51 protein-coding genes are annotated in these 56,858 nt (G+C 64.0%); 33 read left to right on the top strand and 18 right to left on the bottom strand.

Annotated elements, in window-relative coordinates:
- Window positions 1–226: 226 nt before the first annotated feature.
- Window positions 227–553, bottom strand: a complete 327-nt coding sequence (locus AC5Y4T_RS23555; RefSeq protein ID WP_499955710.1) for a response regulator transcription factor — start codon at window positions 551–553, stop codon at window positions 227–229.
- A 387-nt stretch (window positions 554–940) separates the two neighbouring features.
- Between AC5Y4T_RS23555 and AC5Y4T_RS23550 the strand changes: the two genes are divergently transcribed.
- From AC5Y4T_RS23550 to AC5Y4T_RS23520, 7 genes are all read left to right on the top strand, one after another.
- Complete coding sequence (locus tag AC5Y4T_RS23550) at window positions 941–2,428, top strand: hypothetical protein (protein ID WP_499955709.1); 1,488 nt, start codon at window positions 941–943, stop codon at window positions 2,426–2,428.
- Window positions 2,425–3,357, top strand: a complete 933-nt coding sequence (locus tag AC5Y4T_RS23545; protein ID WP_499955708.1) for a hypothetical protein — start codon at window positions 2,425–2,427, stop codon at window positions 3,355–3,357. Before AC5Y4T_RS23550 ends, AC5Y4T_RS23545 begins: the two co-directional genes overlap by 4 nt.
- Window positions 3,330–4,265: an alpha/beta fold hydrolase gene (locus tag AC5Y4T_RS23540; protein ID WP_499955706.1), complete on the top strand. Its 936-nt coding sequence runs from the start codon at window positions 3,330–3,332 to the stop codon at window positions 4,263–4,265. The genes AC5Y4T_RS23545 and AC5Y4T_RS23540 overlap by 28 nt, the downstream gene beginning before the upstream one ends.
- 1,013 nt (window positions 4,266–5,278) lie before the next feature.
- Window positions 5,279–5,461, top strand: coding sequence for an antitoxin VbhA family protein (locus tag AC5Y4T_RS23535; protein WP_499955704.1), 183 nt, complete (start codon window positions 5,279–5,281; stop codon window positions 5,459–5,461).
- 12 nt (window positions 5,462–5,473) lie between these two features.
- Complete coding sequence (locus tag AC5Y4T_RS23530; protein ID WP_499955702.1) at window positions 5,474–6,112, top strand: Fic/DOC family protein; 639 nt, start codon at window positions 5,474–5,476, stop codon at window positions 6,110–6,112.
- A gap of 207 nt (window positions 6,113–6,319) precedes the next feature.
- Window positions 6,320–7,288, top strand: coding sequence for a maleylpyruvate isomerase N-terminal domain-containing protein (locus tag AC5Y4T_RS23525; RefSeq protein ID WP_499955700.1), 969 nt, complete (start codon window positions 6,320–6,322; stop codon window positions 7,286–7,288).
- Window positions 7,289–7,355: 67 nt separating this feature from the next.
- A complete protein-coding gene (locus AC5Y4T_RS23520) occupies window positions 7,356–8,117 on the top strand; it encodes an SDR family oxidoreductase (RefSeq protein ID WP_499955713.1) in 762 nt (253 codons plus the stop codon).
- A 184-nt stretch (window positions 8,118–8,301) separates the two neighbouring features.
- Here AC5Y4T_RS23520 and AC5Y4T_RS23515 read toward each other — a convergent pair whose 3' ends face one another.
- The 3 genes from AC5Y4T_RS23515 to AC5Y4T_RS23505 are packed head-to-tail and all read right to left on the bottom strand — an operon-like array spanning window position 8,302 to window position 17,281.
- Entirely contained in the window at window positions 8,302–11,301 is a 3,000-nt protein-coding gene (locus AC5Y4T_RS23515) for a DUF499 family protein (RefSeq protein WP_499955698.1), read from the bottom strand.
- Between the two features lie 41 nt (window positions 11,302–11,342).
- Complete coding sequence (locus AC5Y4T_RS23510; protein ID WP_499955696.1) at window positions 11,343–14,078, bottom strand: DUF1156 domain-containing protein; 2,736 nt, start codon at window positions 14,076–14,078, stop codon at window positions 11,343–11,345.
- On the bottom strand, window positions 14,075–17,281 hold the full coding sequence (locus AC5Y4T_RS23505) for a helicase-related protein (protein ID WP_499955694.1): 3,207 nt from the start codon (window positions 17,279–17,281) through the stop codon (window positions 14,075–14,077). Before AC5Y4T_RS23505 ends, AC5Y4T_RS23510 begins: the two co-directional genes overlap by 4 nt.
- Window positions 17,282–17,807: 526 nt before the next feature.
- On the opposite strand from AC5Y4T_RS23505, the gene AC5Y4T_RS23500 reads away from it, so the two are divergent.
- Both AC5Y4T_RS23500 and AC5Y4T_RS23495 read left to right on the top strand, forming a co-directional pair.
- Window positions 17,808–18,446, top strand: a complete 639-nt coding sequence (locus AC5Y4T_RS23500) for a DUF6308 family protein (protein WP_085292633.1) — start codon at window positions 17,808–17,810, stop codon at window positions 18,444–18,446.
- Window positions 18,447–18,548: 102 nt separating this feature from the next.
- Window positions 18,549–19,349 (top strand): hypothetical protein, encoded by an 801-nt coding sequence (locus tag AC5Y4T_RS23495; RefSeq protein WP_499955692.1) that lies wholly within the window; start codon window positions 18,549–18,551, stop codon window positions 19,347–19,349.
- A gap of 379 nt (window positions 19,350–19,728) precedes the next feature.
- Here AC5Y4T_RS23495 and AC5Y4T_RS23490 read toward each other — a convergent pair whose 3' ends face one another.
- Window positions 19,729–20,193, bottom strand: coding sequence for a DUF1877 family protein (locus AC5Y4T_RS23490; RefSeq protein WP_499955712.1), 465 nt, complete (start codon window positions 20,191–20,193; stop codon window positions 19,729–19,731).
- A gap of 231 nt (window positions 20,194–20,424) precedes the next feature.
- On the opposite strand from AC5Y4T_RS23490, the gene AC5Y4T_RS23485 reads away from it, so the two are divergent.
- The 3 genes from AC5Y4T_RS23485 (at window position 20,425) to AC5Y4T_RS23475 (ending at window position 23,366) form a co-directional block, all read left to right on the top strand.
- Window positions 20,425–21,933, top strand: coding sequence for an AlbA family DNA-binding domain-containing protein (locus AC5Y4T_RS23485; RefSeq protein ID WP_499955690.1), 1,509 nt, complete (start codon window positions 20,425–20,427; stop codon window positions 21,931–21,933).
- A gap of 187 nt (window positions 21,934–22,120) precedes the next feature.
- Window positions 22,121–22,360, top strand: a complete 240-nt coding sequence (locus AC5Y4T_RS23480) for a hypothetical protein (RefSeq protein WP_047323896.1) — start codon at window positions 22,121–22,123, stop codon at window positions 22,358–22,360.
- A gap of 226 nt (window positions 22,361–22,586) precedes the next feature.
- Window positions 22,587–23,366: an SseB family protein gene (locus AC5Y4T_RS23475; protein ID WP_047323895.1), complete on the top strand. Its 780-nt coding sequence runs from the start codon at window positions 22,587–22,589 to the stop codon at window positions 23,364–23,366.
- 197 nt (window positions 23,367–23,563) lie between these two features.
- Here AC5Y4T_RS23475 and AC5Y4T_RS23470 read toward each other — a convergent pair whose 3' ends face one another.
- Window positions 23,564–24,100, bottom strand: a complete 537-nt coding sequence (locus AC5Y4T_RS23470; protein WP_047323913.1) for a hypothetical protein — start codon at window positions 24,098–24,100, stop codon at window positions 23,564–23,566.
- A gap of 198 nt (window positions 24,101–24,298) precedes the next feature.
- On the opposite strand from AC5Y4T_RS23470, the gene AC5Y4T_RS23465 reads away from it, so the two are divergent.
- The 3 genes from AC5Y4T_RS23465 (at window position 24,299) to AC5Y4T_RS23455 (ending at window position 26,239) form a co-directional block, all read left to right on the top strand.
- A complete protein-coding gene (locus tag AC5Y4T_RS23465; protein WP_167380249.1) occupies window positions 24,299–24,436 on the top strand; it encodes a hypothetical protein in 138 nt (45 codons plus the stop codon).
- Window positions 24,437–24,606: 170 nt separating this feature from the next.
- Window positions 24,607–25,095: a hypothetical protein gene (locus AC5Y4T_RS23460; RefSeq protein WP_499955687.1), complete on the top strand. Its 489-nt coding sequence runs from the start codon at window positions 24,607–24,609 to the stop codon at window positions 25,093–25,095.
- Window positions 25,096–25,417: 322 nt separating this feature from the next.
- Window positions 25,418–26,239 (top strand): hypothetical protein, encoded by an 822-nt coding sequence (locus AC5Y4T_RS23455; RefSeq protein WP_499955685.1) that lies wholly within the window; start codon window positions 25,418–25,420, stop codon window positions 26,237–26,239.
- Window positions 26,240–26,294: 55 nt separating this feature from the next.
- Here AC5Y4T_RS23455 and AC5Y4T_RS23450 read toward each other — a convergent pair whose 3' ends face one another.
- Entirely contained in the window at window positions 26,295–26,816 is a 522-nt protein-coding gene (locus tag AC5Y4T_RS23450) for a uracil-DNA glycosylase family protein (protein WP_499955683.1), read from the bottom strand.
- A 231-nt stretch (window positions 26,817–27,047) separates the two neighbouring features.
- On the opposite strand from AC5Y4T_RS23450, the gene AC5Y4T_RS23445 reads away from it, so the two are divergent.
- Complete coding sequence (locus tag AC5Y4T_RS23445) at window positions 27,048–28,076, top strand: hypothetical protein (RefSeq protein ID WP_499955681.1); 1,029 nt, start codon at window positions 27,048–27,050, stop codon at window positions 28,074–28,076.
- Window positions 28,077–28,689: 613 nt separating this feature from the next.
- Here the strand turns inward: AC5Y4T_RS23445 and AC5Y4T_RS23440 are convergent.
- From AC5Y4T_RS23440 to AC5Y4T_RS23425, 4 genes are all read right to left on the bottom strand, one after another.
- The gene (locus AC5Y4T_RS23440; RefSeq protein ID WP_047323890.1) at window positions 28,690–29,028 is read right to left on the bottom strand and encodes a hypothetical protein; all 339 of its coding nucleotides are present in this window, start codon (window positions 29,026–29,028) and stop codon (window positions 28,690–28,692) included.
- A 13-nt stretch (window positions 29,029–29,041) separates the two neighbouring features.
- Window positions 29,042–29,704 carry a hypothetical protein gene (locus AC5Y4T_RS23435; RefSeq protein ID WP_499955679.1) on the bottom strand — a complete coding sequence of 221 codons (663 nt, stop codon included), beginning with the start codon at window positions 29,702–29,704 and terminating at the stop codon, window positions 29,042–29,044.
- A gap of 190 nt (window positions 29,705–29,894) precedes the next feature.
- Window positions 29,895–30,137 carry a hypothetical protein gene (locus AC5Y4T_RS23430; protein ID WP_052955347.1) on the bottom strand — a complete coding sequence of 81 codons (243 nt, stop codon included), beginning with the start codon at window positions 30,135–30,137 and terminating at the stop codon, window positions 29,895–29,897.
- Between the two features lie 467 nt (window positions 30,138–30,604).
- Window positions 30,605–32,215, bottom strand: a complete 1,611-nt coding sequence (locus tag AC5Y4T_RS23425; protein ID WP_145958897.1) for a transposase — start codon at window positions 32,213–32,215, stop codon at window positions 30,605–30,607.
- A 516-nt stretch (window positions 32,216–32,731) separates the two neighbouring features.
- Here AC5Y4T_RS23425 and AC5Y4T_RS23420 point away from each other — a divergent pair.
- A complete protein-coding gene (locus tag AC5Y4T_RS23420; RefSeq protein WP_192579515.1) occupies window positions 32,732–33,928 on the top strand; it encodes a hypothetical protein in 1,197 nt (398 codons plus the stop codon).
- 66 nt (window positions 33,929–33,994) lie between these two features.
- On the opposite strand, the gene AC5Y4T_RS23415 is transcribed toward AC5Y4T_RS23420, so the two are convergent.
- The gene (locus tag AC5Y4T_RS23415) at window positions 33,995–34,117 is read right to left on the bottom strand and encodes a hypothetical protein (RefSeq protein ID WP_257790680.1); all 123 of its coding nucleotides are present in this window, start codon (window positions 34,115–34,117) and stop codon (window positions 33,995–33,997) included.
- Window positions 34,118–34,437: 320 nt separating this feature from the next.
- Here AC5Y4T_RS23415 and AC5Y4T_RS23410 point away from each other — a divergent pair, with 320 nt between their 5' ends.
- From AC5Y4T_RS23410 to AC5Y4T_RS23400, 3 genes are all read left to right on the top strand, one after another.
- Window positions 34,438–35,028 carry a helix-turn-helix domain-containing protein gene (locus AC5Y4T_RS23410; protein ID WP_047323886.1) on the top strand — a complete coding sequence of 197 codons (591 nt, stop codon included), beginning with the start codon at window positions 34,438–34,440 and terminating at the stop codon, window positions 35,026–35,028.
- A 1,287-nt stretch (window positions 35,029–36,315) separates the two neighbouring features.
- Entirely contained in the window at window positions 36,316–37,284 is a 969-nt protein-coding gene (locus AC5Y4T_RS23405; RefSeq protein WP_047323885.1) for a ParA family protein, read from the top strand.
- Window positions 37,281–37,898 (top strand): hypothetical protein, encoded by a 618-nt coding sequence (locus tag AC5Y4T_RS23400; RefSeq protein WP_047323911.1) that lies wholly within the window; start codon window positions 37,281–37,283, stop codon window positions 37,896–37,898. The genes AC5Y4T_RS23405 and AC5Y4T_RS23400 overlap by 4 nt, the downstream gene beginning before the upstream one ends.
- A 7-nt stretch (window positions 37,899–37,905) precedes the next feature.
- Here AC5Y4T_RS23400 and AC5Y4T_RS23395 read toward each other — a convergent pair whose 3' ends face one another.
- Together AC5Y4T_RS23395 and AC5Y4T_RS23390 are read right to left on the bottom strand one after the other, a co-directional pair.
- Window positions 37,906–39,804 carry a hypothetical protein gene (locus tag AC5Y4T_RS23395; protein ID WP_047323884.1) on the bottom strand — a complete coding sequence of 633 codons (1,899 nt, stop codon included), beginning with the start codon at window positions 39,802–39,804 and terminating at the stop codon, window positions 37,906–37,908.
- A 4-nt stretch (window positions 39,805–39,808) separates the two neighbouring features.
- Window positions 39,809–40,522, bottom strand: coding sequence for a WhiB family transcriptional regulator (locus AC5Y4T_RS23390; RefSeq protein ID WP_499955674.1), 714 nt, complete (start codon window positions 40,520–40,522; stop codon window positions 39,809–39,811).
- 540 nt (window positions 40,523–41,062) lie between these two features.
- On the opposite strand from AC5Y4T_RS23390, the gene AC5Y4T_RS23385 reads away from it, so the two are divergent.
- The 6 genes from AC5Y4T_RS23385 to AC5Y4T_RS23360 all read left to right on the top strand — a co-directional run bounded on the left by AC5Y4T_RS23385 (window position 41,063) and on the right by AC5Y4T_RS23360 (window position 46,436).
- The gene (locus AC5Y4T_RS23385; RefSeq protein ID WP_052955346.1) at window positions 41,063–41,965 is read left to right on the top strand and encodes a DUF2637 domain-containing protein; all 903 of its coding nucleotides are present in this window, start codon (window positions 41,063–41,065) and stop codon (window positions 41,963–41,965) included.
- A gap of 136 nt (window positions 41,966–42,101) precedes the next feature.
- Window positions 42,102–43,664, top strand: coding sequence for a DUF4226 domain-containing protein (locus AC5Y4T_RS23380; RefSeq protein WP_499955672.1), 1,563 nt, complete (start codon window positions 42,102–42,104; stop codon window positions 43,662–43,664).
- A complete protein-coding gene (locus AC5Y4T_RS23375) occupies window positions 43,665–43,997 on the top strand; it encodes a hypothetical protein (RefSeq protein WP_499955670.1) in 333 nt (110 codons plus the stop codon). It abuts the gene before it with no gap.
- Window positions 43,998–44,070: 73 nt separating this feature from the next.
- The gene (locus tag AC5Y4T_RS23370; RefSeq protein ID WP_047323881.1) at window positions 44,071–44,376 is read left to right on the top strand and encodes a type VII secretion target; all 306 of its coding nucleotides are present in this window, start codon (window positions 44,071–44,073) and stop codon (window positions 44,374–44,376) included.
- Window positions 44,377–44,391: 15 nt separating this feature from the next.
- A complete protein-coding gene (locus AC5Y4T_RS23365) occupies window positions 44,392–46,098 on the top strand; it encodes a PE family protein (protein ID WP_047323880.1) in 1,707 nt (568 codons plus the stop codon).
- Window positions 46,095–46,436: a hypothetical protein gene (locus tag AC5Y4T_RS23360; protein WP_047323879.1), complete on the top strand. Its 342-nt coding sequence runs from the start codon at window positions 46,095–46,097 to the stop codon at window positions 46,434–46,436. The genes AC5Y4T_RS23365 and AC5Y4T_RS23360 overlap by 4 nt, the downstream gene beginning before the upstream one ends.
- A gap of 331 nt (window positions 46,437–46,767) precedes the next feature.
- Here AC5Y4T_RS23360 and AC5Y4T_RS23355 read toward each other — a convergent pair whose 3' ends face one another.
- Both AC5Y4T_RS23355 and AC5Y4T_RS23350 read right to left on the bottom strand, forming a co-directional pair.
- Window positions 46,768–47,052 (bottom strand): hypothetical protein, encoded by a 285-nt coding sequence (locus tag AC5Y4T_RS23355; RefSeq protein ID WP_085293082.1) that lies wholly within the window; start codon window positions 47,050–47,052, stop codon window positions 46,768–46,770.
- 10 nt (window positions 47,053–47,062) lie between these two features.
- Window positions 47,063–47,500, bottom strand: coding sequence for a WhiB family transcriptional regulator (locus tag AC5Y4T_RS23350; protein WP_052955344.1), 438 nt, complete (start codon window positions 47,498–47,500; stop codon window positions 47,063–47,065).
- Window positions 47,501–47,797: 297 nt separating this feature from the next.
- Between AC5Y4T_RS23350 and AC5Y4T_RS23345 the strand changes: the two genes are divergently transcribed.
- The 6 genes from AC5Y4T_RS23345 (at window position 47,798) to AC5Y4T_RS23320 (ending at window position 54,323) form a co-directional block, all read left to right on the top strand.
- Window positions 47,798–48,313 carry a helix-turn-helix domain-containing protein gene (locus AC5Y4T_RS23345; RefSeq protein ID WP_499955665.1) on the top strand — a complete coding sequence of 172 codons (516 nt, stop codon included), beginning with the start codon at window positions 47,798–47,800 and terminating at the stop codon, window positions 48,311–48,313.
- Between the two features lie 71 nt (window positions 48,314–48,384).
- Entirely contained in the window at window positions 48,385–49,371 is a 987-nt protein-coding gene (locus tag AC5Y4T_RS23340; RefSeq protein WP_499955663.1) for a hypothetical protein, read from the top strand.
- A gap of 39 nt (window positions 49,372–49,410) precedes the next feature.
- On the top strand, window positions 49,411–50,112 hold the full coding sequence (locus AC5Y4T_RS23335; protein ID WP_136246450.1) for a hypothetical protein: 702 nt from the start codon (window positions 49,411–49,413) through the stop codon (window positions 50,110–50,112).
- Between the two features lie 14 nt (window positions 50,113–50,126).
- Window positions 50,127–50,816 (top strand): DUF6338 family protein, encoded by a 690-nt coding sequence (locus AC5Y4T_RS23330; RefSeq protein ID WP_047324298.1) that lies wholly within the window; start codon window positions 50,127–50,129, stop codon window positions 50,814–50,816.
- Window positions 50,817–51,340: 524 nt separating this feature from the next.
- Window positions 51,341–51,985: an Rv2240c family protein gene (locus AC5Y4T_RS23325; RefSeq protein ID WP_495424834.1), complete on the top strand. Its 645-nt coding sequence runs from the start codon at window positions 51,341–51,343 to the stop codon at window positions 51,983–51,985.
- A gap of 7 nt (window positions 51,986–51,992) precedes the next feature.
- Window positions 51,993–54,323, top strand: a complete 2,331-nt coding sequence (locus AC5Y4T_RS23320) for a WXG100 family type VII secretion target (protein WP_139315450.1) — start codon at window positions 51,993–51,995, stop codon at window positions 54,321–54,323.
- Window positions 54,324–54,842: 519 nt separating this feature from the next.
- Here AC5Y4T_RS23320 and AC5Y4T_RS23315 read toward each other — a convergent pair.
- Window positions 54,843–55,259, bottom strand: a complete 417-nt coding sequence (locus AC5Y4T_RS23315) for a type II toxin-antitoxin system VapC family toxin (protein ID WP_499955711.1) — start codon at window positions 55,257–55,259, stop codon at window positions 54,843–54,845.
- 5 nt (window positions 55,260–55,264) lie between these two features.
- The gene (locus tag AC5Y4T_RS23310; RefSeq protein WP_047324157.1) at window positions 55,265–55,528 is read right to left on the bottom strand and encodes a type II toxin-antitoxin system VapB family antitoxin; all 264 of its coding nucleotides are present in this window, start codon (window positions 55,526–55,528) and stop codon (window positions 55,265–55,267) included.
- Window positions 55,529–55,631: 103 nt separating this feature from the next.
- Here AC5Y4T_RS23310 and AC5Y4T_RS23305 point away from each other — a divergent pair, with 103 nt between their 5' ends.
- Entirely contained in the window at window positions 55,632–56,609 is a 978-nt protein-coding gene (locus AC5Y4T_RS23305; protein WP_232512938.1) for a hypothetical protein, read from the top strand.
- The last annotated feature ends 249 nt before the right edge of the window (window positions 56,610–56,858 follow it).

The following is a 56,858-nucleotide window of genomic DNA, read 5'->3' as shown; positions in this document are numbered from 1 at the left end:
ACGCTGGAGGGTAACAACCCCATTAATGGAACGTTCGGCGCCACCGAGATCAACAACGAGACGTGGCCTGCAAACGTCTGGAGTCTCAACGCAGCACTCCGGCGAGCCGTCAGCAAAGTTGGCGGCAAAACGGGTAAGTGGCCAGGGCAGTTCTGAAACACTATCTAGACACGGCTTGCGCCATCTGGGCGTTGGCCGCTATTCATCTCAGCCGAACCTCAGGCTCCTACAACTCATCGATGCCGACAAGCCCATCCTGGATCGCCCTAACCACCAGGGCGGCTTTGGAGTTCGCTGGTCGCCCCACCGCGGCATACTTGGCGCGAATGCGATGCAGATGTGTCCCGACCGTCCCAGCCGAGATATAGAGGGCCCGGGCAACCTCACGCTTGCTGTCATTTCGCAGCCACTCGAGGAGTACTTCTATTTCCCTGGCCGTCATCGACGGCTGTTTTAGGCTGCGGCCATTGGCCTCGGTAAGTCGATCAAGACGACTGCCCTGGCAGCTCATGCCTTGATACTTCCGAACTGCGATGGTGCCGCGGTCAAACACTGCGGCGATACGGAGATGGTCATGAATTAACAGGTACGCGACCGCCGCGACCGCTCATTGCCGCGGCGCAATCACGGCCGGGGCAAAGATAGTCAGATCTCGTTACAGTCCATCAGCGGATTGTCGATAGACAACGACAGGGTCGTCATCTGTGAAATATTGCCCACATGACGCTACGTCGCGCTGCAGCTAGTCAACCGGGTCGACGCGGTGACGCCTGCACCACACGACGTCGCGTGCGGACGGTGGTGGGACGCCCGAGTGTTGTCAGCGCAACCCGTAGCCGAACTCTTATGCCTGGCGACGCCACGGCGGCTCACGGTTGTAGGGCGGCCAATTCTCCACGAGGCCATGCAGTCCTCGAACAACAGACGGGAAGGATAGCCGATGTTGCGACGCGTCCGTCGTTGGCTGCGCAGTCAATTCCTTGAGCCGCATGCCCGTCGCAACGAGGATCTCGAGTACTGGTGGCAGCTGCCCGACGATCCCACCCGCATCTCGTCACGATGGCTGCAACTCTTAATGGATTTGGTTGCCCCGGCGACGTTCAGCGAATGGCACGAAATGATCGCCGAACGTCGGGTGGAAGCTTACGATCGGTTGCGGCCGGTCGTGGTGCGCATGGCATCGCTAGGCGTGATCATGGCCGCGTTCACAGTCCTTCGCGCCGAAATGTGGACCTGGCTGGCTTTGTTGCCGTCGGCGATCCAGGTGCTGTTGGAGATTTATCTGCAGGGATATCACAGCAAGTCGGCAGGCGACCCACGGTGGCAGGTGGTGCGTGCGATGCGCGACTACGCGCGCAATCGCTTTCAGACGATGACGCTGAATGTCACCGGCATCATCGGCACCGTCGCCTGCCCGCTCAATGTCATCGCCGTCAGTTCGGCCCCCGCCGGCGGGGACGCCGGTTGGATCAAGATCGCCGCGCTTGCCGCTGCGGTCTTCTATCTGAACTCCGGGCTGGCCAGCGTTTTTCTCGACCCACCCAACTACACCGAAACCAGTGTGATGCCACCGTTCATGCACACACTGCGGCCCTACGCGCCGCTAATCTCCTATCTGATCAGCACCGCGATCATCGCCGTCAGCGTTGAGGGTCACCGATGGGAGCACGCTATGGTGCCGATCGCCTATCTGTGCACCGCATTGACCCTACTGCTGGGCGGCACACTTCGAAACCACGACCGGATGATCGCGGCCGCCGCCCACGTCGGCCGCAACGCCGTGGAAGCGGGACGCAAGGAATTGGGCGGCGTCGTCCACGATGACCTCGGTCCCGCCAAAGCCGCCGCTGAATCGGTCAGCCGGCTCGACGGGGTCGCCTACCGCGACGCTGTTGATCTGCAGGCGTTGTCGGCCTTTTTGACTCACTTCAGTACCCGAGTCGGAATCTTCGCCGCCCAGCGCATGGAACTGGGCTATCTGGCCAAAAAAATCCTTTCACCCTACGGCGTATCGGCACGCAATGTGGCCTGCGACATCCGCTGGAATGAGCAGACGCTTCGCAAAGAGGACCACCGGATCGCCGTGCGGATGACCACCGCCTTGATCCACAACGTCGGGCAGGCATTTCAGAAAGAGGAAAACCGTTACGCGCCAAAGAAAGTCGTCCTGGAAGGGCACACCAGCGGTTCAGGGCGCGATGTGCGCTACCACGTCGCGGTGCGTGACCCCCTGCGGCCGATTCCCCCAGCCGACTGGTGCCCAGACGGAAGCACGCTAGCGGCGCTGCGAGAGTGGCTGCGCGACACCTTCAACGGTGACTTGACCCAAGAGGTTTGCAGTGACGGCACCAAACGCATCGTCGCGTCCTGGGGGGATCGCCCCCCAAACACTTGGGCAGAGGCGACGAGCAGCGAGGAGACCCCATGAAGACATACATGATCGTCGAGGACGACCCTGGTAAAGCCAACGCCTACCGCAAATTCCACGACTACTACGCCGACCGCGGCGTGACCTTTCGCACGGTATCCTCCCCCAACGCCGCGATCACCGCATTGCGCAATGATGGTGTTCAGTCATCTGTCGCTGGCGTGATCGCCGACTTTGAGCTCGGCGGACGCCGACACGACAACCGCCACAAACGTATTCAGGTCCCGGGCCACAACGGCCAGCCCCGCACGATTTCTACCGGGCTGGGGGTACTGGACTGGGTGCACAGCGTGGATCCGGATCTGCCGTTGTGGGCGTTAACCAACGATGCGGCCACGCACGCGCCACTGTTCATGAGCGCGGCAAGTCTCTGGCTTGATGCCAAGCCGCTGCACGTCGACCGCTTTACCGAGGCCGGCACCGCCCGGTCCGACAGAATGCTCGAAGAACTGCTGGCGCCCGAGCGCTACGGCAGCCTGAACCCCCTGTGGGACCGAATCGATGACTCCCGCGTGGCATTCCACGAACTGTTGAACACGTCCTATAGCGGTGAGGAAGCCTTTGACTGGCTTAACGCACTAACCCATCTGCACGGCGCACCTGGTGGCTTCATTCCCACCCTTACCAATAAGATCCGTCAAATCACACTCAACCCAAAACTCAACGCCTACGCCCACACCCTTGCACCAGTGATGGCGAAATGGCAGCTGCGCCTTGAGGAGATCTACCGAGACTTCCCAGTCGACCGCGACGAAGATGACTGGCCGCAGCTCGACGAAGACCACCCCCCCACCGGCCTGAAGACCTGGGCCAAGTTCAATCCGATCACCGGTTTCCTCGGTGCCCACAACGAATGCCAGGAATTCTTCGAGGCCGACGACGTCCGGATGGCGCTAACCAAATGGCGCTCCCGAGGAGAACGACCATGACAACACCAGAAATATCAAGTGCGCATCCTGCGGATACCCCGACCGCGCACCGCTTTTCACACCGATCAGCCCTACAAAACGAGCTTGCCGTCGTCAACGGTCTGCGCACAGCGAGCCTCGGCCGGCCTGACTCAGCACGACAGGCGTTGGTATTCATGGGAATCATGGCCTGGGTGGAGCCGTTCGAGTTACGACGACTCGGTGTGCTCGCTGAGGTCTGGGACGCCCGCATCACCGTCGTCGACGCTCCCGGCTGCGGTTACGGCGGCGCCCGGCTTATGCCCTCACAGCGACGCGCGTTGCGTCGCGGCGAATTCCGACCAGTAGCACGACAAATCGTGCAGGCCGCGCAGGCGTGCAACCCGCAGCTGCGACGCGGGCCCGCCACAGTGGTCGGTTATTCCCTGGGCGCGAGCCTAGCCGCTGCTGCCGCCGCTGACCCCGGGCTGATGCGAATCACGAGCCTGCTCCTGGTCGAGCCGGTAGCGTTGCGGCGGCGCAGTATCTCGTCCCTGCTACGGGCCGTCCACTCGGAAGATCGCGCCGTCGACGACTACATCGACCTTAACAACGGCATTACCGGCCATATAGCGCCGCCACACCGGCGCAGCGATCCAATGCCGCCCTGGTCCCGTGTCGACATCGCCCACCTCGGCTACGCACTAAGCCGCGGGCGCCTCGCACGTGATTTACTGAACGCCCACTATATTCAGGGTTCCTCGGTGCAGATCGTGCACGGAATCGACAGTAGATTGTCACGGCCCGCCGACGTCCGCAGCTTGGTCAGGCAATGCCGGCGAGACGGGATGAAGGTGCACGACATGCCGGTGGCCGGACGACACGCATTGTGGCATTCGCTTAGCGAGGTCACCACATTCGCCGAGCGCGCTGGTCAGTTCCTGGACTGACGCTGTCAGACTCGACGATCCCTTAAGGTGCGCCAATCGATCCATTCGTGGACAAGCTGCGCTTTTCCGCCGATCAACGGCGGGAATCGCGCTCCTCGCCGAGGGCCTGTAGATGAGCTTCCGCCTCGCGCCTTGCCGCCGCTCGGGTGCGGACGTGGTTTGGGCACGCGCAGAGCTCGGGGTCGCGAAAATTGGGGAAGAACAACAGAATGGGCCAGACCAGCGAGATCGGTAGTACCGAACTGAAGATGACGTCCGCCCCCCCATTTATCACCTTCTTATGCAGGCCATGGCGTCGCTGCCAGTACCATTTTCCAACTGCCATCCCGACGAGCAGATAGACAAGCCAAAGGATAGCTAAAGTCCAAAACATACATTTCCCTCCGCTGAACAGTTACACGCCTTTCGGCACGATTCGGCGGTGGATTAGCACACGTCGAACCAATCGTGAACGTTGTAATTATGCGCGCGCAAGTGCCCGTGCAGCTTGCGCCTAGACGAAAAGGCAATCAGCGATGCCGTGCGCAGGGAGTGCCGCCTTGTCCGTGACATTTCGTGCAGTTACCAGACATACCCCAGACTTTGCCCTCGCCCTTGCACGTGGAACAGCGTCCGTATTGGCAGTCCTTACAGCGATTGTCGTAACCCACGACGTGGCTCTCCTTTCGATGTGCTGCCTATAAGGCTGCATTCTTATGTGCACGAAGTCTAAGACGGCCTCAAGGATCGCGTGGGCACGTTGCCAACAATTCATCCGTTCAACTGACAACCGGGGCTCACCAACAGCGCTCTGCGGGAAGCCAACGTGGCGAGACAATCCAGCCATCCGCGGACCACAGACACTCCCCTGCACCTTCCAGGCACTTGTTGCGCCTTGTTACGCAGCTCTCCGGCATCACAGCGTAGAGAGGAACACGGCGGAACGACGTGCCGGCGGGCCGCTTAGTCGCGGTCGCACGAATGTCACCTGCATCAACTATCCTGGAGGAACTTGATTGAAGGTGGTGTCCAAGGTGACCGAGTTGCAGAAGGCCAAGCGCCGGGTCAAGGCCATCCGCGCGATCCGCCGCAGCACCGAACTCGAAGGTTCTCGTAGCACCAACGCCACCCGCGCCGACCAGCTCGCCTACGCCCGCGGGTCCATCACCGCCGCCGAGCTGCGCGATCGCGTCCGACGCCGGTACAACGTGAAGTAACCGAGCCCGGGAGTGCCACACCCCTGGGACACCGGCGATCTGGAACGGAACTGGCAGGGTTACTTCATCCTTGGCACGAACATCCTGAGAAACCGGGTGGGCGCCCAAACACCTGAGGCGCTGCGCGACGCGGAGAACGATCTCGTCGAGGCACGTGTTATCGAACTCCGTGAGGCCCCGGATCTGCTGGGTGACCGCACCTACGACCTCGCGTACCTGCGAGCGATCCATCTTCAGCTGTTTCAGGACGTGTACGGCTGGGCTGGTGACGTGCGGACTGTTGGCATCGAGAAAGGCGGCGAGTCCTTCTGCCCGCCGGCCAGCATCAGTCAGCCGATGACTCACGTCGCGGTAGAAATTCAGCGGCTCAACCGGCTCAAGGATGTTCCCCGCCCCGAGCTCGCGGCCGCCGTTGCCTACCTGTATGACTACGCCAACTTCGCCCATCCCTTCCGCGAGGGCAATGGCCGCTCGACCCGCGAGTTCTTTGATCTCCTGCTTTCTGAACGCGGCGCTGGACTCGACTGGCAGAAGACTGATCTGACAGAGTTACACAGCGCATGCCACGCTGCGCGAGCCGAATCCGGCCTCGCGCGGCTGACTGCGATGTTCGCGAAGATCCTCGATGATGACCCCGCATACGACTTCTGATCCTGCCAGCCTTCCAGCCAGGCTACCCGCCTGTTTCGTAGGCAGGATACGGCCGGATCAAATAGGCAGAGTCACTAGTAAACGGCGACTGCACCTGTGTCTCAACTGCTTTCACCCGCCTGAGCAGCGGGCCGCGCTAACCGAGGTCACCGCTGCAGGCCAGACTGTCCTCGGTCTCTCCCGCAACGCTTTTGGCGGCGCCCAGCGATGCGCGGGACCGCTGCTAGCTCGCTAGGCCTGCTCGCCAGGACGGGGCTGGCAAATGTTGCTATGCAGCGCACGAATCCACTCCCCCGCCGGGGGCGTCAACCCCGAGCCAACTCGCCCTTATCGTTACCACATAGTTCTCTTATTTTTCTTAATATTGGTGTAGCGTCTTCCAGCAGTCCGAGTTCTGACGTTGGCGAGGAGAAGAACCTTTTGAGCGTGCCGTGCGGGCAACTGCCCGAACTAGTGCCGATCCGTGTCGCGGTGGCGGCATACCGTCTCATCTGCGAACGTGTTGATGCGCTGCTCCGCGGTCGTACTGGCATTGCAGAGCTGGCGGTCCCTGCGTGTCCCGGGTGGACCATCCGGCAGGTGGCTGCACACCTGACAGGGGTGGCCCAGGACATCATTTCGCTGAACTTGGAGAACAAGGGCACCGGGCCTTGGGCTGACGCGCAGGTCGCGCAACTGGACAGACACGGCATCGAGGACCTACTCGACCTGTGGGGCCAATCGCTCGACGCGGTGTCGGCGAACCTCGATCTGGCATCTGAGGCAGCGGTTTGCCAGCTCGTTTTCGACACTGTGACCCATGAGCACGATATCCGCGGTGCGTTAGGTGAACCGGGTTTCCGTACCGGTGACCCCGCGTTCAAGGCGGCCCTGAGCTTCGTGACAACGATGGGTGACCAGTTCATTCGACACGCTGAGCAGCCGGCGCTCCGGTTGTGCACTCCCACAATGGGATCCGTACAACTCGGCGATCCGGACGCGGCGCGCGGTGGCGTCGCTCTGAGCATCTCGGATTTCGAGGCACTGCGTGCCTTCGGCGGGCGGCGCAGCGTCGCGCAACTGCTTGCGCTCCCTTGGGACGGCAATCCGACACAGCTGATGCCCGCCTTCACAAACCTGCTTCCCGCCTTCACCCACGACGGCATACGTCCCCCCGCTGACGACCTGGTCGAATAACCGACCATCGCTGAGGTCCGGTCCCAGGCCGGACGCGAACCAGGTAGGAGTTACCCCGTTGACGTACATGCCGATTGTGTTGATCACTGGTGGATCGCGCGGTGTGGGTGCCGCGACGGCCCGCCACTTAGCCATGGCGAAAGCTCACGTGATCATCACCTACCGCGAAAAGAAGCGCCGTGCAACCAATCTCGTCCAAAGCATCACCGCGGCCGGAGGCTCTGCATCGTGTTTACGTCTAGATATCTGCGACGCGGACGCCTGCGCTGAGGTCATCCGGTGCGTGCGTGACGACTTCGGTCGCCTGAACACACTGATCCTGAACGCCTCGGGCGGGCTCGAGCGAGACGTCGACCCCGGTTATGCGATGCGCATCAATTGTCACGCCCCGGTGCATCTGCTCACCCGGGCCTTGCCGCTCATGCCCGCCGGCGGCCGCGTCGTCTTTGTCACCAGCCATCAAGCCCACTTCCGCGGCCTCAAACCGGTACCCGCCGAGTACATCCCGATCGCAGAAAGTAAGCGAGCCGGCGAGGACGCTCTTCGTGCCATGCGCCCAGACCTCGCACAGCGAGGGGTTTCGCTGAGTGTTGTCTCCGGCGACATGATCGAAGGAACGATCATCGTCCGACTGCTTGAACGGCGAGACCCCGATGCCGTCGAGGCGCGCCGCGCATTCGGCCCACTCCCTACCCTGGACGAATTCGCATCCGCGATCGCCACAGAGGCCCTCAGTACAGCACCCGCCCAAGACACGGTCTACGTCGGAGGAGCCGATTACCTTCAGCCACCGCTACCCACCCTGGTCGATGATCGAACCCGCAGATGAACCCACCGATTGGTCCTGGGGCTTAGGCCTGCTGCACGGGAGGAATACGCGCAGATCGAATACAGAGGGTTACCAGTAAACTACGCTATATTCGTTATCATCTCTGGGCCAATGCATTTCACTCGTGCACTCAAGTGGGCGTTCGCACAGCCGCGATAGTTGCGCCATACGCTTCGCGGACGACTCAGATCTCTTTGATGGCTGCCGTGATGCCCAGATCGTCAAGGAGCGGCTGAATTTGGTCGATGACAGAGGAGTCGGCGACGAGCTGCAGTGTGCCTTGTAGATAGCTGATCTGCCGCTCGTCGAGGGCCATGTAGAACGCCCGGAACACGGCGGCGAATCGGTCGGCAGTCTCCGCGCCTGCCAGCAGGTTGCTGGTGAAAGAGAACGCCACCTGCCGGTCAGCGGCGGCCGTGGGACTGGCCTGTCCACCGCTGCCGGCGGCGGCTGCACCGGATCCGGTACTAGTTGCTGTAGCCGTTGCCCCGCTGCTAGCCGTGCCGACCGCTGTTGTCGATCCCGAGTCGCCAGTGTGGGTTTCCCCTTGGCCGTCATGGGTAGGGGCGCCGCCTCCTTCGGAGGTGGGTGTGGGACTGGGCGCTGCGATTCTCAGTGCTGTGCTGGTCAGGTTGACCTGGCCGGGCGTGGTGACTTCGACGGCGGTGCTGGCGGCATCGATGATGCGCAACAGGCCTTGGCTCACTGCGTCGTAGATGGCCTGTTGGAGGTCGCGGTCGCTCTCGTAGAGCAGTGGCAGGCGTGGAGCGCTGTAGAACGCGGCGCGGATGTCGGAGAGGGTCTTTCCGTAATCCTGCTCGCGCAGGTTATGCAGCAGCGCGTGGGCGCCGAATTGGCCGGCGTCGAAGACCTTGTCTCGATCAGCGAGGCCCTTCCACACGATGGTGCCGTTGAGTGCGGTGAGGGTGTCGTCATCGAAGGTGAGTTGGTCGAGATAGCGTTCGCCGTCGGGGTCGGGCTGAGCGACGTACGCCACGTGTTGATAGGCCCGCTTCAACGCTTTCTCGAGTTGCTCCTTCGCCGCCGTAAGTTCCTTGGTGCCGGTGGCTTTCAATTCGTCGTCGGCCTGTACCTCGGGGGCGGCCAGCGCCTTGCTTCGAGCCAAGTACTCGGCGGCCACGCTGCGCGCGAGGCTGCGTCGCTGCGTGTTCACCACGGCGAACACCGCGCTGCTGGCCCACTGCACGGGCAATTGCTCTGGCCCCTGCGCCAACCCCGTGGCCGCGTGCAACGCTTCTAGTGTGGCGGCCTCGGCGCCGTTGCGAAGACTGAACTGGGCGGGATCTAGCACGACCAGACGGGTGGTAAATGCGGTATCCAGGCCAGCAGTGGACAGCACCTCTGCTGGGGTGCGTGTGGCGTCGGCGGCTACGAACCTGAGTTCACGGAAAGGGCCGGTGCTGGCGAGTTTTTGCGCGAACTCGACGAGTACGGCGTCACGCTCGGACTCGGTGATGGTTCGGCGAATGTTGTTGACCAGCATCCGGTGCGTGAGCCGTGTCGAGAGAAAATAGCGCGCTGGCTTGTTGTTCCCCTGGCCTGGGATGATGTCGAGCGCACTGAGTCCGCGGTCGACGTCAACGAGTTCTGCGACCACCGCGTCGGCGTCGGTGATCGTGTAGGCGACATTCGGAATGCTGCTGGCCGCTTTGACTTCTGGTGCGCTGGCGCCGCGGCCGCGGCCTGGACGAAGAGTTCCGACAATGCTGGCCATGAAGATGAAGGTGGCGGCCCGCTCGGCGGCCCGCGGGTTTGCTTCACTCCACAACAGCGCTTCCCGGTTCAGGTCTTGGCGGCGGGCGGTGCCGCTGTTGCCTGCGTGGTTGACGACCTCGATTTCGGCGAGGCTGCGATAGTTGGCGATCGTGCGTTCGTCCTCGACGAGCCCGCTACCCAGAATCGCCTCGCGCACTGCGGAATCCGACAGCGGGAAATCGCCAGGGCCGATGAGGGTGGGCACCCATTCTCCTGCCTTGCCGCGCTCCTGCTGCGCGTAGACCGTTGCGGCGAAGATCCGGATCGTCGATCGCACTCGCTGGAAGCCGGTGACTTTGCTCCACTCGTCTTTGGCCAACGCCATCAGCATCGGATGAAACGGGTAGCAGGCGACGACTTCTTCGGTCCAGCGGTCGCGCCAGGTGGCTCCGATGGTGTCCCAAACGTTCTTGGTCCACCCCCTGTCTGTGAACACGGCCTCGTACTGGGCTGCGGTGGCCGCCACCACCTCGGCGGCTGGCTCGGAGTCGAACAGACGCCGCCGCAGGATGTCGGCGAAGTCGCCTACCTCGGTAACCACGGCAGGGAAGCCGTTGCGTTCGAGCAGGCGGTTGAGGTCGTCGCGACGTTCCTGTGCGGCTTTCGACAGGGCGGTCTGGTCGGCGTCGGAAGCGATCATCACCATGAGCATTGCCACGTTGGGGACGTCGTTGACGACATCGAGCAGCGCCCGCAGAAATGCCATGTCCTGCGCAGCGAGGTCGGGCTTGTTCGCGCCGTCCAACCCGTTGCCGATGTAGTCGAGCACCTCGTCGACAATGATCAGTACCGGGCGGTTCACCGCCCGGATCGCCTCTGCGATCTTGTGCTTGTCACTCCAAAATGGTTGGTATCGCTCGAAAAGCGAGTAATCCTTTGAAAACAGCCGCCATAGGAACCGCTCGTAGAGATTGACCGCCGGCCCGTCGTATTCCTGAACCGAGGCCCCCGGAGTCATGTTGTCGCACGGCAGAACCACGACGTGCGGACCGCGCAGATCTTGAGCCAGTGGCTGAGCGATCTTGGCCTTCGCGCGGGCAGCCACCTGCTTGCCCAATTCCGTGCCTAGCAGCGCCTCCGGATGCGCGGCCAGATGGAACGCTCCGATGCAGGCGTGCGACTTGCCGCCACCCATTCCTTGATCGAGACGCGTGACGGCGCGGGCCTTCAGGTAATCGTCGCCCCCTCCGATGCGGATGGCGATCTCGGTGAGCAAGTCCACCAAACGCTCAGTGGGGTGCGTGATGTCTCCGTAGTAGCCAGCATCGGCGTAGGGCGGCCGAGTAGCGCCCGCACCGTGGACCGCGGCGAACAACGACATCTGGACGTCGTCGATCTGTCCGGATGTCGACAGGATCTCCTGGCGGATCTTGAGCGCCTTCCACCACGGCGTCACGGGGGTCGTCATGGTGATCCTCCTGGTTGCACTGTCACGAAGGGGTCCGGTCCTCACATGAGCTTGAGCTGGTCGTCGGCATCCTGCCGTCGCAGTGCCGCGGCGGTTCCGGTGGCGGTTGCGGTGCCGGCCGCTGCGCCGATAGCCGTCCGGGTGCGCAGCATTCGGGTCAGGGCCACGGCATCGGGATCGTTGTCGGGCAGTCGGTCGGCCAAGAACTGGGTCGCTGCCCACAGATGTACGTCGTCGGCGTCGCGGCCGGCGTCTGCCAACACCTGACCCATCGCGTCGAGTCCGTCCTCTGACACCCGCGCTAGTGCCAGCGCCACGTCGATGGCCGCCGAGTCGGCGTCGATCTTGGTGGAAAAACGGGCGGCGTCGACGAACTGGACACCGTTACCCGAATCGCGGATCAGATCACGGATTTGCGTGATCTCCAGCGCGGATGCCAAGGTCTGCCAACGTAACTCGGACTTGGCTTGCACCTGGCGTCCGTAGAGACGAACCCACCACAGCGCGAACCGAGTTCGGGCGTCGAAGCTGTCCAGCGGCTGATGGTTGATTTCGACGGCCATGGCTTCCTGCACTGCAGCGCGCGCCAGCGGTAAGAACGTGTAGATGTCGACCGGGTTGCCGCGTGCGTCGAGGACCTCGCTGTAGCGGCCGACGACTTCCATTGCAGGACCGGCGGCGGCCATCAACATGTCCGCCGGCGCCAGGCCCCACCGTTCCCACTCCGGGTACCGGCGGCGGATCTCGGCCTTGAGTTCGGCCTCGACGGCACCCTTTCGTCCCGAGGAGCGTCCTGCGGGTGCGGGTCGGCACGTCATCGTCAAGGTGGTGACGATGTTGGTGAAGCCCACCTTTCCGCCGGGTTCGGTCTTAGCCGGCCAGGCGCCGGTCAACACCAAACCAGCATCGCCGATGGCGGTCAGCAGCCGCTGCCATACTTCGGGCTCGCCGTGGCCGAACACGATCGTCACGATGCCGTCCTCGGCGACCACCCGCTGAGCCTCGGCGAACGCCTTGGTGATCAACGTGTCGTAGTGCTCGCGGTTTCGATGATCGTTGTTGCTGGTGCCGCCCTTCTTGACGATGATCTCTTCTTGCTTCTCCTGCACGCCCAGTTCGTGCGCGGTGAAACCAATCTCGGGCCACGAGGCAGCCAGCGCCCGTTTGATCCACACGTAGAACAAGTCGCTGGCGTCGCTGTAGTCGATCATCGCGTCATAGGGCGGGTCGGTGACGACAGCGGAAATGCTGCGGTCGCGGAACGGCAGACTGACCGCCGACCCTCTGCGCACGTCACACGGGCGTCCGGTGGACGGCGGCATCGTCGCCTCCAGTGCGCTCAACGTGCCACCGGCCACGGAGTCCCAGCTGCCGGGTCCGTCGGCCAAGCCGACCTCGAAGTAGTCGAAAGAGAAGTTCAGGCTCGATTCGGTCGCGAACACGTCGTTGACCTTGTTCAGCTTCGGATCCAACGTGCAGCCGCGAGTGGCGCGGCGAATCTTGCGCGCCATCGCGGCAGCGCAGTAACCCGTCAGTGCACGCACGTAGTCGTCGCTGTTGCCATTGCCGGCCAGCTCGCGTCCGATGTCGCCGATCACGCGCGCCAGCGTCACGAACGACAACGTTTGGCGGGCATTCATCATCTGGCCGTAGGTGCGCGTTCCGTACACCGTTGCCTGTACGGTCCAGGTATTGCCGGCTGGGATCTGCTCGTCAGGCACCGCGGCCAGGAAGGGCCCGAACCGCGGCTGGTCACCGACCGCAGCGCCAGCCGCGGCGATCGCGTCCAACTCGACCGGATCTAAAGCACGATAGGACTTGCCGACGTCGGCATCGAGATCGGCTGCCAGCAGCGGCGCGTCGTCACCGTGACCTTCGGCCAGGATGCGCATCTGCAGGTGGCGGTCGTGCGCGTGACCGCAGAAGGGGCAGACCGCCAGCCGGCCGTTGCTGTCGTACTTGCTGCGACCAGGGGGCACCTGGCGCGTTGGTGCACGCTGCGGCTCACCGTCGTGCACCACGACCGACCAGGTGCCAGAAGCGTTGTCGGTCTCGATGTAGTAAGCCTGTCCGGGATCCTCGAACGTCGTCTTGGTCTTACGGTTTCGCCGAGTGCTGGGCTGGCGCAAATTAAGTCGGCCAATCAGTGGGAATGGCCGCGAGCATTCCTGGCACGGCATGGTGACCGCCCACAGATAGCCCCAGGCTTGGCGGCCGCCTACTTCGGGGTAGAACTGCGCGAGCGCCTCCTGGTGCCGAGCGGAGACCTCGCGGAACACCGCATCGACGTCACCAACGAGCCGCGCCCGCGTTCCCAACAGCGTCTGGTCGAACGGAAGTGCCGGCTCGTCCTCCCAGTTGCGAAACGGGAAATCGGTGAGCAGCCGCGATGCCAGCACCGCCACCGGGCTGTAGTCAATCGCATAGGCAGAAAGACCCAGCCGAGCCGTCTCCAGCGGGATCATGCCGCGGCCGCTGAACGGATCCAGCGTCGAGACCGGCGAGGCGTGGCTTGCAGTAATTTTCTTGTTCACTGCGTCGACTGCGGCGAAGCGGCCCTCCATCGCGTCGCGGACCAGCTGCTGCAAGTCATGCTGTTCGGCGGGGTCATCCGGCCACGGCAGCAGTGAGCATATCGTGGCCGCCTTGGCCTGCGCGGTGGGCCGTTTGGCGAACCAGGTCATGATGCCGACCTCGGAATTGCCACTGCCCCAACCGGACTGACTGTACGCGCTGACCTCCGCGCACGGGAACCACCGTTCGATCATCCAGGTCATAGGTTGCTTCCCGGTGCATTCTTCAGACTGCTGCCCGGAACACGGAAGATAGCGTCACCGGTCATGTCGGTGGAGAACAACGTGGCGGGGTCCTCGTAGGCGCCGAAGAACCGACCGACCCCATCTGCGCACTGGTCGACGACGTACAGCCAATAGTTGCGGCGGTGCTGGGTGGCGATGAGCACTTCGTTACCCGTCATCCGAATCCCGTTGCTGGCGGCGCTATCCAGCACTCCCTTGACCTCGACGTGACGGATTTGGTTGTTACGGCGAGCTTCCAGGTCGTAGCCGCGACCCTCCGTGTGCACGTCTTCGACGACCCAGCCGTCGTCGACCAACAGCTGGTGGACGTGACTCATCGACACCATTTCGGCGTCGATCTCGGCCTGCGTGCTGGCGTCGGCGGCTGCCACCACCCGGATCCGACCCACCAATTTCGGGTCGGTCAGCTGCACGTCGGTGAGACGTTCCAACTCCGCGATCCGCGCCGACGTCTGGACCTGGAACTGCTTGCGAAGGGCCACTCGAGTGTCACGGTCCTCTATGCCTTCGGTCAGATTCAACGGGAGGTTGTTCAGATCCCGCCGCGCCTGCCCAAACCAGTCGGTCCGCACCTTCCGGTGCTCTGTCACCGTGGTGTCGGCGACCGCCCGCGCCGCCTCGTGGGCGCGTCCCTCGCGGGCGGGATGTGCTGCTGTGCCGGAGATTTCGGTTGGCACCAGGTTGGCCAACGTCTCCCACCGCACCGCACGGGCGTTGCCGCTGTCATCGACTTTCACCAGCGTCGCCCACACACTTGCTCGTTTGCCGTCGCTCTCGGTCATGGTCGCTTCGTAGGCGTACAGGTCATACGGCGTCAGGCTGCTGGGATCAGCGGCCGCGCCCGATTGGTAGAGGTCCTCGGCCAGTGCGCGGTCGGCCAGGGCGATTAGATCGGTGAACGCCGGCTCTCCCGGTCCCAAAGTGACGGTGTCACCTACGTCGATGCTCTCTTCAGCGGCGCGTATTGCCTCCCCGCTGGTGGCGATGTGCGCATCGGTGCCACCTCCTAGCGATGGCGGCAGGGTCTGTCCGACCAATGACAGTCGGCGAAACCCTGGCCCCGCCGCGGTGGGCGCGGCCAGCAGCACTCCGGCAGTTGAGAGCCGATCGAGGTACGCCTCCACAATCGCGGGATTAATGCGCGCGAACAGGTCTCGTTGCAGCAGTGTCAGCGCTGCAACGGCATCGACCTGGCTGGCCAGCCGACGCTCGTTGTCGCGAACTTGGCGGGCGACGCGGGTCAGCTCCTGGGCTTGCACCGCCCGAGCGGCGTCGATCGCGGTCTGCTTCTTGGCCTCGTCGTTGCCGTACAGGTCAGTCAACCAACGGTCGTAATCCACGCCGGTGATCTCGGCGACCGCCGAGAGGCTGTCGAACATCTGCCCGTGCAACTCATTGGCCGCGGTGACGAAATTGTCGAGCAGACGCAGCAGTGTCTCCCCTTCACGGGTGTCGGTGGCCACCAAGTTGTACAGATAGACCTCCCGGAGCTGTCCCACCCGGTGGATGCGGCCCATACGTTGCTCTAGCCGCACCAGCGACCACGGGATGTCGTAGTTCACCAGGACGTGCGCCGCCTGCAGGTCGATACCCTCGTTGCCCGCGTCGGTGGTGACGATCACTTGAAAGTCGCCGCGCATGAACGCTTTTCGGACCTCATCGCGATCCGGCTTGCTCTGCCGGCCCGAGTACATCTTCGCTGTGTAGCCCTCGGCGCTGAGCCGCTCGGAGATCCACTGCGCCGAATCGGCGTACTCGGTGAACACCACGGCCTGTTCGCCGTTGCCCGGAAGGATCGCGTGCTTGGAAAGGCAGTCTTCAGTCAGGCGCCGCCACTTCGAGGGCAGCCACGCGGGATCGGAGAGGGTGGCGTCGATGCGGTCGGCCAGGGCCTTGATCGCCGTGCGCTCGGCGCGCGTGGACGTTGATCCGGTGTGGATCACCTTCGCCTCGTCGACTTCGCTCTCATCGCCGTCGCCGCTACTCTCGGCGATGAGAGCGGCCTCGGCCTCACTCATCTCTCCCATGTGGGTGGAGCGTCGCCGCAACGTTTCGGCCAACGCATACAGGCTTGACGCGGCCCGCTTGCCGTACACCATCCTGGCCAAGGGTTGCGCCGACTGGGGGAAGAACTGCTCCACCATGTCCAGCGCGGCCTGGTAGTAGGCGTACTCGACTTGTGAGAGGGCGACGCTGTGGTTGTGGGCGGAGCGGCCCTTGAACAGCCGCGTCTTGCCGTCGTAGTCGACCAGATCCTCTTTCATTCTGCGAAGGAAGTGGATAGGGCCTGGCCGAAGTGCCGACAGCGCGACATTCGGATCGATGCCAGGATCGGGATAGATGGCAGGGTCGACCAAGTGCAGCAGGTGCCGGAACAGCCATTCCTTGCCGCGGTGCGGGGTGGCGGTCATCAACAGCGCTCGCGGGGTGTTCTTGGCCAGCAGGCGACCCACCTGGTGGAACCCAGCCGCGGTCGGAGTCAACCGGTGCGCCTCGTCGAACACCACCAAGTCCCACCCAGCCTTGTCGGGTCGCAGCGCGTCCTGAACGGCCGGATTGACCGCAGCCAACTCGAGCGAGACCACCCACAAGTCGTTGGAGTTCAACGCATCTTCACGCACCGTCGCCGAGGTGATCTGCCGCAGACCACCACCGAGTAGGCGTGAGAAGTCGTCGACCCACTTCGAGGCCAAGTTGGCGGGGCAAACGATCAACGCGCGCCTCACCAAGCCGAGCCGCTGCATCTCACGTAGATACAGGCCAGCCATGATGGTCTTGCCCGTGCCGGGTTCGTCGGCGAGCAAGAATCGCAGCTGAGGTTGCGGCAGCATCGCTCCATACACCGCGGTGGTCTGATGGGCATACGGCTTGAGCGGCATCGACGCCATCGCGCTGGACTCGGCGTTAGTTGCCGCAGCATCCATCCACTGCGTCCACATCGCTGCCAGCACCCGAGCCGAATCTCCGTGCCCATCGCTGACAAGCTTGCGCACGGTCGCGGTGTCGCCGGCGGCGAGGTTGATCTCGTGTCGGCGGTCATCGTCGTCCACGAGGATCAAGTCCCAGGAACCGTCGGAATCACCGGGAATGGCGTAGCGGATTGTCGCGAACTCTGGCATGCCAGCGGCCTGAACTCGCACCCGTTGACCGCGGTCAAACATCACGACCAACCTCCCCTGGGGTGCCGCCTCCCTCGCTGGAGGACTCCCATGCACGATAGTTGCTGCGCTCATCACGCACGGGTGCACGCGCCGTCTTCGTCGACCCTCTGCACGCTCCACTCTGTCACCCGACCCAGACGAGCCTGCGGAGCCGCAGGGAGCGGCACAGACGCGTGTCCATCCATCGACCTAGCATCCCCGGTACCGCAACACGATGGGCCGCATGACCAGGAGGTCTACTCGACTCCGAACGTCGGCGCGCCGGCGCCGCTGACAGGATGAACCGATGACGATTCCCGCGGTGAAGCTCGGCATCCAGTCGGTCGGTGCAGCGGTGAGCTCCTGGTGCAGTACCAGCTGCTCAAGCTGGGCATCGGCAGCGCCGCCTCACTGGTGAGCACACCCACGCATGTAGGGCGGATCGACACGACTGCAACTGCTCGCCGGTGCACGCGCCGCCGACGACGTAAGCGCTTGAGCACCGCTATGTGCGATGTCCAAGGGGTGCAGCGGTTATCGTCAGCGCATGTCGACATCGGCCGCAATCGTTATCGCTGGACAGGAGCGTTCCATTGGGAAATGCGTCGACGAGCTGCGGCACTATCCAGGCCGGACGATCACCCGCTATGACCTGCCGGGCCCCGGCGACCCCACGACCCTTACCCGTGACGAAGTGGCCCGCACCCATGCTGTGTATTCACGGGTATCAGAAAAGGAACTCGTTTGGTTTGTCGAACGCGCGACGAGCGCACCGTGGCCGCCAGTCGACGCCGATCTCCGACGCGCGGAACCGAACATCCGAAACGGCCTCTACGACCAGCTCGAGGCCTTCTACCGGCACTTCGAAAAGGACGCACCGAGCAGGGTCGCAAGATCGAAGATCAGCAAAGTGCTCCACATCAAACGGCCTAAGGCGTACCCGATCCTCGATTCCAAGGTGACCAACGTCTACCGCCAGGACGCCGAGCAAGCCGTCGAACGCTATCCCCGCCTGAAATATCAAAAAGCTGCCTACTGGGTTGCTATTCGTGACGATCTGATCACCAACACCGAATCCGAGGCGCTCGCGCAGCTGCGCGCCGCGCTCGGCCACGAGGGCACCCTAGGCGCAAACCTCAGCCGCATAACAGACTTGCGGCTGCTCGACATGCTCACCTGGCATTGACTCATGGAACCGTTTGTCCTTCATGCCAGCGACACTGCCGTCGAGATCTGGTCGGGGTATCGCATCCAATACGACGGCGAGGAGCGGCATCATTGGCAGAAGATGCTCAAAGCCAAGTTGAAACAGGCATTGATTGACCTGGCGATTTCGCCGGGCGTCCCCTTCGTCGGCTACTACGACACGACGAATCCGGCCATCGCCGACACCGAAAATAGTCTGTTCACCAATTTCCGTGAGTCCATGCCGAAGTGGGCCTGGGTGCGCTTTGAGCACGGCCCAGCCGCTCCCCCAGCACCTCCCATCCCCATCGATCTCATCGCCGGTCACCTGCACTACTACCGCTATTCAGTCGGCACTGAGTGGACCCGCTGGCAGCCGGACCAGACGGTCGCGCGCTGGCAGCGCATCCCCCGCCGATTAGCCCTCAATGGTTCCGCGCGGCCCACGTGGTATGCCCTGCGCGAGGCCAACGCCAACGGACTGATCTCCTTGTCCGAACGCAATCTCGATATCCAGGCGAACTTTGGACTTCGCCTGACCGTGCACGCCACCAAACATGGCCCCCACAACGCGGTCTCGTGCAGCGAAGAACTCATCGACGGAACGATCGCGGCATTCCACGACGACCGGTACACGGACGCGCTGGCGTCCGCCGCCGCACCGAAGTTTCCTGGCATCACGACAGACGAGCTTCGCCGCGCTCTCGACCATCCGGTGGGCCCGCTTATCTCGAGCCCGGCCATCCGCGTGACGCGCGGGGGTATCCAAATCAGTCCGGCGGACGAACATTGCCGCGTAGGCGAACTCATCATCCGAGCCGACTCAACGAGCCCATGGTCAGAATTGAGCGGCGAGCTGTTCACCATCCGCCGCCGCCAGGTCAGCCCCGCCCGGTGTGAGTGACGCGCGCTGTGCGCGGACCCCTAGCTAAATAGTCAGCCGCCGCGCGAGCAGGAATACTGGGGAATCGAATATGGCAAGTTACCAGTACAGTCCGCGATATTGCGGAATATGCTGTACTCCCACGCAATTCATTACCGTGGGTTTGAGCGCACTGTAATTCACACTGCCGCAGCGACTTTGAATCCGTGCGTTTTGAGTGTGAGTCCCCAGGGTGTTTCATCAGATGAATCAGACCAGCTGGACGACCGGTCACACGCGGGTCACCAGCCCCGATTCCCCGCCGGCTAAGGCCGCCGGTCGCCCTCGGGGCGCACTGATGGGATTCGTCGGTATCTCGATGCTCATTGTTGAGCAGCCCCTGCGCAATAACTCTGCGGCCTTAGCCGCAGGAAAGCAGCGCGCAGCCACCGCCTTTCGCTGCGTCTACAAAGAAGGAGACCAATATCTGGTAGTTCTCCTTGAGGTAGTCAAGATCGTCGGCTGCCCACGGGGTGGGCTGCACACCTTCCTGATTCATCCGTTCGGGGCTGAAATATCGCGCCAGTGTGTCGAATCGCGTCGCGGCCAATTGCGCTGCAATGGTGGCTACTTGGTCCGCCGATAAACCGAAATAGATCTCACCGTCTTGGGTGGGGATGGGCTCACCGGGCATTCGTTCGGGAGCGAGATTGATCGGCACGTCGGCGGCAGACAGCAGGAACTGGATGCCGTCGATCGCTTTGTCCACCGAGCCGCTCGGTCCGTCGCCGGGTAACGGCCGCCAGAGAATGCCCCTGATCTGTTCCGGGTCATCGATCACCTGGACCAGCTCAGCGCTGGTCAACTTCGTAAAAGTCACCGTCATGCCCACGTTATTTGGCCTTCCACCTGTCTGCCCCTCTGATCAAGAGTAAAAGCTACGGCGGGACGCTGCGCCTGAGAATCGATCACACATGCGGGCAACTCTCGCGCGAGGCGACCGCATCGCTGAACGATGTTGATCGCAACTGCGCGACGCACCATGGTGGCGGGAATATGCTCGACCGCTATGGGTCTCAACCTAGATACGAGAGCGTCGTTTCGACGCAGCCACCGCTTGGACAAACTCGTCGAAGCGATTTTTCACGCCTCCTCGACTACCACACCCGAGACCCATTGGGTGGAGTGGAAAAGCACCCTGGATTTCTCCAAGGCCAAGGACAAGGTCAGCGCCGCCAAAGCGATCATCGCTTTCGCCAATCGCGACCCGGTGAACGCGGCCCGCGAGTGCGGGGGCGAAGGGTACCTCGTTGTGGGCGTTTCGCCTGACGGCGTGCTCGACGGCGTCGCGGTACACGACGCGGCCGACCTCGCCGCGATGCTGCGAACCTACGTCGACGGACCACACTGGGACGTCGACTACGTCGAGTTCCGCGGGCAACACGTCCTGATCATCACGGTCGCACCACCGCAGCCCGGCGACCGGATCCACTCCCTGGTCAAGGACTACGAGAGCTACAAGTCCGGAACTGTGTTCCGCCGCGGCATTTCCGGCTCCGAGCCGGCAACCCATCGAGAGCTCAACGAACTGCAGAACCGGCTCCTGCAAGACCCCCCGGTCTCTGACAGCGACGCGTTCGACGAGGCAATCAGCAGCGGCAACTACCGTTTGACCGGCCGGCTGCTCCGCAGCGCCGCCCGTGGTGTGATCGACGCATGCAGCGACCCTGAACGATTCCCACCCGGCTTCGCTAGTCGTGTGCCGACGGAGCAGATCATCCAATACGTCGAGATCGCTGATGGCTACCGCACGGCCGCAGCGCCTTTGCTTCCTCTCGTCATCGAAGGCTGTCGCGTCGAAAGCGCTTTCCTTGAAGTCGAATATCGACAGCTCATCACGGCGCTCGCCGAGCCGAGACCGCTTGCCCAACAGAGCGGTTCGCTCATCACGAGTGTCCGAAACCAACAGCTGGAAGCGTTGGCAATGCTGCCAGCCACGCTCACGATGTACGCCGGCACGATCGCGGCAGTTGAACACGAGAACTATCGCGCCGTCCGCACTCTGACCGTCGATGCCACCGTCGATTGGTCCCTTTTCACGAACCGCAAGGTGGCGGTCCTCGATAAGGCTGGCCCCTGGGAGATTGTCGGCCACGAGCGGCATCTCGGACTTGCCCTACGTGCCGCCCAGACAGGCGCACTCACCAAACAGCTGCTGGAGGACCTCGCAGCGGGTCGACTTCCGCGCCGACCGGTCTACCCAGTCTCGGATTTCTTGTTCGATGCGCTGCGGTCGTACTTTCCCGACCGCACCGATTCCCAGTACATCCGGCTGTTCGATGCCGCCGAGCTCCTTTTCGCCCTTGTTGTCAGCGATCTGGCGGCTCAACGTAACCCAGGCCTCCTCGACCAACCCTGGCTGGGGCTGTTCGTCAAGCACGCGGCCGAGAGCTACCCCTTCGAGGAGACCGAGGTGGCGCACATGTTGATGGACGCGCGAAGCGCGGGCGACCAATGGCCACCCCTAGAAGCCGGTCTGTTCGGGGGATCAAAGAAACGGCTACAGGAAGCCGCAGACACCGTGTGGACGGCTACTGTGGCGCAGCTCCGCCGCGGATCTTTCTGACCAGCTAGTCGCGAGGATGCCTTCGATAGACACTGACTGCCCCGTGCTGGCTCGATGGCGAAACGGCCAGTCGTCCTGAGTCATGCGACGCAGACCGAATACGCGAACTGCGCTGAGACTGTTCCGGATTCCGCGGTCCCCATCGGCTGGCCACAACCGCTGACGTGGCGGTGGCACGATAACAGTCATGGATGAGAAGGTGCCCACTGTCAGCGTGCGGCTGTGGCGTGCCGACGCGATCGTCTTGGCCGACTGGCTGGCCCATACTGATCTGAACACGGTACCGGTCACCCATCCGGCGCAAAAGCAGGCGCTGGCAGATCTTTTGAGCCGATTTGAATGGGCTGCCGACGAGGACGTGACCGCGGCAACTGCCGAAGAGATCGCGGCAGCCCAGGCCGAAGTGGTCCGCGATATGGGTTGGTGACACACCTGAGCGGGCTGGGCACTCGCCCCAGCACGGTCAGGTAAACGATCTGCACATCGCCAGTCCGCTCACTGCGGCTTCTGGCGTACGTGTAGACCGCCGCGCTCGTCACTACCTCGAGGCGGCGCGGTAAAACTCCGAAAGCCGGGCGGCGGGGCGATATCGTCTGAGGCGGGGGAACCATCGCTGGTCGTTATCCGAGATAGGTCAGGGGCTTTCACACGACATGACACCTGCAGGCTACCCCGATCGCGCCAGACTGGTGGACAACGTGGTGCTGCGGCGAGCCGTGGCAGCGTTCGCCGCCCAGCCCAACCAACGCGGCGCGGTTGAGGTGCTGCGGTTGTGCATGTACGGGGAGGTGCTGTTGGACATCACCGGCTCTGACGCATTGACCGGTGAACCGTTCGCCACGGGCTCGCACTTGCAATTCCGGGGCGGCACTGGCCCCAATGGCGGTTCGGCGCTGTTCTGCTACACCCGCAACGAGGAAATCGCCCGCCTGCACCCGCCCGGTGCGACCACCGCGTCACTGGTTCAGCCGGCCATCGGGGCGCTGGAGCTGGCCCGAAGCCAGGGCAACGCATGGCTCTACATTGATCCGGCCGGGCCCACATGTGCCCTGTCAGCCCCCGAGATTGATTTCGCGTTGCGCAACGGCAACAACGAGCGGCTCAAGCAGGCCCTAGCCGACCACACCGACGGGAAAGCCGACAGGCAGGCCGTGGTGCAGGTGCTGCGCGACAACGGCCCTATGGTGCTGGCCGGCGATGATTCGCGCGGCGGAGTGGGTGTTCGCATCACCACACATCCGAACGGCACGACGAGCATCTTCGCCTTCACCAGCGCCCCGGAAGTCCTGGCCTTCAACCCTGCCGACGCGGCCATATCGCTGACGATCGAGCAGGTGGTGCACATGGCCCGCGAACAGGGGCACACCGGGATCGTCATCAACCCCGCCGGCCCGTTCCTGTGGGTTTCGTTGGCCGAGCTCCTCGGCGAATAAACGCGGTTGGGAGTGAAATCAGCTGTGCTCCAATGCAATCAGGGCTACGGAGATACGGCTGTTAAACACCTGGGCGTAGGCGCCAAAGCTGGCCGGAAGAGCGACCCGACGTTGTTTGCAAAGGTGCCCATGCTTGTGGTCAGCTACCGTGCCTGGCCGACGTCATCGACGACAAGTAGCGCACCGACCGCAGCCAGTCATCCACCGTCTGTCAGATTGCCGATGGTGGTCGTGGTATCAGATGTGGCGATGAACCCGGTGTAGGTCTGTCCTGAGCCGATTCGGCAGGCCAGTGCAATCGTGTCGGTCCATACGCAGATTGCGTCGTCGAATGCGTATGCGGTGTTCTTGGGTAGCAGGTTGAGCGGGTGGCCTTCGAACTCGGGCTTACTGCCAGGGCTTGGGTTTTCAACGCTGGTGAACTTGATTGGGCTGACGACGGTGCCTGATTCGAACAGGCTCACTGTGTTCGCTCCTCCAGGGGCGCTAGCGAACGGCCCGGTGCAGTTCATCGCATACATCATGCGGTGATTGGATGACGTGCAGTACAGGCCGCTGGGTGTGCGGAAGCCGCGCACTGAGTAGGCCAGGCCGGGGCGCACCGTGTAGTCGCTCTCAGATGCCTTTGGGTAGGAGGAGAAGTCTGGGGCGGCCGGCGCAGCCTGCGCGGCGACCGCCGGGACCGTGGCCAGCATGGCCAGCAAGCCCGCGACCGCCTGGCCGATCCGATTCATGACATCCATTATCCCTGCGCCCCGGTGGTGAACGGACGCTTTTTGATGGGTGAGGACGCCAACAAATGCCTACCGTGATATACGCCTACAGCACAGACTGGATGAATGAACTGGCATGCTCAACCGCCAGGCAGGCCACTGAAGGGGAGAACGCGCGTGAAAAGGACCCGCCTATATAGCCCAGTGTTCTTCGCCGTGATGGCTGCGCTATGCCTGATCCTGTTCGTGGTAAACGTCATCCACGGCACGTGGCTGGGCTTGATCAGTACCGGAGGCCTCGCGGTGTTGATGGGTTACCGGGCGTGGTCCGGCAGGCGCCGCACCAACCAGCAATAGACCTACAACGCAACACCGCTGCTAAAGCAGGCAAGCACGTGGTGCTGACCCGGACTCGCGGGCGACCTTAGGACATTTCCCCTGCCAAAACGCACTGCGTGGTGTCGTTCACGCGAGCTACACGCGCTAACCGCACCGACTTGTGCGTGATCAGCAAGTACGTTGGTCGCGTGGTCGCCAACAGTGTCCGTAGACGCAGGATCGCTCGAGGGTTGCTGGCGCTGGTGTGCGTGGCTGCGGCGGCCGCAGGCGGGGTCGTCGCGTGGCGCATCGATGAGCGGGCACAACCGTGTTGGAGTGTGCGGCAATTCATCGAGTTCAACCGCGATACGCAGGCCTCGCTGAAAGCCAAGACGCGGTTCGCGCCGCCCGGCTCGTACGAACCAGACGTGGTACCGGCTGCCGGCGACTACCAGGCCTGGCTCGACGGTCTGCAGCAGCACGCCGGCCAGGTGACCGCACCCGAGCTGTCGGCGCACGCGCAACGAGCCGCGGCGCTGGCGCGCGAATTCATGAAAGATGCCAACCAGATGAACGCCGAACTGGACAAACAAGATCCCTTGAAACCGCAACTGCCACCATCGGCGAAGGCGGCAGGCCAGGTTAACCGCGAGTTCGGCGACGAATTGGCCACGCTGGCACGCGCCTGCCCGACCTGAGCGCGCCGCCAGCCACTCGCGCCTCTCTACTGCGCCGAGTGACGAGGCGATGCGATGTGTGAAGCGGCCGGCGGGAGGCCGACACCCCGCTCCCCTACCCCTGCTGGGCGCGAGCGCGCGACGACGCAAGGAGCTCCGCTCGTCGCCGATAATGGTGAGGGTGACGGGCTGTTCGAGTAGCGCCGCGCTACGGCTGATGAGCCGGCGCCGGCTGTGGCGGTTGTGCCTGCCGGCTGTGGCGTGTGTGGTGGCGGCGACTGGTGCGTGCGCTGCCCTGGATCGTAGCTCCGAGGCCCGCCACCTTCAGGCTGAGATAGCGAAGATGCCTGGGGTCGACAGCGTTAACCCCGGCTATATCAACGATTTTGAGAACGGCGCGGAACTGAAATTGGTGGTCACGATGCCTAAGGCAAGCGAGGACCAGATCGCCGCGGTCGCCTCGCGCATCACCAGCATCAAAGGCAGCGATTTCGACGGCTACCGTCAGTCCTGTGATTTCGTCGTCGGCGATGAACTTGAGGTGATACGCGGCGCGCAGCTCGACCCCGCCCAGATCGTCGACGACACACACCGCTTGCGCGAACTGAGGACCCGCGTCCCGCGCTCGGCAATCCAATGGTCGCGTGACGGTACTAGTTCGCGGCTCGAGGTATGGGATGTCGAACACACCAGCGACGTCTTGACCGCAGCGTTGGCGGCCGTCAAGCCCGAACCGATGACCGTCTATATCCGTTCCGCCGAACCGACGAAGTACCCGACTTGGGAAGTCGGCGTTCCGATCAGCGGCGAGCAGCGCGCAGCGATCGATGCGTTGCTGTCGCGGCTGGTGCTGCCGGTCTATTACGTTCGCATCGACAGCGCGAAGATCACCGAACTATCGGCATACATCACCGACACTGCCCGGGCCTACGGTGACCTCAAATCAGTAATCTCCACGGTGGCGCCAACCAAACAGCAACCGTTGCAACTGGAGTGGCACCTCATGGTCGAGCCTGACAATTTTCACCAGTTCACCGGCTCGCTGACGGTGCCGAGCTGCCCCCAAGACACAGGGGCCCCCAAATCCCAAGCCCCTCAGGGCAATCAGACCGCGGAGGCAGCCGCACTGCAGCGGCAACTGCAAAGCGCCTTCACCGCCTGTTGATACTGCCCTGCCCCGCCCCCGCGCCTGTGGCTGTTTCGGCTGAGCCTCGCCGGAGTTATGGCGCCGAGTCGAATCCCCACGCGATCGCACGCGCCAGCGAATGCACATACTGCTCGCGAACGAGACGGTCGCGGGTCATGATGTGATACGGGTGCGGAGGAAACAACAGACACGGCTCCCCAGGGTGATCGTCACGGCGGGCCCGCGGCACCCGGAAAGGCCAATTCAGCTCCCGCGCCTCCGGATATACCTGCACCAGCGCCGCTTTCGCGAACTTGCCGACGCCGATCACCAGCCGCGGACGCACAATATCTCGCAGCTCGCTCTGCAAGAACGGCAAGCAGTTCGCGCTCTCGTGCGGACGCGGATCGCGATTCCCGGGCGGATGACAATGCAGTGAGTTCGTAATGAACAAATCGGCCTTGGCGATGCCTGCGCGCTGATAACAGCGATCCAGGATGCGACCACTACCTCCGAGGAACGGCTCTTGCGCCTTCATGCAGCCCCGGCACAGTGCCTCCCCCACGATCGCCACCGGCGAATCGACCGAGCCAAAACCCGGTGCCGATTCGGTCACGCCTGGCTCATTCAAACGGTCCGGGTCAACGCATTTGCGGCACGCCTTGATCCTTCGATCGAGTGCGGCCTTCTGCCGCTGCCGGGCATCCGCTGTCACCGCACCCACCGGTCCCCATCAACCTCAATCGCAACCACCACTGGCGCGACGCTACCCACCGCGCACCCTCCCAGGCAGGAAATCGGAATGTTCACCGACCGACGCTGACCGGGTGCGGCAGACTGGTCCGCCGTGCGGGTACGTTTTTTCCAGCAGCCCTGGTGGATCCGCTGGCTGGCCGACTCGGTTTTCATCGGGGCCATGCTGCTTGTGTTCTGGTGTGTGTATGTCACACACCCTTTCGAGCGAGCCGCACCAATCGTGCTTGCCCTGGCCCTGGTGGGCTTCAGCGCGGCGGCCGGAGCGGCGTCAGCCCTGGGCCAGCGTCCCGCCCGTGCGGCGTACACCGAAGCGCTGCGGGGACTGAATCAGGCCGAGCGTGCCGAGGCGGTTCGGGCATTACGTGAAGGTGCTCTGCCGGCCCGTCATCGGGTGTTGGCCGGCGCGATCCGCTGCGGCGCTGTCGTTGAAGCCTATTACCAGCGGGCCAGCCGCGGCCGAACCACGCAACTGATCTCGGCGGCCCTCCTTGCTGTTGTCGGGATCGTTTCCGTCTTCCTCAGTGACCCGCGCCGCGGCACCCTGTGGCTGTTGATGGCCGCGCTGTTCGCCGCGCAGACGGTGCGCCGCGAGCGTGTGCGCACAAAGCTCAACACCCACCTGGCGCAGCTACTCGCGGCCGCCGACCGCTCCCCCGAAATCAACGCCGACGACATCGCGCCCCCACCCCTACCGCGGCGCACCAGCTGGCAAATCGTTTTGTTCGTCGTCGTAGTGGGCGTGGCGAGCATCGGCTTCACCCGATTGGCGAATCATCCACGCCGAGACTGCCGCGCCGCCGACGCCGCGGTCAGCTTCTTAGCCGACAATTCCGATCTGACCAATCTGCAGCTCATAGTGACCGGCGGCCCCGATTTACGCGCCTACCAACATTGGGCCGAGCAGCTCTCCCACTTCGCCGCCCAGGTCTCAGCTCCCGACATCGAGCCTCACCTGCGTGCGATGGCCGATCGCGCCAGCGATGCGGTTTCCCTTGTCGCCCAAGCCCGTACCTCCCCGCCGCCGCGCCCGGTTATCGACTTACAGAGCGCCTACGGGCAGGACATGCTCGCCATCATCGACCAAGAACGTTCCTTGACCGCTGCATGCCGGCCGCGCTGAGCTCTTGACGCCGCGGGCAAGGCGAACGCACCGAGTATGCGCGTGGCATTCGAGCGACGTCCGTACGAGGACGTCGAAATCCTTGCGTCCGTGTGCATTCGGTTGATGAAAGTTCAAGCGATGGCAGCGTTTGGCGACGAGTTCCTCCGGGCTCGGCGCCCGGGGCGTACTGGGAGCAATTTTGCCACGGGTTTCATGGCCCTAAGCCACCTACAATCAGAAATGTGGAGGGTCAGAAAGAGCGCCGCCTCGGACCGATCGGATCGGAACTTCCGCCGTTAGGCCCCTGGTGGATCCTGTTTGACCGGATTCTGGCGGCCTCCCGGCTCAGTCCACCGCGCTTATACCGACTGTTGTGGGGCCTTCAACCTCGCGCGCCGAGACACAGCAAACGAGGACGCCAGACCACGGGGCCCGGGCTGGTCGCGGCCCTAGACGCCCAACTTTTCGGTGGGCCCACCACCAGCCCTTGCCCACAGCGAAAGGTGAGAGAAAACTTCCCCGCTTTCCGGAGCGAACTGGCAAACGGCCCACAACGCCGACATGAGTGAGCGTTCAGTGTCGAAGTGGTTGCCTCGGCATGGACGTCCCGGTCGTGGGCCGTCGCATTCAGCTAGCGCTCCGTCTCGATCTGGCCGATAAGTGCATCAAGGTCGCGGCGAAAGTTGGGCCCGGTGCGCATACGCATGTAGACGTCGCGGTCGATGGCATAGACCCCAGGAATCGGATCCGCCAGGTGGTGTGCCAGCAGCGACTCGTTGGGCTCGGTGTCCAGCTCACCGGCATTGAGCCGACGCTCGAATTCATCGCGAAGTTTCAGCCTGGCGCCATCTTCAGTGTCGGCTATCACGTGCCAATCCGACTTCGGATACCAGGCCTTCCACGACTGATCGTTTTGCCGCTCAACTCGCGGCCGAACGACCACTACATACTCTGGCGTGCCGCTATCCATGGGGTTTCTCCAATCAGTCTGGCCAGTGGCCGCTGATATCGGTCGGGGACGAGAAGATGGCAATGGTTCCATCGGGGAGCAGTTCGCGGCAGGTGAAGCCGCCGCTCGGCCGAGGTAGGCACCACACGATGCCGGTTGGTGGTGTTGGGCCGGTACCGTCGTCGCCACTCGCGTCATCATGTGACTTCGGTGCATCGCTCGATAGGGTCTGATACCCAGCGGCGAGCTGACGCAGCGTCGCCGACACCCCCTGATATTGGGTTTTCGTCGCCTGCAGTTGGCCCTGCATCGCCGACAGATGCTGGTTCATCGCCGCCATGATCAGCTGGGCCCCCGCCGGCGACCGACCTAACGTAGCGGCCTGAGCCCCTACCGCGCGGGCCTGATCACGAATCAACCCCGAGGCCACTCGGCCCTGCTCGCCGATCACACCACCCTGCGCAGCGGTCTGCGTCAACTCCTCATCCAAGCCTGCAGCAGCGGTTCGGGCTCGCTGATATGCGCCAGCCACCCGGGTCACACCACCGCGCAGCCCGCTCACACCCTTCGACGATGCAGGCACCGACCCGCCATCAGCAGAAGCAGGCAACTTGCCGCCCTCACCGCCGGCCGGATACAAGTCATGCGCACGGGTCAGCAGCCGGTCCACACCAGCCACAAACGCCGCAACACTCACCCCTCAAAATTAGCCGGAGCTCTGTCGACAATGCCACGCCCAAACCCACCAAGCTCCGTGCCAGCTCGACGCAGATGTCGTGCATCATGTGCTGGGCAGACGCGGCCCTCCTCCCGGCGCACCGACCTGACATAACCATCCAGGCGGGAGGAAGGGTGCGAGCCGGGCTAAGCACTGAGATTCCCTTCAGTTACTGCCTTAGCGGCGAGTCAACAAAGCCGCCGTCGGGCGGTGGAAGTGGAAGCGGTACAACCACTCCCCCGACGTCGGCCGCATAGTGAGCGGCTTCATCGGACTCGGCGTCGGTGTAAGCGCGCACGGCGGCGGGCTGGCTGGGTACCCGTACCAGCAGAGTGAAGTCAGCGATCTGCACGTCGCCAGTCCGCTTGCTTGGGTTCTGTCGAACGTGCAGATCGGCGCCATCATCGCTCATTGCGTCATTATCGGCCCTGTGCGCACTCTTCGACCGCTTCGCCCCTCACCTCGATCGGGCACGCTAACATCAGTCATGCCCAGCGATCCGGGCCGAAAGGGTCGACGGGTCATTCCAAGGGGTGGGCTAATGACCTGTCCCGGGACAGACGCGCGTTCCCAGACAATCCGGCCCGAAGGCTCCGCGCGCTGTTGTCGTTGGTTTCAGTCGGGCGGTTCCCGAGCTGATCTGAAGAGAGCGTGTCGGTGTGGTCGTGCCGGTAGGCGCTGTCCGCGCGGCCACGATGAGTGCGCGCATCTGCAATGCGATACAGTGCACGGTTACAACGTGTTTCATGCGCGGATAGCGTGTGGGTGTCAAGCGACTTCGCCAACGGGCGATCCAGTCGAATCGAATTCGTTGGTGAGTGTCTGCCAACCGGAGAAGGAATCGATCCTTTTGGCCCGGATCGCTGGGCATGACTGATGTTAGCGTGCCCGCTCGAGCATTAATACCGTCGCAGACAAATCCGGGTCATAGGTGCGCCCGCAGGCGCGGCAGGTGAGAACACCGTTGCGTTTTTGCGTCTCGGCGGGGTTCTCGTGTCCGCAGCCGGCGTGAATACGGCTTAGCCCGGCGGCGGGCACCACCGTGATGGGGACCGCGTCGCGCGTCGCAGCGGCGATGATGGCCTGGCGCAACAGGCCGGGGGCGGCGTGCTCGCGACGACGGTCGATCTCACGCTGCCGGTCGGTAGGTAATGCGCTGCGCTCCAATGCCCCTCTGGTCACGTCGGCGACGTTCGTGTCGTCGACGACGACTCGTCCACACTGGCTGACGAGGGTGTGGGCGACTTGGCGCCATAGATCATCGCGGTAGCCGCGGGCTCGCGAGCGCCCGTGGCCCTGCTGTTGCCACCGCAGTCGATCGCTGCGCCGCCAGGCTTCTAACTGGGTGGCCATCTCGGTTCCGCTGTCACGCCAGTGCAGGGCGAGCGCGGCGAATCGCGCCGGTGAGCGCCACTGTGCCACCGCGGCGGCGGTGAGCTGTTCATCCGGGCGGCCGGGATGGGGTATGGGCCCATGCTCATCAAGCCAGTCGGTGAGCTTGCTGCGGATGCTGTCTAGGGCCAGGTCTCGCGTCGATGCCGTATGGCTGTGGCGCTGCAGTCTGGCTGCGATCACCGCCGGCGCGATGATGCGACCCGAGACGCCCTCGGTGACGGGCACAATGACGTGTGCAAGTCGGCGCGGAATCGTTATCGGTTCGGTGGCACGCCAATGGGCGACCACGGTGCCGCCCTCGCTGGCTTGCCAACCCAAATGTATTGCCACGACGGGACGCTCGCTCCGTTCGGTGGCAACCGCATGGGGTATGCGCGCGGTGATAGATAACCGTGCCCGTAGGTCGGCCCCGACTCGAGTGACTGTCAGTTGCGCGCCGACGATGTCGGCTTCGGCAGGAAGCCATCGATGAGCCTGAACGGGCACATCGATCCATTGTGGTTGGCGGCCAATGGATCCGCAGCGCAGTCGGACGGTGACTCGTCCGGCGCGCCGCTTCTCGGCGCGCGTCATTTCTGCCCACTGTTGCGGTCTGATCCATGGCATGTGCAGGACGTTGTGGTAGCGGCCGGCGGGATCGGCAACCACCAGCGGAGTGCGAGGCGGTCGGCCGGCGGTCCGCTGTAATTGCACCGCGATGGTGCCGGTGCCGTCGAAGCGGTGGTGGCGTAGCGTCGCGGGCTTGTGTTGTGCGCGCTGCTGTTGGATGCGTCGCACCGCGACTTTATGTTGGTCCACGATGTAATTGAATGTCGCCCAAAACAACTGGTCGCCCGTCGGTGACTGACAGTAGCGGCGATAGAGACTTTTCTGGTCGGCGGCAAGCTGCGCCCCTCGGTCCCGACGCCGTTGTGCGGCAGCGTCTTTGACTTCAGCGATGGCGTCGCGTCGGAGCTGGCGCGCAGACCTGAGCGCGGCTCTAGCATCACACAACTGCTGCGCGAGGGGCGAATCAACAAGCTTGTCTCGCGCGGCGATCCGAGCTGCTTTCAGTGCCGCCGCGGCAGATTCAACGCGTTCCTCGGCGGCGGCCACCTGCACTTCAGCGGCGGCTACTGAGGGATACGACGACCAAATCTCCTTTATGTCTTCGTCGTAGGCGAGCTGCAGGCTGACGAGGTCCTCACGCAGATCGTGTGCTAGCCGCAGTTGTTGGCGCAGGATGTCGGGCAGCTGCCACCGGTAATGCACACCCATGGTGTGAACTGTGATCCGCGTCGAGTCTCCAACCTCGACATTGGCGGCCCGCTCTGCCGCCTCTAACTCTCCGTCGGAGGCCACCCACATATCGTTGCACAATGAGCGTCGCGCGCTGAGGCACGGCTGATGCCGCCACGTAGTCGCACACGAAGGCGCCGCGGCCCGACCGCCACGCACGACCGCATCTGATGGTCGTCTCGCGCTGCTTGGCTTTCTTAGACGCGTGGCGAATTCGGGCGGCCGCGACTAGAGGTTGCTGAGAATCGCCGATTTGATGCTGTCACGGGATATTTCGAAGTTGGGAAGGCGTAGCTGTGGCATTGGCCCATTAAGTCAGGCTAACTTTGGTGGGTGAGTATCGCGGCATTTCTGGCGGGGGTCGACCGTATCCTGACGCGCGCGCATAACCTGTATCCCGCTGGTGGGCAGGGCGGCCCGTTTCCGGCCTCGGGTGGTGGCTCGGCTCCTGCGTCACCGGCCGGTGTTGGCGGGTTGCGAACCGGTGTGACGCGGGCCGCCGGCTCCTATCAGCAGGCGCGGACCAGCGCTGCGGGCCTCGACCAGGAGGTGCAGCAGGCGGCCGAGCAGGGCGGCACGATCGGCGCGCAGGGCCGACTCGGGTCCGGGGTGATTCGCGACCAGGCCCGCGCTGTGGCCGCGGCCGCCGGTCCGATGGCCCAGTCACCGGCCGGTGCCCGCCTGGTGATGGCCGCGATGGACCAGCACCTCACCGCGATGCAGGGCCAGCTGCAAACGACGAAGACCCAAAACCAGGCAGTATCGGCGACCTTGCGGCAGACCGCGGCGGGATACCAAACGCTGTCCGATGGCGCCAAGGACTCCCCCGCTGACCCGACGATTCGCGCCGCGGGCTGGAAGCCGGGGGACCCGTTGCCGGCCGAGCCGGCCCCGCCGGGGTTGCCGCCGGTGGCAACGGACCCGCGTAACCCGTTCGTGGGCGATCCTCGTTTCGGATACTGGACCGACTATGTGCCACCGCCGTACACGGGTTCGACGCCGCCTCCGCCGGCCAAGCAGCACGTGCCCTGGGTGGACGGTCCCGAGGGCGGCCCGACCGGCTTTTACACACCTGGTAGGACCTGGATCGGCGACAATGATGCGCCGTTCGCCGCCTATGAGCAGCAGTACAAGTTCCGCATCGCTGGTGAGGACCTGACGTCCTACACCCAGGTGGGTCCGGGTGGTCAGATGCAGCGCTGGGTGGCCTACACCTATGAGGCGCAGGAGTTCCAGAACGTGAAGCTCAACGGGGACATCTGGGTCAAGACGCCGCCAGACGCGAGCACGGGAGGGTTGGGCGGCGTCAGCACCGGCGGCATCGGAGGGATCTCCATCCCGCCCAAGATTGGGCCGTGGCAGCCCATTACCCCGGCGCAGATCGCGACCCTGTCGGCGGCTAACCCGACGGTTAAGTACTACATGCCCGATCCGTGCGGGCAACAATTCACATTCGTCAACGGGACAGCTACCGGGGGAAACGCGCCGGGTCCGATCACCCCGAGCATCATCGCTGGTCCGCCCGGCTGATGCCCGAGCTGACTCGGCCGGCGGCCCGGGATCTCGAGGCTCTGCCCTAGCCTGTCACACCGGATGTCAGGAAACGAGTTCTCGAGTGCCGAGGTCTTCGCGCAACCGGAACATCACCAACGCTTTGGCGTCCTTGAAGCCCTGGCTGCGGGCCGCCTCGTCCAGCTTGGCTCGCGCCTGTGCAGTCATTCGCATTGTGAATTGGGCAGACATCCTGCGGTTTTCTGAGCCCCTGCGGCTCTTGCGCCGTGGCGTCAAATCGCTTGCGCTTGCCTGCTCTGCCACCTGACCCGCCCTCCTGAGGCTTTGACGTGCTCTTTTGCATCTATTAAGTGCATTAGTGCCATTGTATGCCCTCATGCGCCGTTGCGCGGCATTCCGCGCAACGAGTGTCGGGCTATCGGCATGTACTTGATAAGGGCATTCCAGCAGATCAACGGCAATGTGTGGCGACGTGCACGGGAGTACACTAAGGCCGTTGCAGGTGCGTCGCTGGAAGGACTCGCTTCATGGTGATGGGAGGTCATCCGCAGCGCGGCAGGCCCATCACCGGCGTCCCGCAAGCGGCCCGGATGCTGGGCCGCGATGTTCGCACCGTGCGGCGGATGATTGAGTCGGGCGAGCTTGAGGGCGGCGCCTCGCTCGCTCATAAGCGCCGCCAGTGGTTCGTCTACACAGACCAACCTCTACTCCAGACGCAGGGGCGAGCGCCGGCCGCAAGACCAGAGCACGGCGAAATTGCGGCCCTGCGAGCCGAAAACGCCGACCTACGTGCCCGGGCGATGGCAGCCGAAGAGGGCGAGCGACTTCTGCTTGCTGGGCAAGCGACTTTGCGGGATGCGTTGAGGCAAAGTCAGTCCACGCTGGCTGCTGTGATGGCCGCTAATGAGAACATGCTTCGCGGGGCCGACGGTTATCGGATGGCAGCGGATGGTTACCGCGGTGCGGCCGATGAATTCCGCCAGGGCGCTGCCGGGTACGTCGAGGTGGTCAAGCAGGCGCAGGCCACAATCGGGATGTTGGAAAACGTTCTTGAGAGCTATAGCGACACAATCTCTCAGCACATCACCCCCGGCCATGCAGGCGCTTTGAACACCTAAGCCACGTTGTGCCGCGCTGACAAGAATGCAGGGCCCCTCCCCCATTGGCGATCGTTGTTGGCGTCCCGTGGCCGATTAGCGCCTCGTTCCTGCGTCCAACGGCAAAACGGGCGCTCGTCATTTCGTCACTGTGACGCGTTCGGGTGGGCGTCCTGCGACGCCCATCTCCGTACTGCTTTCAATATCGTGTCGGGCTGTCTTCTCGGTATCCTTCCGCAGGTGGCGACACTCGTGGCCCGGCGCAGCGTTCGCGCCAGAGCACGCCACCCGCTGCGCAGTACCGGAGCTGGTCTGCTCAGCCGCTGGGATCAGGCCGCGGCGCCACGTCGCGTCGACTGTCTGCGTTCGCATCTCAGTCCCAGTATGGCGAGGCACCCGCGTTCAGGTGACGAGCACCGTTCGTTTCTTCACTGAGTGTTCTGCCTCGCCCTCCGTGGGCATGAGTGCCTGCGCGACCACTTCGGCGCGGGTGTGCTAAACAATTGTCCGTATTCGGCGTCCAGGGTTGAGCTGACGCTGGTGGCCGCAATTGCGGTCTGGATCGTCTAGGCAGTTCGTGCTCAGGTAAGCATAGGCGCCGCCTTCCTGGCGTTGTGGGATACCTTCGGCACCGCTTCGGCACCCATGTGTAGCGCAATGTACGTACGAGCGGTGGCCTTATGCATAGCCCTCAGCGGAAGCAACCAAGCTGCAAGGCGCGGGTAGGAATCCTGGGCCCGACAGCGGCCACAGCGGTCGCGCGTGTATGGCGAGACGCGTAGGTGCACAGTCATTGCGCCATCTGCCCGTGGGCGGTGGGCATGGTATTGCCCTAGGTATGCGTCTAGGTATTGGTGACAACCTTCTTCTAGGTATGCGGCGCAGGTCCGATACGCCCTGTGTGATGGGTCTTTACGGACGTTTGAAAGGGCAGGCCTAGCGCCAATGGGGGCGGTGGTGCACTGGGTGCGGAGGCGGGGGTGAGCTGGACCGACACTCTTTCTGTATGGAGGACTACTGCCATGCGACTGGTGCTCGCCCTGTCGCTCGACGCGAAGTGCCCCAGGGTGGCCGTGACGTGATGTGCGCCTGCATGCGGCGTCGGGCGTGTTGTGGCGACGTCGGCATACCGGCAGGTGCAAGGCCTTGCGGCGAGCCTTCTTTGTGGCTGGGCGCGTCGCGCATCGGCGCGCCGGGTTGTTGCCACTACACTTCGTGAACCATGACCAGTCACACGTTGCGGCGGTCGGCGCCAGGTGTCGCCGCGGGCGCCGGTGCGCCGCGAATTCAGCTGCAAGCTGCGCTGTCATGACCGACAGCATACTGACCGTGGACGAGCCGAAGGTGACGATCAACTGGGCGCGTCTCGGGCATGTTTACGTCGTGGGGAACGGTAAAGGCGGGGTGGGTAAGACGACGACGGCCGCGCATTTGGCTGCGTTGGTTGCCTCAGATGGTGCTCGTGTGTTGCTCGTCGACCTCAATGGGCAGGGCAACATCGCTCAGGTCTTGGGGTTTGCGAACACGAGCGTCGACGATAAGGGACGGAACCTTTTTTCGGCGGTGACCGCAGGTGTGCGGCTGGCGCCGATACCGGATGTCAGGCCGAACCTGGACGTGGTTCCCGGGGGGAGTTTCGTCCGGCGTATCTCGACGACGTTGGCTGCCGAGATGGGTACTTCGCGCGATAACGGGGTGCTGTTGGCGTTGGCCGATGCGTTGCAGAGCGTGGCTTCCCAGTACCAACTCATCATCATTGACTCGCCACCGGAAAACCCGCTTCTTCTTCAGCTTGCGTTGTGTGCGGCTCGCTGGGTCATCGTGCCGATGAAGACTGATGGCACCTCGCGAGCGGGGTTGCGTGAATTGGCCAGCGACATTCGTGCGATACGTGACCACAATCCCTTCCTCGTCCTGCTTGCCGTGTTCGTGTTCGCTTCGGGCACCAAGGCGACCAATATTCGGCGTGAGCTCACCGAGCAGGTCGCCCAGGATCTGGGCGCCAATAGCGATTTGATGTTGAAAAGCTTTGTCCGCCAGGCCGAGGCCGTCGCTCGCGACATCATCAAGTTCGGCCGCCTTGCCCACGAGCTCGAGCAGGAGATACCCAACAATCCCAAGCATTGGGAGTTACGTCGAGGGACAGCCAGGGGGGCTACCGTCGTTAGTAGTACCGCTCGGCCGGTGGCTGAAGATTTCGCCAAACTTGCGGCCGAGATACTCAGCCGTGCTGCCCGTAAGCGGGAACAGATGATCGAAGAAGGAGTGTGGCCGTGAGCAACCTAAGACAGCAGGATCTTCCGGCAGAGGACCTTTCTGACCTCGGTGCGCCGGCGGCTCGGGGATCGGGGTTGTCTGGGCTGCTCTCGCAGAGCGCGGGCGAGGCGCCCGCCGCAGCCCCTCAGCCACGACGCGCGTGGGAGCCCGATGCCGAACACGATGCGGTGGATGCCGGTGCGACTGCGGTGGCCGCCCCCCGCCGGCCCCGCCGGCCTGGGCGGCCGCGTACGCGCACCAAGCCTGTTACTGCGGTGTATGTCAGTCCGGGTGTCAAACAGCGCTTTGAGGCCTATCGGCACAAGCAGAAGGCGACGAATCTTCAGGTGGTTTTGGAAGCCATCAGTAGCAAGCACCATGAGCTGGCCGACATCATCAAGCAGTCGGCGTTCAGTACTGCACCGGTGAATCCTTTGTTTCCGGCCGATCCGTCGGCGGTGCGCTATGTCGGGGGAGGCAGCGTGCAGATTGGTTTCAGCGCTACACCTGAGCAAGAACAGGTACTTGACCGTATCGGCGCGGAGTTGGGTTTCGAGACCCGAAGCACCTGGATTGCTCCGGTGCTCAACGCATTTTTGCCGGGTCGCAAAGACGGTGCGCCCGACCGCGGCTGATGGGACTCTAACCACCGCAGGCGGTCAGTACCCGGGCGCCGACCAAATCGACGAGCAATTCGATTGCCCGAGTTTCCTCGTCGATCGGGGGCGGTCCTGTGGCCAGCACGGCGCTGAGGTATTCCTCGTGGTGCCTATCGAACGCCTGGGCCAGCGTGAGGTCGGGGCCAGCCAGGCGATGTTGGGTGCTGGACTGGTCGTGTAGCTGCTCGCGGCTGAGTAACCAGGTGTGCCAGCTGGCGCGTTCTTGCTGGTGTCGGCGGGCGCGCTGGTTTTGTTGGTCCTCGAGGTGGTGGGCGGCGGCGACGTCGTCCAACGTTGTCGGGCCGGCGCTAAGGCGGCCACGATGCTGGGTAATCAGACCGGCGATTCGTAGGGCTGCGAGAGTCTCATAGCCCGTGGTGATGGCCGTGTGTGCCGCGGCGAACACGTCGCGGGGGCGTTGGATGTGCTGGTGCACGATCAGCTCGTAGATGCGCCGGTGACGGTGCCCGATGACCTTCCAGGCCAGGTGGACACCTTCGACTCGGATCGCCGCGACCGTCTCGCGGGCCACGCCCATCTGGTTCTGCTGGGTCAGCGCGTAGTAGTCGGGTTCATGTCCTTGTGCGATGCGCGTGCGCACCAGCGGTGAGCCCGGCAAGTCACGGGTTTTTCGGAGGAACTCCCAAACCGTCGTCTCACTGAGCAGTCCTGTGGCTAGCGATAGCGCTCGTCCGCCCACGCCTACCACGGGGACTCCGTTGATCACCTCTCCGGCCCGCACAGCATGTATCGCCAGGGCTTGGTAGACGGCCGCACCGATCCACCGGTAGCGGTGGCCGGGGAATTGCGCTTCCACCCAGGCCACTGCGTTGGCCAGCCACTCGCGATGCAGCTGTGGTCCCGCTGTGGTCCCCCCTGTGTGTACTTGTTCTTGTGCGCGGACTGGTCGGAAAAAGCTGCTGTTGGTGGCGGCCCAGGTCAGGGCTTTGCGCCAGTCGCGTTGCAGGGCTTTCTCGGCTCCGGCGCCATAGCGGGTGTAGGCGGTGGCCAGTCCGGTGTGCCAGGGGCGTCCTGGGGCCATGAGGGCCTGTACAGCGGCCAGGGTGTGGCCGTGTAATGCGGCGTGGGCCAGGACGGATTGGCGCGCTTCGGAGTGGCTTCGCCACGTCCGGTCGGCGGGTAGTTGGCCGGTGGTGGCGTAGGTGGTGATGCGGGTGGGCAGTGCGGTGTCGCGGGTGTATTCGGGGCGTAGTCGTTCGCGGGCGCCGCTGCCGGTGGTGGCGTCGCTGGGTGTCGAGATCGGTTTGGTGGTGGGCGATGGGCTAAGGGCGCCGAGCAGAACGTTGAGACGGGGGAGCAGGGCGGGGTCAGAGCGTGTGGTGAATGCGTCGATCGCGGTGGCTAAGGGGCCGTCGAGGATGCGGTGGCCGCCTTCGCGGCAGGGGGAGCCGGGGACGGTGATGCACCCGGTGCGGGTGTTGGCCATGGGGGTTTTGTCCAGGCTGGGTAGTCGGGCTTGCAGGAGCCGCATGAGGGGGTTGACTTCGGCGGTGGTGGCGGCGGTGCCGATGGCCAGCGGCACGATGATGTGGCGGCCGCCGCTAGTTGAGCGGTCGGTGATAGCGACCCCGCCGGCATCGGTGATCCAGCTCAGAGCGCGAGCGAAGTCTGCGTCGACGACCTGTTGGCTGTGGTGTTTGGTGTCGAAGTCCAGTGCGAGGACCTGGGTGCGGTGGTGTGAGTAGAGCAGGACCGCGGCCGGCACGGTGGGCAGGCGGCTGGTGAGGTTTTTGGTGCGGTCGAATTTGTTGGTGGTGGGGTCCCAGACGCGGATTGTGGGTCGGGCGGCGATGAGGGGGGCCAGTGCTTTCCAGGTGGCGGCGGGGCTGGCGGGAAGCGACGTGGCCGGGTTGGGGGACATGGCGTTAGGAGGCGTGGTGGGTCACGGTGAGGTCAGTGGTGTCGTGCAGGTGGCCGTGGGTGTCGAGGAAGACCCACCGGTGCTGGCGCCACAACATGGGTGTCGTGCTGGTGGTGCTGCGTGGGTCGACGAGGTATCCCAGGTCGAGCGCGGTGGGTATGTCGGTGTGTTCGATGAGGTCGATGCAGTTGCGGCAGGCTGCGATCGCGTCGGCGGGACTTCCTAGGGTGTGTGGGTCTGCGCGGCGGCGCCGGGAGAAGATCGCGGCCTGTTCGTATGTGCATGCGGGAGCCATAATTTCGCAGTGGCCGCTGGCGCGGGCGGTGATTTGTTGGGCGATGGCCGGCGCCGGTGCGGCGATGAGCAGTTTTCTGACTCGGACACGTCGGCCCGGGCGCGCTGCGCGGGTGGCGGCCGGCACGGCGGCCGGTGGTGTGACCGGTTGGAGGTCAAGCGATTTCGTGTCGGGCGGGGGCTGGGCGGGCAGGCCCAGCAGGTGCCTTTTGGCGGGAAAGTCGCCGTCAATCCAGACTCCGGCCCACATGCCGTAGGAGGGTTGACGGTGCAGTGCAGATTCGGTGCAGGGCTGCAGGGTTGGGCAGTTGAGGCATTGCTGGCGGGTATAGGTGCGCCGATTGGCGTCAAACCAGTCGCCAGGGTGTTGCAGGCAGGACGCGACTCGTCCGGTGCTGGCGGTGTCGTCATGCTTGTGGTTCACGAGGGTGTCCTCTATCGTGAAACCAGCCCGGTGAAGGCTTGGTTTCTGGTTTCAGAGGCCATTGACCGGAGTTGGTGTCTCCGGTCGCAGTTGTCCCCGCTTCGGCGGGGACTTCTGCGTTAAGGGCCGTATCAAGTTGTGTGTTGACCTGTGGTGTCCGTCAACGCGTTTGGGTGAAGGTGTGGGGCGCGGTCTCCTCGTTCATCTGGGTGGTTGGGGCTTCTGGTGGGACCAGAGTGACACGAGTCGGCATCGATGTTCGGCCGACACGCCGCGCGGTTTTCCGCGCAGGCACCACAGTAAGCAGCTTCAGCACCCTTACGCCGCACCCGCGGGAAGTTTTTTTGCCAATCTCCACGCCGGGGCTTTTGGCGCTCGCAAATCGGTGACCGCCGACCGACGCGTAAGGGCGAGCGGGGTTGTAAGTTCGGCTTGAGCCCACCTGGTCGGGGTCTCAACGGGACTGCAGCGCTGCTGTTCTGGCGTGCGGCACAGCCCAGTTGTGTGCCGTTATTCTTTGCCTGCGAAGGGATTCCGCGAGTGACGACACTGAACACGCGCCGCAATGGCGCAGGGCTTGCGCAGCGATCCGACGTCAAGGTTCATCCCGTCGACGAGCACTTCGGCGGCCAGGGCGCGCTGTCGATGCCCGCTGTCGAGTCAGACTCACTCGGGTCCGAAACACTGAACGCACCACCTGCGCAGTGGGATGCGGCCGGTGAAGACGAGATGCGCACGTTGCGGTTGGTTCGCCGTAGCCGCACCGCAGCGGTGTGGCTGACGGTGGGTATCGCGACCATCAGCTTCGTCTTGTCGTTCACCTCGTTGCGGAATTTAGCGGCGATGTCGGCGTGGCCCGGGTGGCCGTCGTGGCTGTGGCCGTTGATCCTTGATGGCCTGATCATCCTTGCGACGCTGGGGATTGTGTCGTTTGCGCCCTACCGTGAGCAGTTTTGGAACCGTGTTTTTCTGTGGGCGGTGCTCGGGGTAGCGGCTTTGGTGAGTGTGGGCGGCAATGCTTTGCACGCGTGGTTATTCACCGGGCAGCTGGCGCCGTGGATGCGTTGGGGTGCCGCGGGTTTGGCGTGTGTGCCACCGGTAGCGCTGATGGTCACGACGCATATCTTGGGGACCTTGTGGCGATTTCATCCCGCACCGCCGCCCGATGCGCGCTCGCAGTTGCGCGAGCGCGCGCTGGCGCTGGCGGTGGAGCGAATGGACCGCTGGGAAGCTGCTGCGGGCAAGCTGCATGAAGAAGGTTATTGCCCGAGCGTGCCTACCGACAAGTTGGCGCAGGTGCTGCGGTACTTGTACGAATCTCGGCCTGCGTTATCGCTGCGCGCGATCGGGGCCAAGCCGGAGGTGGGTTTACATCACGACACGGTCAGCAAGATTCGCGATGCCGCTGCAAGCGCGCTGGGCATGACGGTCGGCGACCAGTAAGACCGCAACGAACACCGCCGACATGCTGATGCTCGTCGGGCCAGGGAAATCGGTGAGGCGCGACCGTCGCATAGTGCCAGCACACGGCGGTAGCGTTTTTCCAACAACCTGCGGTTAGAGGGGATTTGGGCAAGCCATGGGCTTTCTTGATGACGTCTTGGATGACCTGTTTGATGACCTTTCGGGGATCTTCGGCGGCGATGACGACGGTGGTGGCGACGGTGAGAGCGACTGGCCCGCCCAGCAGCCGGTACCCGCGACGTTTCCGCCGGGCGCGCCAGGGTGGGGGCCTGCTCCTCAGGCGCCGGGCGCGCCGGGGTGGGGGCCTGCTCCTCAACCCCCGGGTGGGCCCAGCGGGCTGCAGCAGGGTGCCGGGCAAGCGGGAACGACCTACCAGCAGGCCAGCGGCGCGGTCAACCAGACCGATGAGAAGCTAGCCGATTTGCTCAAGCAGATATTCGCGGCCAACGACGACAATCGCTCACGGATTAGCGGCATCATCGCCAGCATCGAGACAGCGCGCAAGGCGCTGACGTCCAACCCGCAAACCGCCGGTGACCCACATGCGATGGCCTTATTTAACCAGTTCTTGGACGGCCAGCTCGCCCAGATTCAACAGATTCTTGACAGTTCGAAGGTGGACAGCAAAAAGCAAGCCGAGTTGCTTGCCGCCCTGGGTGAGGAGTACCGCGGTACCGCTGGGGGCGACCCGAAGAAGAAGGGCAAGGGCGACAGTAACGGCGCCGGCGGCGGTGATGGTGGAGGCGATACCAGCGGCGGTAGTGACGGCGGCGGCGGCGGTGGCGGTGACGGCGATGGGGGAGCCGGGGCTGGCGGAACCACTACAGGTGGCGGTGCTGGTGGGGGGTTGACTGATCCGCTGGCTGGACTCGGTGGCGCGGGGATGGGTGATCCGCTGTCGATGCTGGGCCCGGCGATGGCGGGGCTGGGGGGTATTCCTGGCGCGCTGGGCGGGGCCGCGGGGTCGTTGCCGATGGATGCGCTGGGCGCGATGGGCCCGCTGGCAAGTCAGTTGGCCGGCCAGGGCGGCGGTGACGGGTTCAAAGACACTGACGCCCACGACCACGGCAAGTCAGACGACTTCCAAGACGCCTCGCATGGCAAAGGGGACGGCGACGGCGGCAAGAACTCTGACGCGACGTCGGGCAAGGACGACACCAGCGACAAGGGCGAGAAGAACGGCACGACCCAGCCAGCGGGCACGACTGCGCCGCAGCCCAGCGGCCAGCCCGCCCCGCCCGCGGCGGTGCCCGCCAGCGTCGGTGGCGAGCCGAGCCGGGTAGTCCAGATGCCCGACGGTTCCCCGGTGACGGCTTCCACTGTCCAGCACGCCGCCGCAGTGCGGGCGGTGTTGAACGGGGCGACGGTCGCCGATGGGTGGAAGCAGGCCCATGTGGAGTTGCCTCCGCCGGGGACCCCGGTGACCGCGCCGGCAGATCCGAGCCATTTGGTACCCGGTCAAATCGCCCAATTCAAGAGTCGCGACCCGGTGATGTACATGGGTAATGGCAAAATCTGGCTTGATGGGCAGCTGCAACCGCAAAGCGCACTGCCTACGGGAGATTTTCTGGGCTGGGTCGATCCGCCTCAGCTCACCGGGACGACACCGGTCCCGACCGTGCCGGGTGCGCCAGCACCGGCCGGTCAGCCGGGGATCACGAACACCAGCGGTAGCTAGATGTGGGCCAACGATGCGGGAGTCGCGGTGACCGACGAGCAGCAGGAAGTACTTCCCACTGTCGCTGAATGGTCCGCCGATGGCGCGTTGATGGTCGAGCTGGATTGGCAGGGTCAGCGGTTGCGGGTCCAGCTCGAGCCCGAGGTGATGCGATCGTGGACCGCTGACATGCTGGCGGATCGGATTGTGCGGCTGCACCGGCTGGCGTTGATGCGAGCACGCGCCGAACAGCGCATGCGCATCATTGAGGACAGCGGTGCTGCCCTGCCGACCACGCCGGGCTGGCCGAGTTTGACCGACGTCGAAGAATATCGGCGAACCATCGATTTTTAATTCGTGACCGATGCGCAGGCCGTTGAGCCGTTGTTAGGCTTAGCAAATAGCCAAGTTCTATGGGAGGTGTGCGGTGGCCGGCGACGACGTGAAGCTGGATTTCGATGAGTGGGACCAGCACGCGCAGTGGTGGGATCAAGAGGCGCCGCGGGTGCGCGAGCGCCTGACCGTCGATCCCGGCACCGCCGAAAGCATGGGTCAACGCTTCGGCGACATTGGGTGGGAAGTTCGTGAGGCGTTGAACGAGACGCTGCAGGCGCGGTCAGCGGCGGGCCGGTCGCTGGGGCAGTATTGCGAGGGTGTGGCTGGCCATATTCGGTCGAGCATTTCTTCTTACCAGCAGACCGAAGAGGCCAGCCAGCAAATTTTGAAGACGTAACTCGAAGGCTACTTGGTGGCGGATTCAGTACGCGTCGATACCGAGGTCGTGCGGGCGGCAGGCCGGCAGGCCGAGGCCGCTGGTGGCGCCGCAACGCCGGGCTCGAATCATGTACAGCCCAGCGCTGCCGACATGGTGTCGGTGGGCGCGAGCACGCGTTTCACCGCCCAGGTGAGTTTGGCGCGCAAATACACGGCGATGGCCAATGTGTTGGCGCGCCAGTTCGGGGTGAAGCTGGATGCCAGCGCCTCGGCCTACGACGAGCAGGAAGTGCGCTCGGCCGCGACGCTGGGACGCGGCGGTGGTGCGGCCGCGGCCGTGCCGGCCGGGTACACCGGCGCGCCGGGTCATGTGGTGCCGGCGGATCTCGTGACGGGCGGGCTGGGCACGGATCTGCCCGCCGGTGAGGTGCCGGCGAGCCCGCGTGACGTCGCTCGTTTGATCGAGACCGGTCGCGCCGGCACGGGCAAAAAGACGTGGGAGGCCGTGGAGACCAGCCTGCGCTCGGAGGCTAAGCAGCTCGACGACGCCGCCGATAAACTCGGCCAAGCGATCGGCACCACCGGTAACGGCTGGCAGGCCCAGTCCGCCGATGCGGCCACGACCCGGATGCGCGCGTTGCAAACCTGGTATCAGGGTCACGCCAAGTATGTGCAGGGCCTGGCTGATCAGGCCAAGGCTCATGTGCAGAACTTCTCCAAAGCGCTCACCGATGTCCCGCCGTATCGCCACGTGCTTGACGCGGAGCGCGAGCTCAAGGCGGCGCTGCAGTCCAATGCGCGCACCGGTGGCGCCCAACGGGTGGCCGTCGTCAAGGCGCAGGTCAAGGTCAGCAAGCTCTATCAGGCTTCGACGACGGGGTTTAGCACCTATACCTTTGCCGAAGCGGCACCGAGTAACCCGAAGATGCCTGTGCCGCCGCCGGATGCTCCCACTTCGACTGTGCCCCCTGCTGTTCCACCTGCTGGTCCCGGCGATGGCCCGGTGGGGCCGCCGCAGCCGCAGCACTCGCCCAAAGGCGCGCCCTTGCAGCCGGTGCAGGGCGGTCCAGGTGTCGGTGAGAATCTGACTGCCGGGCCGACGTGGCCGCCTGGGGCCGTTGATCCCAGCGGCCCGGCTAATCCGCTGGCGGATGCGCTGCCGCAGACGGCCGGGGGCCTGCCCTCGGAAGTCGTTCCCGGCATCATCGGTGGCGTGGTCGGCGGCTTGGGTGGCTTGCTCGGTGGCCTGGCCGCAGCGCCGCAAAAGGCGCTGCAGGGTTTGGAGCAGGCGGCCGGGCCGATGATGAGTGGCTTGGGTCAGCATCCGCAAGGCGGTGAGCCGCAGCACGGCGGGGAGCAGTCGCCGCAATCCCCAGAGCCTCCGGCAGGTGATCTACCTTCTCCCGGGGATCTCGGCGCCGGTGGCGGCGGAGGCGACACAGAGCCGGCGGGTGGGGGAGACATGCCACTGGCCGCGCCTACCGAGGTGGCGTCCGCACCGCCGGCGGCCGCACCCGCCTCTGCGCCCTCGGCGCCGACACCGGCGGAGGCGCCTGCACCGGCGATGGGCGCAGTGGGTCCGATGATGCCGCCCATGCGGGGAACCGGGGAGGGCGCCGGCCCGAACAACAAGCAGCTCTACCAGGAACGCAAGTTGAAAGTGGTGGCGCCGGCCAACAGTGAGCCGGTGAAGAACCGTCGAGAAGGCCGCGCTAAACCCACTGATCGGAAGAACCCGTGAGCACACCGCAGGAACGAATCGCCGCCGTCGACCAGGGGCTGCGCGTAACGCGGGCGCTGGTGGCCGAACTCAACGCCGCCGCGCACAACATGCGAGAACAGGACCCGATCAGCGACGTAGTGATGCCGACGTTCGACGGGGACGGGTATCTGTGCGATCTGTTCATCGCGCCGACCGCGCTGGCCGATTACACCTACACGGGCCTGGAAGATTTGATCACCGAAGTGCTCAGCGAGGGCACGCAAAGACTGCGTGAGGTGGCTCAGGCCGCGATTGACCGGTACTGGGGGCCGGAATCGTCCTGGCATGAACTCAAGGTGCTGCGCGACGAATGGTGATTCCGGTTGGAAAAACCATGGCGCGCAGAAGAATTGGTGAATGAGGGCGCCGAGCAGGCGATACCGGCAATGCGAAAAAGCCGATGTATCAACGCCACAACGTCTTCAGGCTTAGGTGACGGGCAGCCGTCTGAGAAAACAGCTTGGAAGCATGGGGGCACTGCCGAGGCAATCGAATGTGTTCTCAGGTGGTCTGTCGACGCGCCCGGATAGCGGTGTGCCGTCGGCGTCGAACACATCATCTGTCTCGCAGGCAATTTCGCGAATGGTCATAGTTAGTAGTCCTTAAGGCAAGGGCAGCGGCGGGCCGCGGGCGCGGTCGCTACGGGGTTTATCCGTCGACCGCGGCGGGGTGGGTGTAGAGGTGGGCGATCAGTTCGACCCATCGACAGGCGTCCTCGCGACGTGCTGCCAGTACATGCGCGGGCGGCAGTTGGGTGGCGGTGCACCCGGAGCTGGCCACCGCCGTGGTCAGGTACAGCCGCCAATAGAGATGGCCGGCGGGTTTGAAGGCTCCGCAAATCACCGACGTGTCGTGGTCGAACACTGTGATGCGTTCGGTGCCGTTGTCATCGACGCTGGTGACTACGGGGTGCTCTGCAACGACGGAGCTCATGACATGCCTCCTATGCCGCGCCGGCGTGAAAGATCAGCGGTTCGTCGTCGACATCGTCGGTGTCGTCGGTGTCGTCGAGGTCTGGCAGCGGGGCGACTCGCAGGTCACCGAGTTCGGCTTGGCGGCGCTGCTCGAACTGGGCGGCCAGCCGCGCATAGACCGGCTTGAGTTCCTTGGGTTGGGCGCCGGGCAGCATGATGCCGCCCCAGATTCCGTGAGTGGCTCCGGTGGCCACGGCGTTGTAGCCGCAACGGCCGCGGAAGGGGCATTCGGCGCAGCGCTTGATGGCGCGGTGTTTGGCGCGCGGGTCAAAGAAGAGCTCGGGGTCTTCTTGGCAGGCCACGTGCTGGCTGGTCTGGAAGAGGCGCACATCAGCGCGCATCTGGAAGGACGCAAACGGTCTGGCGTTGGCGCGGGTGTCGGCGGCGGGGGCGAGGTTGATCGTCATTGGAGGCGTCCTTCCCTTGGTAGGTGCTGGGCTTCTTCACTGAGGCGGTACGCCCGTGAATTACCGATAATCTAACAGAGTTTTTAGCGGTTTTAGCGGTTTGACCGCTAAAATTCTGGGATGGGTACCCGCACGTGCGCTCGCAGCGAGCACCAGCACACGGTGTCACCGCATGTCAGACCGTGTTTCATGGTTGAGCCGGCGCTGCTCAACGCATCGGCGACCCAAACCGCTGAATCACCTGTTTTAGCGGCGCGGATGGGGAAATCTGGCGGTTTGTCGGGCAAGATACGGGTCATGTCCTGGGAGCAGCTCGCCGACGAAGTTCGACTTCGCCGCAAACAACTGAAGCTGACCCAGCCCGACGTCGCCGAACGCGCCGGCATGTCGGTAGCCACCGTGCGTGCGGTGGAAACCAACCGCTCAGGCCGACTCACCCGCCGGCTACGCCGAGCCCTAGAGCGTGCGCTGGAATGGCAGGACGGCAGCGTCGACGCCGTCTTAGGCGGCAACGCGCCTCGAGCGGTCACTACCGCCGGCACCATCGCCGTGCCACCGACCGTCAGCGCGGACACCGCGAGGGCCGCCGCCGAACGATTCGCTGTCGCTCATCGACTGGTCAAAATGCGCCATGCGTTCCTCGAGCATCGCGACCACATGTCCGAGGCCGCCCGCGCCGCGATGGATGACGAATTCAGCACGGCCTCACGCGAAACCGAGGAGGCGCTGATCTGGATGCTGCCCTGGCTCGCCGATGCCGAGCGCACCGAAGCGATCCGACTTTTAGCCGAACTCAGAGAGATCCGCCCGTGAGTCGTCGACGCGGAGCGGCACCATGGGCGGCCACCAGCATGCCTATCATCCGGCGGCAGTGGTGCTATGCCATGGAGGCCGCCGCGGATCTGACATTTGAGGAGTACCGCAACGCATTGCCGCCCGGCGCTCCACCTGAGCGCGTCGCGCAAATGAGGAAGATCGAGCGGCTTATAGATAAGTTCGCCGCCACTGCCGACACGATACGAACCGAAGCGGCGGCGCTACGTACCGCCGAGCTGTACTGGGTCTCACGCGACATGGTCGACGTGGTGCTCGAAGCGTCAAAGTCGTTGCCGGAATGGACACCTGAGGCGGCAATGCCAGCCGCGACCGGCCTTTTATGTTGGGCGAAATCCGCCGGCACCGTCTCTAGTGGTGTGCCCACCCAAGAGGCGGTCGAAATGGACCTCAACAGGCCTGGAGTCACCGCGCGCCCCCTTGACCGCGAGGTCGCGACGATCATCGACATTCCCTGGGACGCGGTCTGGTGGTGGCGAAGGCCAGATGGGCTGTTGCAGCTCACGCCAGCCTCACGCGCTGAGCAGAACGCCGCCGTGCTGCGCATGGCCAACACGAGCTCGCCGCTATGGGGCGCTCACACCATCATGATTCGGCCCGATGTGCCGCGCACCGAGGAAGCCAACGGTGGAGAAAGCGCGTACCCGTTCATCAGCGCCCTGGGCGCGGCCTGGCTGCTCATGGGCCAAACCAACATCGCCGAGACACGAACAATCGGCCCGACTCCCGAGCCGCGCCCGCGGCCCGACCCAACTGCAGGCACCGATACGGCGGCCCCGGTGCCGCCGCGGCCTTCCCTGGTAACCATCGTCGACATACTGCGCGCCCAAAGACAGTCGCGGGCGGCGGACTCGGGCCGAACCTATAGCCATCGGTTCCCGGTGTCTGGACACTGGCGCCAGCAGGCTTGCGGGCCGGGGCTCTCGCAACGAAAACCACGCTATATAGGCGACTACCTGAAGGGCCCGGCCGACGCCCCGCTGATCGCCCCGAAAACCCGAGTACATGTGCTTCGCGGAAAACGAGGAGCCCGCTAGTCGGCGGGCTATGTCACATCGAAAAGGTACGGTGCGGGCATGTTCGACATTCCAGGAATGCCACCGCTACAGCGGCATAACCTTCCGGTTCGCCGGGCTTCGTCGACACCAGCCCGCGTCGTCGACGACGGACACCCGGGCGGCGCTCAACGCACGTGCCGGCCGCAGGCGGCATCACAGCCGCGCACGCCCGCCGAGCAGTGGTGGCACTACAGCCGTGGGTGCGCGGCCGCGCTGCGTGCAGGGCGTGTACCGACCCCGGTCGCGGTGTATGGGCCGGTCCTCGAACCCGGCGAACACGCACTGCTCAGTGCACAGATCGACTACAGCCGCTTCTGCGGGGGAGATGGCTCGTATTCGCCGCTGCCGTTGATTGTTGCCGGCCGCCCAGCGGTGATGTTCGGCGCACTGGCGGTCCAAGGAGTGGTCAATCATCGTCGCAAAACGGTCGCGGCCCAACGCGCCGCCGCCCAATGGCGGTTTCACCAAACATGCCCGGTCATCGTGACGACCGACCGGCTGATCTGTACGACCGCCGCGCACGGCCTGGTCAGTTTCTGGTTCGGGGCTTGCACAGAGTTCTACCCGGATTTGCAGCAATGGACATTGACGCTCGGGTTCGACTCAACCTATCCCGTGCGGCTCAGCGGCCCGGCCGCGCCCGCACTGAGCTTGTGGAGCGCCTACGGGATCCTGGGTGACGCGTGGGCCGATGACCCCCGCCTGGCCCTACTGAGCTAAGTCGAGTCCTTATTGTGACGACGTTTCAGGCACTGCTTGTCGCGGTCATCGCTGTCCTTCCCGGCGCGGTGTACACGATCGCGCGGGAAAGCCACGGTGCCAGCTGGGCATGGCGAAAAACAGACGCGGCGACGCTGATCTTCCGTTTCTTGGCGACCTCGGCGGCATTTCACGTGCTGCTGGCTCCAGCGACCTACTATGGCTACCGCCACGTCGTCGTGACCGGCGCGACCGCGCCCAATGTGCTGCCGTGGTCGTGGTGGGCCGCGATCGCTGCCTACGTCATCGTCCCCTACCTGGTGGGCGTGTGGATGGAGGATTCCCGCGAATGGAAGCCCAGTTCTCGACGGGTCCTTGGTTGGCCGAAGAACACGCTTAAACACCTGCTGGCCTTCATTTCCGGGACTGATCCTGAGCCGCGGGCCTGGGATCGACTGTTCTCCAAGAACCGCACGGGATACGTCACGCTCAAGCTCAAGGACAGCCAGGAGTGGAAGGCTGGAATCTGGTACCGGCCGGCGTATGCGAGCGCCTACGGTGAAGACCAGGAGCTTTACATCGCCGAGCAGGTCGCAGTATCCGCGGATGGCGCGGTTTCATCCGACGCCAACGGCGACCCGATCTATCTCGGAGTTGGGCTGTTAATCCGCTGGTCAGAGATTGAATACATAGAATTTGTTGATCTGAGCGGTATGGGAGGTTGAGCGCGATGGCAAAGCAAGAACGCATCGAACGGGCGGTCCCTCGAGACGATGGGATCGAAAAGAAGGGCGGCTATCCAGCAGGGCCCAAGCCGGCGAAGGGCGTGCCGCCCGTCCCTCAAGGACTGCGCAAACCGCGCAAGCAGACGTAGCGGACGGAAAACGGACTTCCCAGCGCCCGCAATCGGCGCTGGTTAGCCGATGTGCAGCCCCAACACCGGCGGTAAGATGCGGAGCATGAGTGCAGGCAGGTTCACCATGGATGTGGCGGAGACCGAGGCCGGCTTGTCCGCCGCGGATGCCGCGACCGCTCAGCAGGCGGGTTCGAGTGTTCAGAGCCCCACGATTGGTGGCTATACAACGTCACTAGTAGGAGCTGCTATCGGGGCGCTCGCGGTGGCGGAGGCCCATGCAGCCGGGCGCGCGGCTACGAACACAGGAAGCAGAGAGTTCAGCATTGCAACAGTTCAAAGCGCTGAAGCCGGTAACTCCAGCGTGCTGACGACGTAACGACGGAGGGCGGCAGAATGTCATCACCATGGTCGAGAACCGGGTCCCCGTCGGTAACCTTGCCTCCTCCTCCCGCGTCTTCTCCTACGCCGGGAGCGACACCGCCGCCAGCAGCCCCGTTCCCAAGCGCTTTTCTGCAAGGCAGCGGGCCTCGACGTCGCGTTTCGGCGCGAATAGCCCTGGGGTTATTGCTTGCGATCGTCCTCTCAGCCGTCGTCACAGCGACAATCACCGTTGTAGCGATGCGAAGCGATTCGCGTGTACAGCCAGGCGGGCAGCCCTCCGTCGCGCTGGCAGCACCTAACTCCGCTTCGCCAACGCCGCAGTTCAGCCCCGCCGAATCCGCCGCAGCAAAGCAAAATCTATGCCACGTGTTCGATGTTTCTGCGGGCCAAAAAGGGCAGGGCGGGTACCGGGTCGAAGGTAACTTGAATATGCCCGTGACTCTTCAAGCCGTAACTAGCGCGGTGGCGGTACAGAATGCGCTTGTTCCCGCTGTGCCTGCTGACGTCGCATCGGCGGCACGGAGATACATCACCACGACACTTGACGTCGCTACCGCGGCTATGGGCAATACCTCAATAAATGAAATCAACCGTTTGACAGCCGTATCGAACGGCGCGGTTGACGCGCTCGTGGATGTTTGCGGGCTACCTCGGTAGGTTATGAATGGCTGCGATACCAGGCCCAAGTGCGGCCGAGGTCCCTACTTGGTGGGCCGAGCGTAATAACAAGCAGGCAGAGCGGCTGCTGAATCTGTTCACTCCGGCGAAGGCGCTCTCCAACCTGCCGTCAGGCGTCCCGCATATTGGCGGGGGCGGTGATCACCCGAAGCCGCAGGGCCCGTTCGTGCATATCCTGTTTCAACCTTTCGTGTGGCCCGCAGACTCGGAAACCCTTCTGACCGGCGACGCGGACATGCTGAAGGATGCGTCGAAATCGTTCGATAACGCCGCAATGGACGTCCAACAGGCTGCCAACGGCGTGCTGAACGGAGGATCATGGGTGGGTAAGAGCGCAGACGCAGCTTATGAGGCCTACAAACAAGCGGCCGCGATTAAATTCCACCAGGCCGACATCAGCGGTGCTGCATCGGATTTCATCAAGCGTGCCGCCGCCGACGTCGCGAGCGCCAAAAAGCACATGTTCAACGAGAGCAAGCAGGCGCATCAAGAGGCCGAGGCTTTTCTGCGGAGCGGCTCGGGTCACTCACTCGCGCAGGTGGCGGTGATCCTCGGAGTTCATCGAACGGCAATTCAAGGTTATTCATCTGAACTGCAAGGCTTCGTCACTCAATACACGACCCAGTTCACCAACCACTTCAAGGAGGGTGGCCCCGGAGCCGGTCCCAAGTTCAAACAAGCCGGACACGGGACGGATAGCTCAACGGATCCATCTTCAACTGACCCTTCAGTTGCAACCCCGCCTGGGACTAATCCGATCCCCGATCAACCTGTACCGAAAGACGCTGGTAACGGACTGGGATTAGGGCGCGGGCACCATGGGCTGTCATCTGGGCCTCCCGGAACTCCCCCCGAGACGATAACGCCCCCGACGCATAACCCATTGACGTCATTGCTAAATGGCGGTCTGCCGAGTATGCCCAGTCTGCCTGGCGGCGGGTCGGGCGGCGGCCTTCCAATGGGCCCTCTGCAAGGATTGATGGGTGGTTTCGGCGGGTTGCCGGGAGGTATGTCACCGCCTACGGGCCTGAGCGCGCCCGGTTTGCAGGGTTCCCCGATGCCGTCGTTGGGAATGGATTTCGGCCGTGGTTTGGCCGCTGGTGCTTCGGCAGCGGGTGGTCTGCCGCCGGTGACGCAGGCTCCGATGACACCGTTGGCGGCGCCGATCGAGTCTGCTCCGACGTCGGCGGCGCCGGCGGCGGCTCCTGTGGCTGCTACACCGCCGGCTGCTGCTTCGGCTCCAGCTCCGGCGCCGGCGACCGGTATGCCGGCAGGTGGTATGACGTCGTATGGTTCGGTGCTTCCTCCGCAGGCCACGTCGGCGGCTCCGCCGGTGGGTTCTGCGCCGGCTACACCGTCGATTCCAGCTGAGGCTGGTGGTGCCGGGGCGGGTGCGGGGGCGGGGACCGGGCTGATGCCCGTCGCCGGTCGGCGTGAGAGCGCAGCGGTTCGCCGCGATATGGCTGAATCCGATCTGGATCAGGCCAAGGCGTTGGTCGCCGAGCTGGCTGGGGCCGCCAGCGTGACTGACCCGGGTTTGGATTGGGCTGTGGCGGTGGGCCGCAACGCGTCTGGCATGCCGACGTACTGGGTGGCCACCAATGATGGTGCCGCCTATATTCCGCCTGGGGTGTTTCTGCGCAAGACAATGCCGATCGCTGGCGGGCACGATGGAGATTTTGACGCGCGCTGGTTCGGCTGGGTCAACCCTGCCGATAAGGCGGTGCGGGCGGCGCGGGAGCTTGGCGATACCGTGAGCGCGGTGGCGACGTCGTGGGCGATGCCGTCTGAGTATCTTGCCGAGCACCCGTCGCCGGAGGTTGCGACGGGCGTGAAACCGAATCTCGGGCCGGACAATATGTCGGCGGAGTTGTCTCCGTCGCGGGCGCACCGTCTGCAGACGGTGGATGCGGCGCTGTACACCGATCTGGTTGCGGCTGATGAGTCGACGGTCCGGCACTACTGCCGAACTCTGATTCGCCAGTTGGCGTTTGGTATTCCGGGCGAGGATTTGTCGCCACTTGCTCAGTCGGTGGCGAACGCGTTGGTGGCCGAACGGTGGCCGACGGCCCAGGAGTGGGCGTTACTCGGCGAGGAACATGAGGACGCGCTGGTGCAGATGGCTTGCCAGCGGCCGGGGTTGAACGGGGTGGAAAGCCCTGACCAAACGGTCAGCTACACAAGGGAGTTCGTCCGTTGCCGGCAGCTGGAGGCCTTGCTGTGCTGGGAGCAGCACGGCGGGGATCTGCTCAACGTCGTGTATGCGGCTTGGGTCGCCGGGATTCGGGCGCCCTTGAAGGACCTAGTTCTGCGTTGATCGACGATCTGACCGCCAAGGTGGCTCAGCTGCTCGCAGAGCCGCCGCCACGACCCGTGCGGGGGGTGCAAAAGGAAACCGCCACTCGTGGGCCAATCGGCCTCGCGATAACGGTGTTCCGGGCGGCAAGGGACTTGGTGGCAGAGATAAATTATGTTGAGGCTGTTAATGATTGGGAGCAGCGACAAGCTCGTTTGAGAGAGTCAGACGTTCTCTTAAGTTCGGGTGTGGTAAACGCTGCGGGCCGGGAAGTACTGCGCGACGAAGTGGAATCGTTGCGCCTCAGTGGTTTTGCTCGCGTGCAGCGCATGGCGGCCGTGTGTTCTGCGCTTGGTGTCGTGACCAAGGCCGTTGGAACAATCGTACGTGGTTGTGGAGAGCGCGGGGCTGCGGAAAGTCAAGCTAGCGCTGTGGCCAGAGTGAACAGATCAACGCCGAGACGCTGCGGGTCTTGGGGTTACACGAGCACACTGCTGCGATGTCGCTAACTGATGCATATTGCCTTGTGGTGCAACGAAATTAGTGTGTCAGCCAGTAGCCGATGACGCCGTCGAATTCAAGGTCTGTTTGGGCGAAGTCATTGCCGATCGCAATGAGTGGTTCCTGCGCGAGTTTGGCGGTGGCGTATGCCATGGTGTCTCCGTAGTTGAGGGCGGCGGGGTGGCGACCCTTTCCGTACTGGAGGTAGGCCCGATGTGCGATCCACGCGTGCTCGAGTGTGAATGGTTGGAATTCGAGGTTGATTTCGGACCGGAGGCGGTCGAAGACGGTGCGGGCTGTGGCGCCGTGGCGGCTGGTGAGCACAATGAGGCATTCGGCGGCGTTCGCCGTGGACATGACCGGGCTACGGTCGCCGGCGAGGGCGGCCGCGATCTGTTCGGTGTAGGGGGCTTCGCCTTGGATCAAGGCAATAAGGGCTGACGAGTCGATGATCACGGCGCTCACACGCCCGTGGCGTCGTTGTATCCGAGCGCTTGTTCGCGTTCGGTCTTGCTGATAGGGGATCGGTCGTGCAGCAGTGGCCAGATCTCGGTTCTGAGGACGTCGAGCAGTTCGTCGGCGCGGTTTCCCGTGCGGGATTGGGTGATCTCGATCTGGGCGCGCAGTGCGTAGCGGATTGCGTCGATGCGGCTGGGGAGGTGCAGGCGGGCGGCGAGCTCGTCGGCGAATTGGATCACCTCTTCGTCTTTCACATTGAAAGCCATAGGTACATGGTACCGAACGCCAGGTATGTAGTACTTCGCTTTGTGATGGTTTCGCCTGCGCTGGATGTGGCCTGGGCCGATGGCGTCGGGTTAATTTTGTTGGGTGAGTATTGCGGCGTTTGTAGCGGGTGTCGACCGCATTTTGACGCGTGCGCATGACTTGTATCCGGCTGGCGGTGGGGGCGGGGAGTTACCGGCCGCTGGTGAGGGCGGTGCGGTGCCGGCGTCGCCTGATGGCGGGAGTGGGTTGCGTGCCGGGGTGTTTCGGGCCGCTGGCTCTTATCAGCAGTCGCGCGCCGGTGCGGCGGGCCTTGATCAGGAGTTGCAGGAGTCGGCCGAACAGGGCACGGCGATTGGTCAGCAGGGCCGGCTGGCCTCGGGGGTGATTCGTGATCAGGCCCGTGCGATCGGGGCGTCGAGTGCGACGTTGGGTCGGACGCCGGCGGGGGCGCATCTGATTATGGCCGCGATGGATCAGCAGCTTTCGGCGATGCAGGGCCAGTTGCAGGCGACGAAGACCCAGTACCAGGGCGTGTCGGCGACGTTGCGGCAAACAGCCGCGGGGTATCAGACGCTTTCTGATGGGGCGAAGGATTCGCCGCCGGCGGTGCCGTTGGATTCCTCGGATAGGTGGAAGCCTGGGGATCAGCGGCATATGCCCTATGGTGCCGGGGTGGGCGGGCTGGGTCCGCCGAACTATCCAGATTCGCCGCCGTGGGTGGATGTTTATGACAGGACGAAAGATCCGGCTCAGGTTCCGCATTATTTCGTCAGGTCCGATGAGATCCCGGGTTATAAGACGCTTCCGCCGGGGGCGTTGGGGCCACCAACGTTGTCGGACTCGCACGGCAATCCAGATCGTTATATCGAGTTGAGTCCCAATTCCGGTGTGTGGGTGCCGCAGTCGGCGTTCCCCGGCGCGAAGATTTACCCGCCGGGCAGTGGTGAGCTGCCGCCGTATGGGTGGAATGAGTATGTGCCGGGCTCGGGGATTTTCCTGTGGCACGGCGATTTGATTCCTGAACCGTATAAGCCTTATGGGCCGTTGGGGCCGCCGACGTATCCGCAGGGCGGTCGCTGACAGCGCATGCCCTGAACTGGGTGTGTTTGGCTGTGGCCGGGGGGATTTGGCCGGGTTAATTTTGGTGGGTGAGTGTTGCGGCGTTTGTGGCTGGGGTGGACCGGCTGCTGACTCGTGGTCACGGGTTGTTTCCTGCCGGCCATGGCGCTGCGGGGGGCCAGGTGTTCGCCGCCGGTGGTGACCGGGGTCCGGTGCCGACCGCTCCGGCTGGCGGAGATAGCAGCTTGACTGGTGGCGCGACAGCGGCCG

The sequence above is a fragment of the Mycobacterium sp. NGS11 genome (genome assembly GCF_059813315.1).
This window is presented reverse-complemented; position numbering and strand designations above follow the sequence as displayed.

Coding starts and splice junctions, on each gene's coding strand:
- AC5Y4T_RS23550 (WP_499955709.1), top strand. CDS start 941: ATGTTGCGACGCGTCCGTCGTTGGCTGCGCAGTCAATTCCTTGAGCCG.
- AC5Y4T_RS23545 (WP_499955708.1), top strand. CDS start 2,425: ATGAAGACATACATGATCGTCGAGGACGACCCTGGTAAAGCCAACGCC.
- AC5Y4T_RS23540 (WP_499955706.1), top strand. CDS start 3,330: ATGGCGCTCCCGAGGAGAACGACCATGACAACACCAGAAATATCAAGT.
- AC5Y4T_RS23525 (WP_499955700.1), top strand. CDS start 6,320: ATGCGCGGGACCGCTGCTAGCTCGCTAGGCCTGCTCGCCAGGACGGGG.
- AC5Y4T_RS23520 (WP_499955713.1), top strand. CDS start 7,356: ATGCCGATTGTGTTGATCACTGGTGGATCGCGCGGTGTGGGTGCCGCG.
- AC5Y4T_RS23515 (WP_499955698.1), bottom strand. CDS start 11,301: ATGACGACCCCCGTGACGCCGTGGTGGAAGGCGCTCAAGATCCGCCAG.
- AC5Y4T_RS23510 (WP_499955696.1), bottom strand. CDS start 14,078: ATGACCTGGATGATCGAACGGTGGTTCCCGTGCGCGGAGGTCAGCGCG.
- AC5Y4T_RS23505 (WP_499955694.1), bottom strand. CDS start 17,281: ATGTTTGACCGCGGTCAACGGGTGCGAGTTCAGGCCGCTGGCATGCCA.
- AC5Y4T_RS23500 (WP_085292633.1), top strand. CDS start 17,808: ATGTCGACATCGGCCGCAATCGTTATCGCTGGACAGGAGCGTTCCATT.
- AC5Y4T_RS23495 (WP_499955692.1), top strand. CDS start 18,549: ATGCTCAAAGCCAAGTTGAAACAGGCATTGATTGACCTGGCGATTTCG.
- AC5Y4T_RS23490 (WP_499955712.1), bottom strand. CDS start 20,193: ATGACGGTGACTTTTACGAAGTTGACCAGCGCTGAGCTGGTCCAGGTG.
- AC5Y4T_RS23480 (WP_047323896.1), top strand. CDS start 22,121: ATGGATGAGAAGGTGCCCACTGTCAGCGTGCGGCTGTGGCGTGCCGAC.
- AC5Y4T_RS23475 (WP_047323895.1), top strand. CDS start 22,587: ATGACACCTGCAGGCTACCCCGATCGCGCCAGACTGGTGGACAACGTG.
- AC5Y4T_RS23470 (WP_047323913.1), bottom strand. CDS start 24,100: ATGAATCGGATCGGCCAGGCGGTCGCGGGCTTGCTGGCCATGCTGGCC.
- AC5Y4T_RS23465 (WP_167380249.1), top strand. CDS start 24,299: ATGGCTGCGCTATGCCTGATCCTGTTCGTGGTAAACGTCATCCACGGC.
- AC5Y4T_RS23455 (WP_499955685.1), top strand. CDS start 25,418: ATGCCTGGGGTCGACAGCGTTAACCCCGGCTATATCAACGATTTTGAG.
- AC5Y4T_RS23440 (WP_047323890.1), bottom strand. CDS start 29,028: ATGGATAGCGGCACGCCAGAGTATGTAGTGGTCGTTCGGCCGCGAGTT.
- AC5Y4T_RS23430 (WP_052955347.1), bottom strand. CDS start 30,137: ATGAGCGATGATGGCGCCGATCTGCACGTTCGACAGAACCCAAGCAAG.
- AC5Y4T_RS23415 (WP_257790680.1), bottom strand. CDS start 34,117: ATGACTGCACAGGCGCGAGCCAAGCTGGACGAGGCGGCCCGCAGCCAG.
- AC5Y4T_RS23410 (WP_047323886.1), top strand. CDS start 34,438: ATGGTGATGGGAGGTCATCCGCAGCGCGGCAGGCCCATCACCGGCGTC.
- AC5Y4T_RS23405 (WP_047323885.1), top strand. CDS start 36,316: ATGACCGACAGCATACTGACCGTGGACGAGCCGAAGGTGACGATCAAC.
- AC5Y4T_RS23395 (WP_047323884.1), bottom strand. CDS start 39,804: ATGTCCCCCAACCCGGCCACGTCGCTTCCCGCCAGCCCCGCCGCCACC.
- AC5Y4T_RS23380 (WP_499955672.1), top strand. CDS start 42,102: ATGGGCTTTCTTGATGACGTCTTGGATGACCTGTTTGATGACCTTTCG.
- AC5Y4T_RS23375 (WP_499955670.1), top strand. CDS start 43,665: ATGTGGGCCAACGATGCGGGAGTCGCGGTGACCGACGAGCAGCAGGAA.
- AC5Y4T_RS23355 (WP_085293082.1), bottom strand. CDS start 47,052: ATGAGCTCCGTCGTTGCAGAGCACCCCGTAGTCACCAGCGTCGATGAC.
- AC5Y4T_RS23350 (WP_052955344.1), bottom strand. CDS start 47,500: ATGACGATCAACCTCGCCCCCGCCGCCGACACCCGCGCCAACGCCAGA.
- AC5Y4T_RS23345 (WP_499955665.1), top strand. CDS start 47,798: ATGTCCTGGGAGCAGCTCGCCGACGAAGTTCGACTTCGCCGCAAACAA.
- AC5Y4T_RS23340 (WP_499955663.1), top strand. CDS start 48,385: ATGGAGGCCGCCGCGGATCTGACATTTGAGGAGTACCGCAACGCATTG.
- AC5Y4T_RS23335 (WP_136246450.1), top strand. CDS start 49,411: ATGTTCGACATTCCAGGAATGCCACCGCTACAGCGGCATAACCTTCCG.
- AC5Y4T_RS23325 (WP_495424834.1), top strand. CDS start 51,341: ATGTCATCACCATGGTCGAGAACCGGGTCCCCGTCGGTAACCTTGCCT.
- AC5Y4T_RS23320 (WP_139315450.1), top strand. CDS start 51,993: ATGGCTGCGATACCAGGCCCAAGTGCGGCCGAGGTCCCTACTTGGTGG.
- AC5Y4T_RS23310 (WP_047324157.1), bottom strand. CDS start 55,528: ATGGCTTTCAATGTGAAAGACGAAGAGGTGATCCAATTCGCCGACGAG.